The sequence below is a fragment of the Pseudomonas sp. 910_23 genome, assembly GCF_052850795.1.
The window spans coordinates 1-57221 of record NZ_VXCZ01000027.1 but is presented as its reverse complement, the minus strand read 5'-3'; the positions used below and the strand labels follow the sequence as shown (position 1 = coordinate 57221).

Annotated in this window: 53 protein-coding genes, 1 tRNA gene and 2 pseudogenes (1 of these 56 running past the window's edge); 30 read left to right on the top strand and 26 right to left on the bottom strand. The window is 56.4% G+C overall.

Translation table 11 applies throughout. The features are described 5' to 3' along the window. The 20 genes from FW800_RS25545 to FW800_RS25450 all read left to right on the top strand — a co-directional run. Window positions 1–977 carry the 3' portion of a DNA polymerase gene (locus FW800_RS25545; RefSeq protein ID WP_446438728.1) on the top strand. Its footprint begins 964 nt before the window's first position, so 977 of the gene's 1941 nt are visible here — the last part of the coding sequence; the start codon falls outside the window, past its left edge; its stop codon occupies window positions 975–977. A gap of 10 nt (window positions 978–987) precedes the next feature. Beyond that, window positions 988–1170: a hypothetical protein gene (locus FW800_RS25540; RefSeq protein WP_446438727.1), complete on the top strand. Its 183-nt coding sequence runs from the start codon at window positions 988–990 to the stop codon at window positions 1168–1170. A 148-nt stretch (window positions 1171–1318) separates the two neighbouring features. Further along, window positions 1319–2293 carry an ATP-dependent DNA ligase gene (locus tag FW800_RS25535; RefSeq protein WP_446438726.1) on the top strand — a complete coding sequence of 325 codons (975 nt, stop codon included), beginning with the start codon at window positions 1319–1321 and terminating at the stop codon, window positions 2291–2293. A gap of 438 nt (window positions 2294–2731) precedes the next feature. After that, the gene (locus FW800_RS25530; RefSeq protein WP_446438725.1) at window positions 2732–3118 is read left to right on the top strand and encodes a hypothetical protein; all 387 of its coding nucleotides are present in this window, start codon (window positions 2732–2734) and stop codon (window positions 3116–3118) included. Then, window positions 3111–3653 carry a hypothetical protein gene (locus tag FW800_RS25525; protein WP_446438724.1) on the top strand — a complete coding sequence of 181 codons (543 nt, stop codon included), beginning with the start codon at window positions 3111–3113 and terminating at the stop codon, window positions 3651–3653. The genes FW800_RS25530 and FW800_RS25525 overlap by 8 nt, the downstream gene beginning before the upstream one ends. Before the next feature lie 122 nt (window positions 3654–3775). After that, the gene (locus FW800_RS25520; protein WP_446438723.1) at window positions 3776–4006 is read left to right on the top strand and encodes a hypothetical protein; all 231 of its coding nucleotides are present in this window, start codon (window positions 3776–3778) and stop codon (window positions 4004–4006) included. Next, complete coding sequence (locus FW800_RS25515; RefSeq protein WP_446438722.1) at window positions 4006–4317, top strand: hypothetical protein; 312 nt, start codon at window positions 4006–4008, stop codon at window positions 4315–4317. Before FW800_RS25520 ends, FW800_RS25515 begins: the two co-directional genes overlap by 1 nt. After that, window positions 4301–5161 (top strand): hypothetical protein, encoded by an 861-nt coding sequence (locus FW800_RS25510; RefSeq protein ID WP_446438721.1) that lies wholly within the window; start codon window positions 4301–4303, stop codon window positions 5159–5161. The genes FW800_RS25515 and FW800_RS25510 overlap by 17 nt, the downstream gene beginning before the upstream one ends. 44 nt (window positions 5162–5205) lie before the next feature. Then, window positions 5206–5427 carry a hypothetical protein gene (locus FW800_RS25505; protein WP_446438720.1) on the top strand — a complete coding sequence of 74 codons (222 nt, stop codon included), beginning with the start codon at window positions 5206–5208 and terminating at the stop codon, window positions 5425–5427. Between the two features lie 13 nt (window positions 5428–5440). Further along, window positions 5441–5683 (top strand): hypothetical protein, encoded by a 243-nt coding sequence (locus FW800_RS25500; RefSeq protein WP_446438719.1) that lies wholly within the window; start codon window positions 5441–5443, stop codon window positions 5681–5683. Between the two features lie 491 nt (window positions 5684–6174). Beyond that, on the top strand, window positions 6175–6432 hold the full coding sequence (locus FW800_RS25495; RefSeq protein WP_446438718.1) for a hypothetical protein: 258 nt from the start codon (window positions 6175–6177) through the stop codon (window positions 6430–6432). A 9-nt stretch (window positions 6433–6441) separates the two neighbouring features. Then, a complete protein-coding gene (locus FW800_RS25490; protein ID WP_446438717.1) occupies window positions 6442–7974 on the top strand; it encodes a portal protein in 1533 nt (510 codons plus the stop codon). Between the two features lie 13 nt (window positions 7975–7987). Then, window positions 7988–8773 (top strand): capsid assembly protein, encoded by a 786-nt coding sequence (locus tag FW800_RS25485; RefSeq protein ID WP_446438716.1) that lies wholly within the window; start codon window positions 7988–7990, stop codon window positions 8771–8773. Window positions 8774–8869: 96 nt separating this feature from the next. After that, a complete protein-coding gene (locus tag FW800_RS25480; protein WP_446438715.1) occupies window positions 8870–9883 on the top strand; it encodes a hypothetical protein in 1014 nt (337 codons plus the stop codon). Between the two features lie 202 nt (window positions 9884–10085). Beyond that, window positions 10086–10646, top strand: a complete 561-nt coding sequence (locus FW800_RS25475) for a hypothetical protein (protein ID WP_446438714.1) — start codon at window positions 10086–10088, stop codon at window positions 10644–10646. 9 nt (window positions 10647–10655) lie between these two features. Beyond that, on the top strand, window positions 10656–13061 hold the full coding sequence (locus FW800_RS25470; RefSeq protein ID WP_446438713.1) for a phage nozzle protein: 2406 nt from the start codon (window positions 10656–10658) through the stop codon (window positions 13059–13061). A gap of 62 nt (window positions 13062–13123) precedes the next feature. Then, on the top strand, window positions 13124–13759 hold the full coding sequence (locus FW800_RS25465; RefSeq protein ID WP_446438712.1) for a virion core protein, T7 gp14 family: 636 nt from the start codon (window positions 13124–13126) through the stop codon (window positions 13757–13759). 239 nt (window positions 13760–13998) lie between these two features. Continuing rightward, a complete protein-coding gene (locus tag FW800_RS25460; protein WP_446438711.1) occupies window positions 13999–16056 on the top strand; it encodes a hypothetical protein in 2058 nt (685 codons plus the stop codon). Window positions 16057–16071: 15 nt separating this feature from the next. Then, window positions 16072–19893 carry a transglycosylase SLT domain-containing protein gene (locus tag FW800_RS25455; protein ID WP_446438710.1) on the top strand — a complete coding sequence of 1274 codons (3822 nt, stop codon included), beginning with the start codon at window positions 16072–16074 and terminating at the stop codon, window positions 19891–19893. A gap of 53 nt (window positions 19894–19946) precedes the next feature. Then, window positions 19947–21851, top strand: coding sequence for a phage tail fiber domain-containing protein (locus FW800_RS25450; protein ID WP_446438709.1), 1905 nt, complete (start codon window positions 19947–19949; stop codon window positions 21849–21851). A 23-nt stretch (window positions 21852–21874) separates the two neighbouring features. On the opposite strand, the gene FW800_RS25445 is transcribed toward FW800_RS25450, so the two are convergent. Next, window positions 21875–22993, bottom strand: a complete 1119-nt coding sequence (locus tag FW800_RS25445; RefSeq protein ID WP_446438708.1) for an acyltransferase family protein — start codon at window positions 22991–22993, stop codon at window positions 21875–21877. Between the two features lie 121 nt (window positions 22994–23114). On the opposite strand from FW800_RS25445, the gene FW800_RS25440 reads away from it, so the two are divergent. The 4 genes from FW800_RS25440 (at window position 23115) to FW800_RS25425 (ending at window position 25953) form a co-directional block, all read left to right on the top strand. After that, window positions 23115–23312, top strand: a complete 198-nt coding sequence (locus FW800_RS25440; RefSeq protein ID WP_446438707.1) for a hypothetical protein — start codon at window positions 23115–23117, stop codon at window positions 23310–23312. Continuing rightward, window positions 23309–23551 (top strand): hypothetical protein, encoded by a 243-nt coding sequence (locus FW800_RS25435; protein ID WP_446438706.1) that lies wholly within the window; start codon window positions 23309–23311, stop codon window positions 23549–23551. The genes FW800_RS25440 and FW800_RS25435 overlap by 4 nt, the downstream gene beginning before the upstream one ends. A gap of 62 nt (window positions 23552–23613) precedes the next feature. Then, window positions 23614–25356, top strand: a complete 1743-nt coding sequence (terL, locus tag FW800_RS25430; RefSeq protein ID WP_446438705.1) for a phage terminase large subunit — start codon at window positions 23614–23616, stop codon at window positions 25354–25356. Window positions 25357–25764: 408 nt separating this feature from the next. After that, a complete protein-coding gene (locus FW800_RS25425) occupies window positions 25765–25953 on the top strand; it encodes a hypothetical protein (protein WP_446438704.1) in 189 nt (62 codons plus the stop codon). A 24-nt stretch (window positions 25954–25977) separates the two neighbouring features. Here the strand turns inward: FW800_RS25425 and FW800_RS25420 are convergent, their stop codons facing one another. Both FW800_RS25420 and FW800_RS25415 read right to left on the bottom strand, forming a co-directional pair. Then, window positions 25978–27666 carry a DUF6538 domain-containing protein gene (locus FW800_RS25420; RefSeq protein WP_446438703.1) on the bottom strand — a complete coding sequence of 563 codons (1689 nt, stop codon included), beginning with the start codon at window positions 27664–27666 and terminating at the stop codon, window positions 25978–25980. 104 nt (window positions 27667–27770) lie between these two features. Further along, a tRNA-Ser gene (locus FW800_RS25415) sits at window positions 27771–27860 on the bottom strand. Between the two features lie 321 nt (window positions 27861–28181). On the opposite strand from FW800_RS25415, the gene FW800_RS25410 reads away from it, so the two are divergent. From FW800_RS25410 to FW800_RS25400, 3 genes are all read left to right on the top strand, one after another. Next, window positions 28182–28874: a crotonase/enoyl-CoA hydratase family protein gene (locus FW800_RS25410; protein ID WP_148852835.1), complete on the top strand. Its 693-nt coding sequence runs from the start codon at window positions 28182–28184 to the stop codon at window positions 28872–28874. 212 nt (window positions 28875–29086) lie between these two features. Then, complete coding sequence (locus FW800_RS25405; protein WP_103733607.1) at window positions 29087–29830, top strand: 1-acylglycerol-3-phosphate O-acyltransferase; 744 nt, start codon at window positions 29087–29089, stop codon at window positions 29828–29830. A 156-nt stretch (window positions 29831–29986) separates the two neighbouring features. Further along, window positions 29987–30958, top strand: coding sequence for a magnesium and cobalt transport protein CorA (locus tag FW800_RS25400; RefSeq protein ID WP_032879893.1), 972 nt, complete (start codon window positions 29987–29989; stop codon window positions 30956–30958). Here FW800_RS25400 and FW800_RS25395 read toward each other — a convergent pair. The 3 genes from FW800_RS25395 to FW800_RS25385 form a co-directional block, all read right to left on the bottom strand. Continuing rightward, window positions 30936–31673, bottom strand: a complete 738-nt coding sequence (locus tag FW800_RS25395; protein WP_446438702.1) for an amidotransferase — start codon at window positions 31671–31673, stop codon at window positions 30936–30938. The two genes, FW800_RS25400 and FW800_RS25395, sit on opposite strands and share 23 nt — an antisense overlap. Before the next feature lie 92 nt (window positions 31674–31765). After that, a complete protein-coding gene (locus tag FW800_RS25390) occupies window positions 31766–33913 on the bottom strand; it encodes a 3-hydroxyacyl-CoA dehydrogenase NAD-binding domain-containing protein (protein WP_446438701.1) in 2148 nt (715 codons plus the stop codon). 16 nt (window positions 33914–33929) lie between these two features. Beyond that, window positions 33930–35135, bottom strand: a complete 1206-nt coding sequence (locus FW800_RS25385; RefSeq protein WP_032879889.1) for an acetyl-CoA C-acetyltransferase — start codon at window positions 35133–35135, stop codon at window positions 33930–33932. A 651-nt stretch (window positions 35136–35786) separates the two neighbouring features. Here FW800_RS25385 and FW800_RS25380 point away from each other — a divergent pair. Beyond that, a complete protein-coding gene (locus FW800_RS25380) occupies window positions 35787–36593 on the top strand; it encodes a c-type cytochrome (RefSeq protein WP_078822079.1) in 807 nt (268 codons plus the stop codon). Window positions 36594–36627: 34 nt separating this feature from the next. Here FW800_RS25380 and FW800_RS25375 read toward each other — a convergent pair whose 3' ends face one another. The 14 genes from FW800_RS25375 to FW800_RS25310 all read right to left on the bottom strand — a co-directional run bounded on the left by FW800_RS25375 (window position 36628) and on the right by FW800_RS25310 (window position 48207). Then, the gene (locus FW800_RS25375) at window positions 36628–37428 is read right to left on the bottom strand and encodes a transglutaminase family protein (protein ID WP_005790450.1); all 801 of its coding nucleotides are present in this window, start codon (window positions 37426–37428) and stop codon (window positions 36628–36630) included. Then, on the bottom strand, window positions 37425–38372 hold the full coding sequence (locus tag FW800_RS25370; protein ID WP_005790452.1) for an alpha-E domain-containing protein: 948 nt from the start codon (window positions 38370–38372) through the stop codon (window positions 37425–37427). The genes FW800_RS25375 and FW800_RS25370 overlap by 4 nt, the downstream gene beginning before the upstream one ends. 4 nt (window positions 38373–38376) lie before the next feature. Next, window positions 38377–39786, bottom strand: coding sequence for a circularly permuted type 2 ATP-grasp protein (locus tag FW800_RS25365; RefSeq protein ID WP_005790454.1), 1410 nt, complete (start codon window positions 39784–39786; stop codon window positions 38377–38379). A 436-nt stretch (window positions 39787–40222) separates the two neighbouring features. Then, entirely contained in the window at window positions 40223–40564 is a 342-nt protein-coding gene (locus tag FW800_RS25360; RefSeq protein ID WP_005790456.1) for a ribonuclease E inhibitor RraB, read from the bottom strand. A 212-nt stretch (window positions 40565–40776) separates the two neighbouring features. Then, on the bottom strand, window positions 40777–41013 hold the full coding sequence (locus FW800_RS25355) for a hypothetical protein (protein ID WP_103733851.1): 237 nt from the start codon (window positions 41011–41013) through the stop codon (window positions 40777–40779). Window positions 41014–41117: 104 nt separating this feature from the next. Beyond that, window positions 41118–41723, bottom strand: coding sequence for an START domain-containing protein (locus FW800_RS25350; protein WP_032879886.1), 606 nt, complete (start codon window positions 41721–41723; stop codon window positions 41118–41120). Between the two features lie 41 nt (window positions 41724–41764). Next, a complete protein-coding gene (locus FW800_RS25345; RefSeq protein ID WP_005790462.1) occupies window positions 41765–42019 on the bottom strand; it encodes a YkgJ family cysteine cluster protein in 255 nt (84 codons plus the stop codon). Between the two features lie 161 nt (window positions 42020–42180). Next, on the bottom strand, window positions 42181–42672 hold the full coding sequence (locus FW800_RS25340) for a translation initiation factor 2 (RefSeq protein ID WP_446438700.1): 492 nt from the start codon (window positions 42670–42672) through the stop codon (window positions 42181–42183). 93 nt (window positions 42673–42765) lie between these two features. Beyond that, entirely contained in the window at window positions 42766–44205 is a 1440-nt protein-coding gene (locus FW800_RS25335) for an aminotransferase-like domain-containing protein (RefSeq protein WP_005790467.1), read from the bottom strand. A gap of 250 nt (window positions 44206–44455) precedes the next feature. Beyond that, the gene (locus FW800_RS25330) at window positions 44456–45268 is read right to left on the bottom strand and encodes an OmpA family protein (protein ID WP_005790469.1); all 813 of its coding nucleotides are present in this window, start codon (window positions 45266–45268) and stop codon (window positions 44456–44458) included. Next, window positions 45265–45627, bottom strand: a complete 363-nt coding sequence (locus FW800_RS25325) for a DUF4398 domain-containing protein (protein ID WP_005790472.1) — start codon at window positions 45625–45627, stop codon at window positions 45265–45267. Before FW800_RS25325 ends, FW800_RS25330 begins: the two co-directional genes overlap by 4 nt. Window positions 45628–45636: 9 nt before the next feature. After that, window positions 45637–46452, bottom strand: a complete 816-nt coding sequence (locus tag FW800_RS25320) for a substrate-binding periplasmic protein (protein ID WP_446438699.1) — start codon at window positions 46450–46452, stop codon at window positions 45637–45639. A gap of 73 nt (window positions 46453–46525) precedes the next feature. Further along, window positions 46526–47455, bottom strand: a complete 930-nt coding sequence (locus tag FW800_RS25315; protein ID WP_032879884.1) for an electron transfer flavoprotein subunit alpha/FixB family protein — start codon at window positions 47453–47455, stop codon at window positions 46526–46528. A 2-nt stretch (window positions 47456–47457) separates the two neighbouring features. Continuing rightward, the gene (locus FW800_RS25310) at window positions 47458–48207 is read right to left on the bottom strand and encodes an electron transfer flavoprotein subunit beta/FixA family protein (protein WP_005790477.1); all 750 of its coding nucleotides are present in this window, start codon (window positions 48205–48207) and stop codon (window positions 47458–47460) included. A 484-nt stretch (window positions 48208–48691) separates the two neighbouring features. Here FW800_RS25310 and FW800_RS25305 point away from each other — a divergent pair, with 484 nt between their 5' ends. Continuing rightward, window positions 48692–50356 (top strand): electron transfer flavoprotein-ubiquinone oxidoreductase, encoded by a 1665-nt coding sequence (locus FW800_RS25305; RefSeq protein WP_032879883.1) that lies wholly within the window; start codon window positions 48692–48694, stop codon window positions 50354–50356. Window positions 50357–50463: 107 nt separating this feature from the next. Here the strand turns inward: FW800_RS25305 and FW800_RS25300 are convergent, their stop codons facing one another. The 3 genes from FW800_RS25300 to FW800_RS25290 form a co-directional block, all read right to left on the bottom strand. Beyond that, window positions 50464–52434: an OspG family effector kinase gene (locus FW800_RS25300; protein WP_446438698.1), complete on the bottom strand. Its 1971-nt coding sequence runs from the start codon at window positions 52432–52434 to the stop codon at window positions 50464–50466. A gap of 21 nt (window positions 52435–52455) precedes the next feature. Further along, window positions 52456–52851, bottom strand: coding sequence for a hypothetical protein (locus FW800_RS25295; protein ID WP_446438697.1), 396 nt, complete (start codon window positions 52849–52851; stop codon window positions 52456–52458). 166 nt (window positions 52852–53017) lie between these two features. Further along, on the bottom strand, window positions 53018–53911 hold the full coding sequence (locus FW800_RS25290; protein WP_032879881.1) for an AraC family transcriptional regulator: 894 nt from the start codon (window positions 53909–53911) through the stop codon (window positions 53018–53020). Window positions 53912–54094: 183 nt separating this feature from the next. On the opposite strand from FW800_RS25290, the gene FW800_RS25285 reads away from it, so the two are divergent. Continuing rightward, window positions 54095–55147: an NAD(P)-dependent alcohol dehydrogenase gene (locus FW800_RS25285; protein WP_032879880.1), complete on the top strand. Its 1053-nt coding sequence runs from the start codon at window positions 54095–54097 to the stop codon at window positions 55145–55147. Here FW800_RS25285 and FW800_RS25280 read toward each other — a convergent pair whose 3' ends face one another. The 3 genes and pseudogenes from FW800_RS25280 to FW800_RS25270 form a co-directional block, all read right to left on the bottom strand. Continuing rightward, the gene (locus tag FW800_RS25280; RefSeq protein WP_032879879.1) at window positions 55148–55951 is read right to left on the bottom strand and encodes an IclR family transcriptional regulator; all 804 of its coding nucleotides are present in this window, start codon (window positions 55949–55951) and stop codon (window positions 55148–55150) included. 186 nt (window positions 55952–56137) lie between these two features. Beyond that, a pseudogene (gene araH / locus FW800_RS25275) lies at window positions 56138–57108 on the bottom strand (L-arabinose ABC transporter permease AraH). Window positions 57109–57128: 20 nt separating this feature from the next. Beyond that, a pseudogene (locus FW800_RS25270) lies at window positions 57129–57221 on the bottom strand (ATP-binding cassette domain-containing protein); the annotation flags it as partial.

Here is a 57221-nt window from a genome sequence, read left to right as displayed (position 1 = left end):
TGACCATCCAGAAACGGATCGGACAGTTGGCCGAAGGTGATAACGCATGGCTGAAACTGGTGAGTCCTCAAGGGCGCATCCATGGCTATGTGAACACCAATGGCGCAGTAACAGGCCGCGCAACACACAGCTTTCCTAACCTTGCCCAGGTCCCCTCCGTGAGGCTGGACAAGGATGAGAACGTCCTATGGGGATTTGCTGGAGGCTGGGGTGCTGAGTTCCGTGGACTCTTCGGGGTTCCTGAAGGCTGGTGTCAGGTCGGTATCGACGCCTCTGGCCTGGAGCTTCGATGTCTGGGGCACTTCGTATGGGCCTTCGATGATGGGCAATACGCCTACATCGTGCTCAACGGGGACATCCACACAGTCAACATGAACGCTGCAGGTCTCGACACTCGGGGCCAGGCTAAGACCTTCATCTACGCGTTCCTCTACGGGGCAGGTGCTCAGAAGATCGGTTCGATTGTTCTCCCCCTGGGAACCGCTGAGGAACAGAAGGCTATCGGCAAGAAGCTGATGCGGGAGTTCCTGAAGAAAACCCCAGGGATCAAGAAGCTCCGTGATGCGATTCAAAAGGTGCTCGTGAAGAGCGCTGAATGGGTCGGCAAGGAACAGAAGATCTCCTGGAACCGCCGCCATCTGATCGGCCTGGACGGGCGCAAGCTACACATCCGCTCTCCTCACTCAGCTCCTAACACCCTCCTCCAGTCTGCCGGTGCCCTCATCTGCAAGAAGTGGGGTGTGGAGACCATCAAGCGCTTAACGAAACTCGGACTGAAGCAAGGTTGGGATGGCGACTACTGCCAACTGGCCTGGGTTCATGACGAATATCAGTACGCCTGCCGTACCCGTGAGATTGCCGAAATCATCAAGCGGGAGTCCCAGCTCGCCATGAGAGATACCCAGGAATTCTTCAAGTTCAAGGTGACTCTCGATACCGAAGGGAAGATCGGCAAAACATGGTTTGAATGCCACTAAGGACTAACACATGGAAGTAACGAAAATTTGGTGTGAGTGGGACATCGGCGTCAATGAATGCCTGTGGACCACCGAAGCCGCCGCTATGAAAGACGTAGCTGAAGCGCTAACGGGTGTAGGTATTGAGGAACCCATTGAGGAACTTCTTAGTGCCGGTCTCCTGGGTTTCGAGCAGGTCATTGTGCGCACCTGATGGACCTCTCAACGACCTTCAAGCTGGGCATATTCGGTGCTCAGTTTGTTGTGCTCCTGTGGTTTATCCGAAGGGATCTCTGGGACAGCTTCCGAGGTTTCTCCTCACCTTAGAACTATCCACATGAACCCCTCAAGGAAGACCTCCAATGAGCACTGTAGACAAGAACGTACTGACCCGAATGACTGGACGAAAGCCTAATAAGCTCGTCCAACTGGTCCAGGACCTCGATGACGTCAATGCGAAACACCTGAGCAACCCACAGTATCTCTACCACGTAACGACCAAGCTGGATGGGGTCTTCGCCCTGTTCGTTTATGTAGACATTCCCGAGGTGACTGGCTGGTGCGCATTTACGCGAACCGGCGAGGTTTCATGGGCGTGTCTCCATCTGGAACGCGAACTGGAACGCCTGAAGATTCCACGTTCCGTAGTGGTTGTCGGTGAGGTCTTGAAGTTAGAGCCTCAATCGGAAGCAGGCCCGGAGGATTCCTTTGAGGAGCTCTCCTACTGCCCTGTTCAAGAAACCTCGGGATCCTTCCGCCGCCATCAAGCAGATCCATCCTTGCGACTCGTGGTGCATGACTTCCTCAGTCTTGAAGGCTTCACCGAGGGAATTACCAAGAGCGTCTTCGGCAACCGCATCCAACGGGCCCTCCGTTGTGGGATCCCAATGACCCGCGACAAGAACGTACTGGTACGTCTTCCTGAGTACACCTGCGTGACCCTCGAACTCGCCAAAGTGATTGCCGAACAAGTGATTGATGACGGCGGTGAAGGGGTGATCGTTCGTGACCTCGAAGCGGCCTGGGAAGCTGGGAAGCGAGACCACAGGATCATGCGGATCAAAGAGAAGATCACCAAGGATCTCCTCGTGGTCGGTGTGAAAGAGGGTGTTGGGAAGATGGCTGGTATGGCTGGGACTCTCACCTGCAAATGGCACGATCAGACCATTGAGGTCTCTGGTGGTGACTTTGTGCAGCGCCGAGGTTGGTTCCTTGATCCCACTTTGATCGTCGGTCAGATCATTGAAGTGGAGGCTATGAAGATGACTCCTAAAGGGGTCCTCCGTGAGCCGCGCTTCAAGGGCATTCGATTCGATAAAACGGAGGCTGATGCATGAACCTCCTAAACCCTTTGATTGATGGTGAGTGGGTGGACCGCTTCCGCAAAATGGAAGGTTTTGTAGATATCGACCGCCGCTCAGGGCGCTCCACAGCCCGAGCCTTACGCTACCTAGCGGATGCCATTCAGAACCCTCATACGGAGATCCTGATAAGAGACCATCACGGCTCGACGTGTGCGTCGGAGTCTCTACGACGAATGATCCAAGACATCGTTCTAACCCTGGGGTTGAAGGAGTTTCACTTCACCACGAAGCCTTCTCTCAGTTTTGGGAGAGCCCTCAAGTGACCTTCGGAATCCTCTTCAACTTCCGCTCCTGCTGGATCGGTGCTCACTACTCCTCCTACAACAAACGCCTGTGCCTCAACCTGCTTCCCTGCGTGACCCTCTGGGTTTGCGCTCCAGGTGGCAATCGACCGAAAAAGGAATACCGCTGATGGACATCACTCAAATCATGGGCTTCGGGCTCATTGGAATCTTGTTGGTAGTTTGGGGCTTCGTAGGTGACTGGAAGTCTTGCTTTGAGCGCATCAAGGGTTTCCGCTGGGATTACCGTAGCGCATCCACCCGTGACCTCGCGCAAGCTCCTATGATTGCACTCGTAGCTTCTATTTTCATGAGAGTGCCTGAGTGGGTAGGTGAGTTCCTAGTAGCGGCTTGGCGCTTCCTCAAGGATGGCTTCCTTGTGATCTTGGCTAGCTTTGCCCTGCTGGCTAGCTCTCCGGTTTCTTTTCCTGCACTGGCCTTTTATCAACGCCGAGAGGCTCGGAAGAAGATGCTGGAGGGGAAGAAACGGAACCTTAAGGAAAAGGCTTATGCCTGAGCCCATTCAGATGGAGGTCCTAGCGGCCTCCCGTGGAAGGTTCCTGGAAACCCCGAAGGTCTCTGAAGCAGCTTGGGCCGCACTCCATAAACTGATTCACTTCCCCACAAGTAATCATTTTGGGCGCTTGATGAAAAAGGGCCACAGCCAGGCAGGAGTTTTCCAAGGGTTGTCCATCACGATCCGCTTCAAGGTGGAACGTTTCGAACTCCTGACCCTCCTGCCCCGGCTCCTCCCCGGTCACCTCCAACAGATCACACCTGATGGTCTGGTGACACTTTCTGGGCCAGTTTTATCACTGCTGAACGCTTGGTCGGACTTCAAGTATCTCGCCTTCTCGCAAGAGTGGGAGGAGCTATTGAAGTACATCCACGCCTTCAACAAAACCATCGCTGAAGAGTTCCCAGAGGATTCCCTACTGGCTCTTCAAGCATTAATCGACCGCAAGGAAGCACTCCATGTTGCAACTCAACAGGATCCTCAAGGTATTCACACGAGCACTCGCCAAGCTGGAGAAACTCCAGGCCAAGCATGACGAAAACATCGCCGTGAACACCCAAGTGATCAAATCGCTGGAAGACCGAAACCTGGACCTCTTGGCTGAACGTAATGCAGCAGCCGCGCGCGCGCCCGCCGGATCTCCGATTTGGTGCGCGAATGAATGAGTACCTAAGTGTGCTGCGTCACGTCCTGCTGAACCCTCAAAGTTTCCAGTCGGACTTCTCCCGCAAGAACGCCGCAACCATTGCTGAAGCAGCCTCACGGGGGCACGTCTCGGCGGTCCTCAACAACAAAGCTCGTGATCGCTGGTTCGTTACGTCTGCTGGTCTCGCACTCGTGGATGAAGCTGAACCAGGCATCAAGAGCATCGTTAAGGAAGTGAACTGATGGCTCGTGCCAAGAAAGCCCCTTTGGAAACTCCAGCAGTGATCCCAAGCGGCCTCCCAGCGAACACCTCGTGGGAAGCTGTCGCAACCTATCTGGCTGAACAAGGTTTCTCCCCCAAGAACCTTTTTCGTCCGCCTGGTGTGCGAGATCTCATTTATGTCCCCGAAATTGAAGGGGACAACTGGGCGAAGATCACTTGGAGCTTCCGCAATAGTGACCTGACGTACACCGTGGAGTCTCTGACTCTGGTCCGCAAGGAAACGGTTCGTAAGGTCGAGGTCAAGGATGTGACCTATGAAGAACGAGAATAGTGGGATTGCCCTACTGATCGATGGTGACATGGCCCTTTATCAGGCATGTAGCAATGCCGAACAGGAGATCGACTGGGGTGTCCACTGGACGCTTCACAGTGATCCTGAAGAAGCCTATGCGATCTTCAAGAACACCATCGAGAAGTTGTGCCTGGAGGTCAACTCCCGGCTGAAACTTGAAGAGACCCCACGGATTTACCTGGCTTTTACGGACTCGGTGAACTGGCGCAAGGACATCCTTTCGACCTACAAAGAGAACCGCAAGGCCAAACGGAAACCGCTGTGTTACTACCACGTCCGAGAGCGTGTCTTTGCTGAGTGGGAGACCCTTATGGTCCCTACGCTTGAAGGCGACGACGTGCTGGGCATCTGGGCTACTTCCGCTCACATCAAGGGTCGCAAGATCATCGTGAGCGGTGACAAGGACTTCAAAACGATTCCCGGTGAATTCTGGGATTACGGTCGCAAGAAGTTCTACAACATCTCCGAGGAAGAGGCCAATTACTGGCACCTCTATCAAGCCCTCATGGGTGACATCACAGATGGCTACGGTGGTTGCCCAGGGATGGGCGAAGGTACAGCGGCCGCTTTCCTTGAGAATCCCTTCATGTGGTTCCAGGAGGAGAAGATCCTCAAGAGCGGTCCCCGTAAAGGTCAAGCCGTTCTCCAATGGAAACAGCGAGAGCTCTCTGAAGGGGAAACCCTGTGGGATGCCTTCGTGTCCTGCTTTATCAAGGCTGGTAAGACTCCTGAAGATGCCCTCGTGCAGGCCCAAGTAGCTCGTATCTGCCGGAGTTCCGAGTGGGACTTCAAGGCCCGCAAAGTAATCCCGTGGACCCCTTGAGTTTCTCCTCACCTTAGAACTAACCACACTCACAGAGAGGTCCCATGGACGCTTTCCAACCGGATTCACTTGAAGCAGACCTGGATGATGGTGAAGACAATGCACCAGTCGTTAGTAAGGCTCTGGTCCGTTACATGCAGCGGCGCTTCAGTGCTGACAAAGCCCTGGACCTGAACAAGCCCAATGCTGACCAACACCTGGGCTTCCTTAAGGGTCAGAAAGAACTCATGGACCACCTCTCGATGTTAAGCAACCGGCGCAACTGAATAGGTAATAGGCATGGGTTCTCTCTTTGGCGGTAAAGCCAAGACACCTAAAGTCACCCTACCGGCACCTCCTGTAACCGCTCCAGACGCAATCACCGAACGTAAGCTCGGCCAGGATGGCGAGGATGATGGTCAGGACCTCACGGAAGGGGTCAAAAAGCGCGGCAAGTCCTCCTTGAAGATTAACCGCGAAACACAGGTAGCCGCATCCACAGCGGGGGCCAACTATGGAACCACAGCCACTACCAGCGGCTGAATCCCTAAAAGCCCTTGGGATGCACTACCGGCTGATCAAGGATGAGGAAACAGCCAAACAAATCCACGAGATCGGTTGGAGCGTCCAGGAAGGATCGCCCTTTCGGAGTGTGCGTGAGGCGTCCCCCGAGGACACCTTGGAGACGTACCTTCGAGCAACCAAACCGTGGGAAGACTCCCTGGCCCTTATAGGGTTCTTCGATGCCTCTTCCGGGGACCTCCTTGGGAGCGTCCTCTTGAGTATCGGGCCTCTCTGGTACAACCAAGAGAAGCTGGGAGTCTATGAGCTTTGCCTCGCCGCCACTCCTAAGGGAGCCGGTCGGGGTATCGCAAGGGCTACAGCAGTGGTCCTGAAGGGCTTCGTTGAATCAGGCATGGCCTCAGTGGCAGAAGCAGGTTCAGCGATGTCCTCGAATCCTACCCAATTGGAGAACGCCTACCGAAAGGCGGGTTTCTCTACCTTCAAATCCTTCGTGATGGAGACTCACCCACATGGGCGGAGTTAGCAAAGTCCTCAAGAAGGCAGCAGACCCTTTAGGCATTGCCAAGCAGGATGCGCCGAAAACCACGGCAGCACCCGAAACTACTCCCGCAACGGAAGTGGTCGCTCCAGGCGAAGTCTCCAAGGATAAAGAAACGGAGTCCGGTGCTTCCGATTCCGTCAAGCGAAAGCGCGGTAAGTCTGCCCTCAAGATTCAACAGAATACAGGTGCTAACGCAAGCGGGTCAGGCACAGGCGTAAACGTCTAAGGAAGGCCCATGGCTGAAAATGCCAAGCCCCAGGAAGGGGCCGAGACGACTTACAAGCGCCTCGAAAACGACCGCAACCCTTACACCAAGCGAGCCGAAGATTGTGCAGTCCTAACGATCCCCTCGCTGTTCCCCAAGGACTCCGACACGGGGTCTACGAATTACACCACTCCGTATCAATCGGTGGGTGCTCGTGGGGTGAACAACCTAGCTTCCAAACTGATGCTCGCCATGTTCCCTCCGAACGAAGCGTTCTTCAGATTCCAGATGGCCCAAGAGCAGGAAGCTCAGGTCAACTCTGGCGATGGTGCAAAGACCAAGATTGACGAAGACTTAGCCGCCATGGAAAAGGTGGTTCTGAAGTTCTTCGAAGGCTCCGGCCACCGAGTGACTCTCTTCGAGGGCCTCAAACAGTTGGTAGATGCGGGCAACGTCCTGTTCTACTGGACCTTGGAAGGTCTCAAGCTGTACCGCCTGAACCGCTATGTGGTTGAGCGTGATGGAATGGGCAATGTGCTAACCATCGTTGCTCGTGACCGCTACTCCAAAGCATCTCTTCCAGAGGAGCTCATTGCAGCCTCCAAGCTGGACGATGATGCGACCTCAGCCACACCTGTTGACGTTTACACGCACGTCTACTGGGATGGTGAGAACTGGCAGTCCTATCAGGAAATTGGTGGTGAAGCTGTTGCTGGCACCGAGAGCACATATCCAAAAGGGAAATCCCCATGGATCCCTGTGAGACTCTCGAAGATCGACGGCGAGCACTATGGCCGGTCCTTCGTAGAGGAATACTACGGAGACCTCCTGAGCCTGGAGAACCTCTCCAAGTCTATTGTTCAGATGGCAATGATTGCCTCCAAGGTTATCTGGCTGGTGAATCCCAACGGGATCACTCAGGTCCGGCGCCTGAACAAAGCAACCAACGGCTCATATGTCGCTGGCCGTGAAGAGGACATCAAGCCCCTTCAGCTCCAGAAATTCAATGACATGCAAGTCGCCAAAGGCACAGCCGATGGCATCGAAGCCCGACTCTCCTATGCGTTCATGCTCAACTCAGCCGTCCAACGGTCAGGGGAGCGTGTCACCGCTGAAGAGATCCGCTACGTGGCCCGTGAACTTGAAGACACTCTCGGCGGGGTCTACTCGATCCTCACCCAGGAACTTCAGCTCCCGTACATCCGAGTTACCACCAGCAACCTAATGTCCTCCAAGGCTCTCCCGGATCTCCCGGATGGTCTTGTAGAGCCCACGGTAATCACTGGTGTTGACGCCCTGGGCCGGGGTTATGACCTCAACAAGCTAGTTCAATTCATCCAGACCCTCGAAGGTCTCGGTGATGTCGCTTGGCAGCGTCTCAAGATCGGCAACGTGATCTCCCGCATTGGTATGTCCCTGGGACTCGATGTGAGTGAACTGGTTATGTCAGACGAAGAGTTCGCAGCAGCCCAGCAACAACAGCAAGCAGCAGCCGCTACAGGTCAAGCAGCCGAACAGGCGATGACTCAGGCAGCCCAGCAACAAATCCCTCAACCCGCCTAGGAGTCCCTGACTGATGGCCCATGAACTGTATGGCGATGCCGTTACCTCTGAAGGTAGTGAGCAAGCCTCTATCCAACTGACCGTTGGTGCCCAGGAAGAAACCTTTGAGGTTATTCCTGAGGACACCTCTGTCGATAAAGCTCCTGAAGAAAAGCCGGACGAAACCCAGGAAGGCGATCCCAACGAGGAGTCCACAGAAGATCAGCAAGAGCCTCCAAAGGACAAAGCGCCCGAGGAAGTTCTCCAGGCTGATGTGGAGACCCTCAAGACCTCAGAAGCTGAGATCGCTAAAGACCTCGCCGCAAAAGGTGTGGACTTCAATGCAATCGCTCAGGAGTTCGCTGATACCGGCAAGCTCACCGATGAAACATTGTCTTCGCTGGATAAGGCGGGCTATCCGAAAATCACCGTGGATGCCTTCTTGGCGGGCCGTGAAGCTGTAGAGCAACGCTTTGCTCAGCAGGTCTACGCCCAGGTTGGTGGTGAAGAGCAGTTCCTGGCACTACGGGACTTCGCAGCAACCAACCTAAACGCTCAAGAGATTGCCTCTTTTGATCGCGCCATCGAGAGTGATGATATTGGTGTGATTGGCCTGATGCTTAAGGGTATCCAGGCGAAATACACCAGCAAACACGGCACGAAAGGTAAAGCTGTCGTAGGTGCAACCACTGGCACTCCTAAGGCTGTGGGCTTCAAGGATAACTCCGAGATGGTCAAAGCTATGAGTGACAAGCGCTATGGCCGTGATGCTGCCTACACCAACGAAGTGATCCTCAAGGTCGCCGCTTCGAACAACTGATTCACCCTCCTCCAGAAATTCCCCAAGGGACTCCTCAGCAATCTAGCTGATCCAGGAGAGCCCTTTCCCCAAGCTCGTCTCAAGGATTGAAACTCTATGGCTTCTACTACTGTCGCTGCACCCGGTCAGATCAATGGCGCAGGTGATCGCAAAGCTATCTTCATGAAAGTTTTCTCGGGTGAGGTCTTGACTGCCTTCGCTCAGAATACCGTTGTGATGAATCGCCATCTGGTCCGCACCATCACCAGCGGCAAATCGGCCTCCTTCCCAGTGATTGGCCGGGGTACTGCAAAGTACCTGGCTCCGGGTAATAACCTGGATGACCAACGCACCAACATCAAACACGCTGAGAAGGTCATCACCATTGATGGCTTGTTGACCTCGGACTGTCTGATCACTGACCTCGACGAGGCAATGAACCACTACGACGTTCGCCAGCCTTACGCCTCCACTTTGGGCGAAGAGCTCGCAATGGCCGCTGACGGCGCCGTTCTTGCTGAAGGTATGCAGGTCGCTCTGGCCGCTGAGAACATCACCGGCGAATCCGGTGCTGGTGGCAAGATTGGCGTGGGCACTCCAGTAATTACCGCTGAATATGGCCGTACCGTGCTGTCGGCACTGATCTACGCCCGTGGTCGATTCAGCAAGCTACGCACACCAAAGGCAGATCGTACCGTGTATGTCGAACCTGACATCTACTCGGCAATCCTGTGCGCCTTTGGCCCTTACGCCGGTAACTACATCGTTCCGGGCACTGGTGACGTAAAGGAAGGTGCAGTCCTTCGCTGGGCTGGCTTTGACATCGTTGAGGTTCCTCACTTCTCCGCTGGTGGTGCTGAAGACCTGCACGCCCCGGTAGCTAATGCTATTGGTCTGGCTATGCATCGCGGCGCCGTAGGCACTGTGAAGCTGAAAGACCTGGCTATGGAGACTGCCCGTCGAATCGAATATCAAGCAGACATGATGGTCGCCAAGTACGCCATGGGTCACGGTGGCCTGCGTTCTGAAAGTGCCTTGATCTTGACCTCTGAAGCAGCCTCCCCAGACCTGATCGCTGCACAAAAGTCAGCTCTGGAAACTGCCCTGGCGAACCCAGGCAGCGGTACATAAGAACTCTTGAGGAGCCCTTCGGGGCTCTTCTCGATCACCTCAAGTAACCATCTGGGAGTCCTCTACGGATCCTTCCCTTTGGGCTCCCACCTGCGCATCCAAGAGAAAGCCTAAGCGAGTTGCTGGCCCTTACCGGGACACAGCAACCACTTGAGCTCCCTTCCTCTCAGCGCTCCAGCCTGTTCCCATGAGGATTCCACAAATGGTTATTACCCCAGCCACCGAACTCGATGCAATTAACGAAATCATCGGGATCATCGGTCAGGCTCCTATCAACTCCCTGGAGGACGAAGCGGACATCGATTCGTTGAACGCTCAGCGAATCCTCCAGGGTGTCTCCCGTGAACTCCAGTCTAAGGGCTGGTCATGGAATATCGAATCAGCATCCCTGAGCCCTGACGCCACAACCCAGAAGATCACCTTTCGGGATGAGTGGCTGAGACTTGAAGGGGCTTCAATGGTTCGTCGTGAAGGTTATCTGTACGACCTCTCCAACCAAACCAACCTTTTCAAATCGTCAGTGTCAGTGGACATCGTTCGCTTGATTGACTTCGTGGATCTCCCTGAAGTGGTCCGTAAGTACGTCACCACCAAAGCTACCAAGATATTTCAGGCGCGCTCTGTAGGTGCTGCTGAGCTGGACCGTGAGGCTCGTGAAGAGCTCCAGGAGGCGTACCAAACGCTCATGGAGTACGAGTTGGACTTTGGTGCATACAACCAGATCGACTCAGACCCCTTCATGCAAACCGCGATGGCTCGGTAAGGATTCTCTATGCCGCTCATATCGCAGTCCATCAAGTCCCTCAAAGGGGGCATCTCACAGCAGCCCAACAACCTCCGCTTCCCTGACCAAGGGGAGATCCAGGAGAACGGGTTTAGTAGTGAGGTCGAAGGTCTCCAGAAGAGACCACCTACGGTACACCTCAAGAGAATCATGGGTGCTATCCCTGGGAACCCAGCGTTCCATCTGGTCCATCGAGACGCCATCGAGCGCTACATGGTGATGACCGACAACAAGACGGTACGAGTGTGGGATCTAGCTGGCAATGAGATAGTAGTAAGTGCCCCTGAAGGGCTCTCCTATCTAGCCACTACAAATCCCCGCGAGGATCTCCGTCTGGTAACTGTGGCTGACTATACCTTCGTGGTAAACCGGAAGATCACCGTTAAGGCTGCTACAGAACGTTGGCCTACACGGCCCAATGAAGCGTTCCTGTGGGTCAAAACGGGTCAGTACGGGAAGAGCTACAAGATCACTATCACGTTCTCCAACGGCACAACTCAGGTACTGACCTTTACGACTCCTGATGGTACGGACGCCAAGGACTCGCCTAAAGTTGCTGCCAATTACATCCGGGATCAATTTCTGGATCAGGCGCTGAATGGAACAGCCACGGTCATTGCTGGAATCACCTCCAGAGCTCCAACTTATTTGGTCCCCACTGCCACTGAGAACGGAGGGCTCTACCTAACCCCAAAACCTGGTTACACCATCTCGAAAATAGCTATTGAGGATGGTTTTAACGGTCAGTCCATCATGGGGTTTATGCAGAACGCTCAACGTTTCAACCAGCTTCCTCCTCAGTGCCTGGACGGCTACGTTGTGAAAGTGGCTGGTGATCCAGACTCCGACGCAGACGATTACTACCTTCAATATAGTGAGACCCAGCGTCTTTGGCGTGAGTGTGCTGAACCTGGATCTCTTAAAGGGTTCGATAAGAACACCATGCCCCACGTAATGATCCGAGAGGCAAACGGCTCGTTTACCTTTAGAAGTAACGACTGGGGCCAGCGCCTAGCTGGTGATGACGATACCAACCCGTTCCCTTCCTTTGTGGATGCAGTGATCAATGACGTGTTCTTCTTTAGGAACCGTATTGGATTCACCTCAGGGGAAAACACGGTGATGTCCGTAGGTGGTGAGTTCTTCAAGTTCTTCCCGCCTTCGGTGGTAGTCCTGGCAGACACAGACCCTATTGATGTCTCCGCAAGTGGCCCAAGGGTCTCGATACTGTACAACGCAGTACCTTTCAAGGAAGAACTCCTCCTGTTCTCCAGTGAGGTCCAGTTCACCTTGCGAGCTGAGGGCGTCCTTTCTGTCAAAACAGCAAAGATTGACCTGACGACAGAATACGACTGTATAGCCTCAGTACGCCCTGTGGGTGTGGGCCGGTCAGTCTTCTTTGCCAGTGAGCGGGCCCTCTACTCCAGCATGAATCGCTTCTACGCCGTACAGGATGTATCGGACGTGAAGGATGCTGAAGACATTACGGCTCACGTACCCAGCTTTATCCCCAACGGGATATTCAAGATGTCTTCCTCGAACGCTGAGAACCTTCTAGTGGTTCCCTCAAGTGGTCGGGAAGATACCCTCTTTGTCTACAAGTTCTTGTTCCAACAGGACCAGCTTGTTCAACAGTCGTGGTCTCACTGGACCTTCAAAGGGGATCGTGTACTGGCTGCTGAGTTTGTGGGGTCAGACCTTTATCTGATCCTTTCGAACACTTCAGGGACGTACCTGGAGAAGCTCTCGTTTACCCAGAACACCTTGGACTTCCAAGAGGAGCCCTATCGTCTCTACATGGATCGTAAGGTTCGGTACGTGGTTCCAGCAGAAGCCGCCTTTGACGAGTACACGGGGATCACTACGATCAGCCTGTCAGCTCTGTACGGCGGAGCTCCTGACCCTACTCATAAGTACCATGCAGTTGCCCAGGATGGGCGTGTATGGACCTTTGACGGGGTTCCGGGAGGGATCCTAGAGATACCTCGGGATGTTCGAGGGGAAACTCTGATTATCGGCAAGGCATACGCTTTCCGCTATCAATTCTCGCAATTCCTCCTGAAAAAGACGGACCAGCAAGGACTCTCCTCAGAAGACGTGGGGAGGCTTCAGCTTCGCTATGGATGGCTGAACTACAAGGAATCAGGACCCTTCACGATCACCGTGCAGGTTGGCAACAGGAAGCCCTTTGTTTATGTCCATACCGCAAGGATCTTGGGCAGTAACAAGAATCGCCTAGGGGTACTTCCCCTGGAGACCGGAAAGAAAACCTACCCGATTCAGTCACAACCGGAAAAGGTAGAGATCACGGTGTCTTCAGATGAAGTATCACCGCTGGCCCTTACGGGGGCGGGCTGGGAAGCCCTTTACAGCAGACGGAACCAAGGCGTTTAACCACTAGGGCTCTACAGGATTTTCCTGTGGGGCCCTTTTTACATTCAACCAGAGGTAGCTCTATGTCAGGCGCATTAAGTGGCGCAATGGCGGGTGCTCAGACTGGCGGCTCAGTAGGGGGTCCTTGGGGTGCTGTTATTGGCGCCGTAATTGGACTCTTCGTGGGTGGTAAGGTTGACAAGGAGAACCGTAAGAGACTGGAGGATGACTACAAAGCCCAAGTCTCAGCCGTGGTTCAGACCTACAACTACGCAGGCCAGACAACCGACCTGGAGGTTCAAGCAGCCTCCGAACAAGCATCAGCAGACCTCAACAACGCTCAGACGAATTCCATTATGAACATTGCCGCCCTGAGGGCTTCAGCTTCGGAAACAGGCATGGAAGGGAACTCGATGGAGCGCGTGATGAGGATCGCCAAAGGTTCCGACCTGAGGACTGAGGACAGCATCAAGGAGAACTTCAGCCGGACAGTGGCTCAGTCTCTTCTCATCAAGCAAACAAATCATATCGGCGCCCAGAAGCAGCTCACCGAGATCCGCCGCCAAGTCGTTAACTCTCAGCCATCCATGTGGACTCAGCTTCTTTCCTTAGGGCAGCAAGCGGGTAGCTCTATGGGCAGCATGGGTGGAGGCGCTAAAGGTGGAGGTGGTCAGACTGGCGCGAACACCGGTCAAGCTGGCAACGTTTCAGGGAAATAACTATGGCTGGTTCACCTTTAAATACCGCTTACAACACCTGGAGACAGTTCGCTCCCCAGGAGAAACCCCTTACGCCAATCACCGGGCCTCGTCTAAATGTGCAAGCTGGTCCAAGCTCGGATGGTGGCCTCAATGCCGCATTCTCAGGACTGAAAGCAGCAGCGGTTCAGGCAGGGGCTCAGTATGCCCACGGTGAAAAGCGCAAAGGTCTGGAGTCGGAGGCCAAGGCTGAGACCTGGATGAAGTCCGTCTCCCCTGACGAGTTCCGTAAGGCAGCTCAGGAAGGCTCCCTACCGTTCCAAGATGATCCAATCGCCATGGCGCGCTTGCGATACCTCCACGGATTCCACGCTTCAGCAGCAGTCCAGAGTCAAGTCGCGGAGAACATCCGTGGGGGAACCTACAAGGACGAGCTTGATGCACAGGGAAAGGTTGTTCGCAGCGGTTCGGACTTAGCTGTCCAGGACTACTTCGAGAAGATGAAGTCCATGCGGGCTGACATCACAAAGGAGCTGGGTTTCAACGAAGAGGATGAAGCGCTCACCAACGGGATGTTCCGTAATTCAGATGATGCCCAGGTATCCCTTATGGGGCTCCAGACGCAAGTCACTGATAAACGCAACCGGGCCCAGGCTGAGATTCTCCACACATCCACTCGTAGCGCCCTCCTCTCGGAGGCCATCAAGAGAAGCCCTGAAGAAGCGGCCCAGGTTGCCACTGAGTCCTGGACCACGGGATACCAAACAGGTGTCTACCGGGATCTCCCTGATGCTCTGAAGGATGTCGGTAAGACGCTCTCCCAGGTCTCCACTCAGTCTGGAGGGCTGGCAGCAATTGACCTCCTTCTGGATGCCAAGGTCCCAGGAACGGACCAGAGTGTCCGTGAGTTCTATGACGGTGATGAGCTGGAAGGCTTCCGCCAGAAGGCACTAAACACCCAAGTAAAAATGGATGCCTCTTCGGACCTCGACTGGCAAGTCCAGGTACAGGATCGTCAGGATGATCCTAACGGCCTCACGGGGCTCTATCAGATGTACCACGAGGAGCTAGGGCGCTCCGGTGGGGTAGCCTCGAAGAGAACCCAGCAGCTCCAACAAGAGATCACCTCCAAGAAACACTCCCTGGCAACAGAGGCCGCAAGGCTCCAGAAGGAAAATGCTAAAGCAGCCCTTCAGAGTGCCCGTGTGGCTGTTCTCACCCAGGAAGCTGGGAGATTCCTTGCGGGCAATCGTGATGCACAGCGTTACGACACCATGCCTAAGGATCCTGATCTGGGGAAATACTCAAAGGATGACGCTCTCCTGATGGAAAGGGGTCTCCTTGAGCGTTACCAGGAACAACCAGCAAAGCTCCTGAAGATCGCTGACTACATGCCTAACGGCTACATAGCGAACACCATCCAGGACTACTGGAAGGACACCTCAGCGAGCATGGCGGTGGACGCTTCACGGATCTCCCAGGGACTCATGCGTCCAGAAGACATCAAGGAACCAGCAGCCCTGGCCTCGGTGAATCTCCTGAAGACTGCTGACCCTTTGGCGTTCCGTAAGATCATCGGCGGGGACACCCAGGCACTTGCCAAGCTAGATACCCTGGATGTGCTCGCAGGGATGGGTATGGGCTACAAGGACATGGTTATCAGCCAAGCCCGCTGGCAGAAAATGAGTGACAAGGAAAAGCTCACTCAGACCAATAAGATCAAGCGGACTCTCATGGATGAGGCAATCGCTCCCAAAAAGGTGGGCAAGGTAGACGGTCTCAAGAACTTGGCTGGTAGCGAATACGCCCAGACCTATATGAAGACGATGGTCAACGGCCTACTTTCCCTGGGGATCCCCGAAGAAGAAGCCTACAAGAAGGCAGACAGCGCCTTCGCGCAGTCCCACGTAGGTCTGAACGGTTTTCCCATCCCCTCCTCGTTCTTCTCCTCCATTCAATCTCAGGATCAAGTGAACGTAGGTATGGACATCCTTGCGGAGTCCCTCACCGAGTACGCCAGATCCCAGGGGGTTCGTGAGGAAGATGTCATCCCGGATTACAACCAAGCAGCCGGAACCGTGGGCTTCCGCTCACCGGGCCGTATCAGCCTGGAGATCCGCTCTGACTCGCTTCAACAAGGAGCTCAAGCCCTCGCTGAGAGGCGTCAACAAGAGGCGCTCATCAAGAACTCCGAGGGAACCGACAAGGGTGTGCAAGATGCCTTGGGGAAACGCTCTCGCCGCAAGGAAGTATCCCAGTCTATCGAGGCGGGCTTTAACAACATGACTCCTGATCGCATTGGGAGTGAAGACCAATAACCACAGGAGGCCAGGATGGCTAACCCTACAGAATCCCCCTACCGCTCTCTCTATGCGGCCTCAGGGGAAGAATCCGGCGTGAGTCCTGACCTCCTTGAGCGTCAAGGCTACGTTGAGTCCCGCTGGAACCCTAAAGCAATCGGCCCGATGACCAAGTACGGTCAAGCACGGGGCCTCTCCCAGTTCATCGAAGGCACAGGTAAAGCCTACGGGCTGATGACCGAAGAAGACTTCCACAACCCAGAGAAGTCCATCCCGGCCCAAGCTCGCTACATGGCTGACCTCAAGAAACGCTTCGGAGGATCCGATGAACTCGCCCTTGCGGCCTACAACATGGGCCCTACAGCTCTCCAGCGGAGAATCGACAAGGCTGGTGGGATCATCGAAGACGTGAAGCTACCAGCGGAAACCCGTGGGTATCTCAAGCAGATCTTCGAGGGAAAGCAGTCAGGCTGGGCAGCAGATGGCACAAGAGCGCCTAGCCGTATCAACTTTGGACCTACCCAGGCTCCAATCGAAAGTGCTGTAGATCGGGTCTCCGGGGCTTCTCCTGAAGAACTCGGGACGGACTCCGAGAGATCCAAGTGGGATGCCTTCACGGATGGCCTACAACGATCTTCCATTGGCTCAGACATCCGCTCTGGCCGAGTCACCATCCCGGTTACTGAACGGGACATCGACTGGGTTCCCACCGGGGACGAGATCCAGAAAGTGAAGGATGCTGGCATCGGTGAAGCCGGGGCCTCTTTCGTATTCAACCACGCATACTCAGGAGAGGACCTTGATGAACTCATCGACATTGCAAAAGAAAATAGATCCACAGCGGCTGCTGATGGGCGTCAAGGAGTCCTTACTTCTCTGTCAGGTGGACTTGGGGAGATGCTCGGTGATCCAGTTACTTATGGCGCCTTCTTCATCCCTGGAGGAGCTCAAGTTGGTCAACTCTTCAATCCTGGAACAGCTCGAATCCTTGCGGGAGCAGTCGGAGCTAGTGCGGAAGGTGCTGCATATGGAGCTCTTACTGAATCCCTCCGGGAAACCTCCACAGGGGTCGATGCCGACTACAAGTCCGCGATCCTTGCTGGAGCAGTCGGTGGAGCAGCGCTTCATGGAGTCGCCGTAGGGGTCAAGACAGCATTCGGCAAGAACAATCCTATGGATTCCTTCCGATACGTCGAAGACGCCGAAACCTCCAAGACTCTTGAGGATGCAGGGATTATCCCGGAGCAACGCTATCAGCCTGGCCCCCTTACCTCGAAGGTACTCAAGGAAGATACTTATAGCCCAGTAGCTCGGTTCTCGACGATTGGCGAACGGATGCGCTCCAGTCAAAACGAGGACATCCGTACAGCCGCTCTGGGGCTCTTCAGGAATGACAAGGGTTACAAGGATGGCACCTCAGGTCTCGGTCGAATGACCGGCGAGGAAGTCAAACGGAACCTGGACAACGAGTGGTTCGATGTAGATACCACCTACTCCCGTCATGCTGAAGAGTACATCCGCTCCCAAAGACACACCGGCCTCTCCAACGCTGAACTTGAAGATCAGTTTGGCTATCTCGTGACGCTGGCCCGTGAAACTGGAAACCGTGAAGGGATTCCCAAAGGGGTCTCTGAAGCGGCTGACCTGATGGGTAACTTCTATGATCGCCGCATTGGTGACGTGCTGACCCCTTCGAGACGATATGGGTCTGGTACGGACATCGTGGAGAATCCTCGGGAATGGCAAGGTGTCGAGAACTACTCCCCAGTAATCATGGACACCGCAAAGATCTCCAGGGCCTCTGGCCGAGTTGGTGGTGATGACCGTTTATTGGAGGTCGCTGGGAGAGCTCTCTACGCTTCCTTGGGGAATCCTCAAGTCCGTGCTAATGCAGTCAAGGCTTACGAGGATGAGTTCGCAAAGCTCGCTAAAAAAGCCCTGAAGAACGCGGAGACTCCTGAAGCCGCCGCAAGTGCTCAGCAAGTAGCCAGGAAGGCTCTCGATGAAAACGGGAAGCTGACCTCTGACTTCCGCCGCTGGGCTCTCCAGAAGGCAAAGAATCAGGCTCTGGGTTATGTGGACCAGGACATGAGCCGCATTAAGGCTCACCTCTACAAGACCATGGATCCTGCTGAGCTTCCTGACTTCATGCGTTCCCGAGGGATCTTCAGGACTGACGCTGAGATCACCCTGGCGGATGGCTCAAAGTTCAATATCAATCGAGACCTTCGTAGTGGTGATGTGCGGGCAATCATGCACAGCTACCACAAGCGTACAGCCGGTGACCTGGCAATGTCCGTGGGACTTGGTGATGCTGGCTTCCGGGGGTTCTCAGAGAGACTCTCGAAGATCGAACAGCAGATTGCCAAAGCCACACGGGACGATAACCCAGCGCTGAAGAGGCAGCTCAACGGTGATCTTAACGCCATGAAGATTGCCGCCAAGAAGATCTATGGGATGAGCCTCAACCAAGATGGGCGGGGTGCTGCTGACATGCTTGCAGGATCCCTGACAAACCTCTCATTTGTAGCGAAGTCGGCCTATATGGGCCCAATGAACTACACCGAGATCTCCTCAGGACTCGCTAACTATGGCATGGGGTTCTTCTTCAAAGCCCTTCCAGGGGTCGGTGAGATGTTCCAGAGGGCAGCTAGAGGTAAAGCAACCGCTGACGACCTCATGCTCCTTCAGAACCGTCTCTGGGGCGAAGAGATCCATGATGTGGTGTATCCGTCGCACCTGCACACTTCCTATGCAGTCGCCAAAGAAAGCGCCTCATCTCCTGTTGCAGCGATCTTTGCGGGGACCTCTCGGCTGGCCCAGGTGGCCCCCTCAGCGAAACTCTTAGGGGCAACCACTAACCGGATCGTCAAGGCGGCCCAGGAAGAATTCCTAGCGACTCTCGTTCGACACGCCCACGGGAGCGCCTCCAAGGTCTTCTCCCCGGCCAAGCTAAAGCACATGAACGTAGATCCCGCTCTGTTCCAGAAGGTACTGGGGCACGTCAAGAAGAGCTCCAAGGTGGGCTCTAAAGGCCAGTTTTCCTTGAACGCTGCAAGGTTCCTGAAGGGCTCTGGTAAAGATGCGCTGGAGGCCCGCCAGATAGTCTCCGAGATTCGCCGCATGGGTGATATTGCTGCGACCGATGTGATCCAGCGGCCATCCTTGGGAGATACCTTCATCTGGGCCGATTCCAAGAATCCCTTCATCCGCTTCCTTACCCAGTTCCAGACCTTCTCTATGAGGTCCCTGGAGAAGAAGTTCCTGAAGGGGGTCAACCGGATCCGCAATGGGGACATTGACGAGGCGCTCCAAATGAGCCTCTCACTGGGTCTCTCCGCAATAGGTACTACAGGTTTTGCAGTGGTTCGAGCCCAGACGATCCGTGATGAGGATAAGCGCCGGGAGTTCTACAAGAACGCCATGGGTTATGACTCGAATACTGGAAAGTGGGATCCAGCAACACTGGCTGTAGCAGCCCTGAAGCGCTCCTCCTATCTGGCTGCACCTTCAATGGCCTATGACACCGTGGGAACTCCCCTGGGTGCTCCTTATGCAGGTCTTGCGCGAACTACTCGGGACACTGAAGAACTATCGGGCGATACACCTGCGAAAGCCTGGAAGGGTTTGGACATAGGGGACACCTTTGGGAACTTCCCTGCCGTGAAATACGGAACTCAAATGATTCAGTCAGGTGTGGCAGCAGGAAACTTGATGCGCCCCTCCTTAGACCCTGAGCAAGTCGAAAGGCAGAAGAAACTCATATTGCTCAATCTGAAAGGGCTTCTCCCTAACGACCCAGCGACTCAAACCGCACTCTCGTGGCTTATCGCTCATGGCGTAGAGGAGCCTTAAACATCCCTCCGGGGCTTCTTTCTGAGGCCCCAAAGATACTTCCAAGGAACTCTATGGCAGCTTACGCGCCTATTACTTACAAAAAGAGTGAAGCATCCTCGATCTTTGACATCCCCTTTGACTACCTTTCGCAAAGATTCATAACTGTTCAACTGGAAGGAGTTCTACAAACTTTCGGTGTGGACTATGACTTCTTAGATAAGACTCGCATTAGATTCTTGAAAGGAGATGTTCCTGCCGGTAAAGCCGTAACATTAGAAAGACATACCGACCCCAGCCAACGGCTAGTTTCCTGGAAAGATGCTTCAGTACTTCGAGCGAACGACCTTGAGCTGTTTCAGCTACAGCTACTGCATATCGCAGAAGAGGCCGCAGTTGTATCTAATGGTTCCATGAGGGTTGATTTTGATTCTAGATGGAATGCTCTTGGCTTGGGAATAAAAAATCTAGCCGACCCTATCCAGGACCAGGACGCTGTTACCAAAAAGTGGTCTACGAAATTCTTCACCGACTTGCTTGAAAGCGTGAGCGGAATGGTGAACACAACTAAAGGTATCTTGTACGACGCTGGAAATCTTTTTGAGTACCTTAAATATGGATTGGCGCGGCGCGTCGACACTATTGAAGCGCTAAGAATGCTGTCATCGGCGCGCAACCAGCGCGCAAAGGTTCTTGGTTATTACAAAAAAGGGGATAAAGGGGGCGGCGAATTTTACGTCGATGAAGAGGACACCGACAGCATTGATAATGGGTTTTCGGTGATTGTGGCTTCGGACGGCGCGCGCTGGAAGCGCGACTTTGCACACAACCTCCACATCAAGCAGGCAGGCGGCGTAGAGGGAGCGAATATAGCCCCCCTTCTAAATAAAGTTGGCGAAGTTCTATACAGAGAGGGTGGGGGCACCTGCAAAATTTCCGGGCCTTACAGTCTGGGCGAGAAAGTCAAAATGTACCCAGGTGTTACGCTGAAGGGGACCGGATCCGGGCGGAAAAACCGTCTTGAGGTTACGCATACTGGGACGGCCTTCGAAACAATTTGTCCACCAGATTACACGCCTGCTTTGTGCATCGACAGTAATGTGATCAAGTTAACGCTGGTTGGGCGAGGGACTGGCGCAGGTGTTTGCTTCTCCATTCGCAATGCAATGCAATGCACTGTTAGTAAAAATGAGATTGCAAACTTCGGTATTGCGTTTGTTTGGAACAGCGGCCATACACCCACGAAATTTGTTCAAGCATTCTTCAACAAAATCTCTCAAAACATTATCAAGCCTTGTGGTATTGCTCATTACTTTGGTGGGGCCGCGAATCGTAATACATTCGACACCAACAGTATTGCAGATAACCAGGTTGCATATGACTTCTCCCACCCTACCAACTGGTCAGAAACAAATTTATTCCTTAATGAAAACGTTGAGGGATGCCGCACATGGGCTGAATGGGGAGCGGCTATCTATTCTCAGACGTGGGATGGCTTGACCATTGAAAACCCAGCCACTAACGGTTATGTGTGTACCGTTAAAGATCCTGGGCGACAAGTGATGAAAAATCTGGCACTGATCCCTTTGGGTAATCGGGAAGCAATTTACAAGTACAATCTAAACGCTAAGCCTTCAATGATTCTGGGATCCGCTGGTAGTAGTGGGGATAATAGACTTGGGGTCAGCATCACCGAACCTTTAGATATGTACGATATAATTCAGCACCATACGCACCATGCAAGTGGTTCCTATGCCGGCACGATCAATGCAGGGGCTATCGGGTTACTTGATATTGCGATTCCGGATGCTCAGTTAAATGATCGTGTGGAGGTGTACGCTCTTAGGTCGCTGTTCGGGTGTGTACCAACTGCTTGGGCAGAAAACGGCAGGGTTCACGTTATTATTTCGAACCCCACCACATCAAACATTGTAATTCCATCCACCGAAATTTCAGTGATACTGAAAAGGGTGCTGTAGCAGTCTAAGCTGGGCACTCTCTATTAGGAGGCTATAGCTGTCTCGGTTGGAATGCGTTTATGTAGCGCATCCCTGACCATATTAGACAGCTTTTGCTCAAGCAGGTATTGGGAGGCCGCCGCAACCGATACACATACGACAGCAGAAAAGACGAAGTATCCCCATGTGTGCATGTAGGGACTGAAACCAAGAGAACCCACTGAATAGTCCATAACCGCCCTAGTGGGGTAATGCGTCAGGTACAACGAGTAAGATATTTTGCCAAGCCACATTAGAATTTTTGGTGACTTGATATGCACGGTTTTGCTGCATATGGCTATAGTCAAAACCATGAACGCCAATGGCCCGCCCCAATTAGTTATTCCATGCGAGGACGCTGGGCCCGAGTAGTTGAACCAGACTGCCAGTGCCACACTGAAAGCAAGAAGATTTACACAAACAACCTTACTGCTAATAGAGATATGCTTTTCTAGATATAAGTAACCAATTAAAGCCCCTGCCACAAACTCCAAGATGATTGGGTTCGCTACCAAGTTCAAGTAGTTAAATTCAAACCGATAGTACGTAAAAGGATCGGTGGAGAATGTGCGAGTCAGGAGCGGAATAAGAATAACGGTTAACGCTATCCATGTGAGCATGGCGACGAGTCGAAATCTCTTGAAGAGCAGCGACGCAGCAAACACTGCATAAAAGTACATTTCAAAATTCAAAGTCCAGCCGAGGGGGAAGACCGGCTCAAAGTAAAGCGGCGCCATTTCCTTGACTGGAATAAATGTTAGGCTTTTCAAAAGAACAATCAGGTTCTCAGTGTTGCTGAAATATTCGATACCTGAATAGGCGATGAAGATCCACAGCACTGATACAACTGCGTATGTAGGCCAAACCCTAGAGAACCTGCTGATTGCGAAATTCTTAACATCATCTAACGTTCCGGTGGCCTTCCTGGTCGAGTAAACCATGATAAAACCGCTGATGATAAAGAACAGGTCAACACCCATGGCGCCGGGAAGTAAAATACTTTCAATTAGAGAGTAGTTAGGGGAGCCTACCAGATACTCGCGGGAGTGACAGAGGACTACCAGTAGCGCAGCAATACCTCTTAACGCCTGCACCCAATCCAACTTCCCTGTTTCGTTTCTCATTACTAACCAACTGTTCGATGTGATTCTTCGACCTGTGTGACAGCCTAGGTCTTACGGCCAAGCATCATAAGGGGACCGGGAGCACTTCGCCAGCCCACGATGAAAACTCACGCAGATACCTATGTTTAAACTTGATTTTACCAACGGGACCCTTCAATGGACCCCTCAAGCAGTAGCCGGGGTTGACATCTCGGTACGCCTATTCTACGGCCTCACCCTGAACGAATGGTTTTACGTCACCGTCATCCTGGCGACCTTCGTTCAGATGTGGGCGGTCATCTACAAAACCCGAAAGGGCACCTCTAAGGACAAAGAATGAACGAACGCCTCATAGAGATCCTTCAGGAAATCCACAGCGAGCTTGCAACGCAGCTCCTAGCGGACCTTAGGGACGACTCAAAACGGGGGCCTCCCCTCTACAACCAGATCATCAAGTTTCTGAAAGACAATGGCATTGATGCCTTGCCCAAAGGCGGTAATCCGGTGGACTCGCTCCTGAATGGTCTAGCCGAGTATGAAGCCGAGGTAAACGAAGCGGCTGGTATGAATAAGCACTAAGCCGGTTCAAGGAAGAACCCTAGGGGCCCCGCAATGGGGCCTCTTTTGTTATTGGAGTCGCAATGACCCAAGCAGAACAAAAGAAGCTCTTAACGAACTTCGCGCTATTCGTATGGGTGGTTTGGAAGTCTATCGGGCTTCCCCCTCCGACCCCCATTCAAACTGACATGTCGAACACCCTTCAGGCGCCGCCCTCCCGAAGGTTCATCATTCAAGGCTTCCGAGGGGTCGCTAAGTCTTTCATCACTTGCGCCTATGTCGTCTGGATGCTCTGGAGGAACCCTAACCTCAAGATCATGATTGTCTCGGCCTCAAAGGAACGAGCTGACGCCAACGCCCAGTTCATCAAGAAGATCATCGCTGAGCTGGACTTCCTGAGCCACCTGAGGGCCGGAAAGGATCAACGGGATACCCAAAACATCTTTGATGTGGGTCCAGCAGCACCGGACCACTCCCCTTCCGTGAAGTCCGTGGGTATTACCGGACAGCTCACAGGTTCTCGTGCGGACATCATCATTGCGGATGACGTGGAAGTTCCCGGTAACTCATTCACCCAAGCCATGCGGGATAAGCTATTTGAGCTCGTGAAGGAGTTCGACGCAATCCTGAAGCCTCAGGGGTCGGTCATCTACCTTGGCACCCCTCAGAACGAGATGAGCCTATACAACGAGCTCCAGGAGCGGGGGTACACCACCTACATCTGGCCCGCTCGATTCCCTTACGATCAGAAGCATAGAGACGGTTATGGGAAGCGCCTCGCTCCGTACATCGCAAGGATCTTTGATGCTGACCCTGAGGGCACAGCGGGTACTCCCACGGACCCCAAACGGTTCGATGATGAGGACCTAAAAGAACGCGAGCTCTCTTACCGTAAAGCCGGGTTCATGCTCCAGTTCATGCTGGACACAAGCCTCTCAGACGCTGACCGCTACCCGTTGAAACTCCGCGACTTGATCGTGATGGAGCTCAACAAGGAAGAAGCCCCTCTGAAGCTAACCTGGATGCCCTCACCAAGTCTTCTCCTCCAGGCCCTGGCTTTGGTCGGCCTCAAAGGGGATCGCTACTACGGTCCTCACAGCGTCTCTCAGGAGGTAGGAAAGTACACCTACAAGCTCCTGGCGATTGACCCCTCAGGCCGTGGTAAGGACGAGACTGGCTATGCAGTCCTCTACTACCTCAACGGTTATGTGTACCTGATGGAGGTTGGTGGTTTACATGACGGCTATTCAGACTCGACCCTTTCAGCACTCGCTCAGATTGCCAAGAAGTGGGATGTGAATGAGGTAGTCGTGGAGGGCAACTTCGGTGACGGCATGTTCACCAAGATCCTGACCCCTGTGATCATCGCAGAGCACCGATGCCATATCGAGGAGGTCAAGAGTAAGGGTCAGAAGGAAACCCGCATCATCGACACCCTGGAGCCTCTCGTGGCTAACCATAGGTTTGTTGTGAATATGCGGGCTGTAGATCGTGATGCTGATTCAGTATCCCAGTCCGAACACTGCCAGCCTTACCACTCGTTCTTCCACCAATTCACCCGTTTGACCGCTGACAGGGGATCCCTGAAGGCTGATGACCGCTTGGACTCCGTGGCGATTGGTGTAGCCCGCCTGACGGCAGTCATGGACGTGAACCCGGATGAGGGTGTGAAGGTCGCCCAGGAGGACTTCATTGAGAACGCCATGGAAGGGCTCATGAACGTGGTCACTAGAACACTGAGCGTCTGCGGGATCTCCATTCAGGCTTCCGAAGAAGAAGGCCCTGAAGGCTCCTGGGAGAGCCTCAACTGGATGGATAATAGATAGCTGCACCTTGCCCCTTGGTGAGTCCTTAACGGGATTCATTGAGGGGCTATTTTTTCTGAGCTAAAGTGGTTAGCCCCGCCAGGAAAACCCTTATGACCCTCGACCTCTTCATAGCTCTGTGGCCCATTCCGGCATACCTCTTATGGAGACTCTTAAGGAGTTAATCAGTTTCTCCTCACCTATAAGAGACCTCATTTCTCCTCACCTTAGATCCCCCCCGAGAGCACATATAGAGAGGAGACCCTCTCGCTCACAGGGACATGCTTAGGTATAGACAGGAGGAATGTACTCAGGAGTACCCAAGGTGAATGCCTCGGGAGTCCCTGAGCAACGCCCACCGAGTCCTTCCCTGGGATGTGATCAATTAATGATTACCCATCCACAGTAACCCTTCACAAGGAGTCTTCTATGACTGAAGTGAATGTAAGTGAGGACAAGGCTAAAAAGGTTCGACAGGCTCTCGGTGTGCTGGTCCGTGATAAACGCACATGGGCTTTTGTGGTCGCTGTTGCGGCTGCTGCTGGCGTTCACCTTTCTCCTGATGTCGCTCAGGCGCTTGGTGCCCTCTTAGAGGCCCTCCAGGCTCCGGCAAGCTAAAGCCTACCTTCGCCTGGAGCCCTGTCAAAGCAGCCCAGCTTCCCTAGCGATACTTGGGAACTTTGGTATTTCCTGGGCCAGCCTTTCCAGGGGCATTGTCCCGTAGTCACGGCTCACCGTGCTTCCCGAGGCTTCCCTACTGGCACCTCCAGAGTGCCCCGTAAAGGCATCATGGACATCCTCAGGGATCCCGCATGACCTACAGAGGGTCTTGAAAGCATGGCGGAAGCCGTGGCTTGGGGATGCAGGGCTATCCAGCTTGGCTACCGTCCGTAGGTAGATCCCCCAGTGTTTGCCGTAGATCTTCCCGTACCAGCCTTCCTTGTTTGGCTTAAGCGCCGGGAATAGCTGACCGCCCGGTGGGAGACCATCTACATACTCCAGGAAACCAAGTGCGATCAGGTCTGGGTGAAGAGGTACGGATCTCCGGGAGCCTTCTGTTTTAACCGTCCGTCCATCATCTTCGTCATCATCGAGAGTCCCTAGGATGCTCACATAGTGAATCCCCTCAGGACTCTTCTTGATGTCCCGCGCAAACAACTGCGTCAGCTCTTCCCTGCGGGCACCCGTATAGACGGCCAACAAGGGTATCCAGTAAAGGGCCTCCCCGAGGTCTTTAATGGGTGGGGACCAGCCTTCTTCTGTATATAGCTGGCTGGTGAATATTTTCTTCAGCTCCTCTCTGGAGTAATCCTTCCGTCTTCTGGAGCCAGCCCCTTTAGCGACCGACTTAGCAAGACGTTTAGCAACTCCAGAGGCCACCACTGGGTTCTCCTGAAGATGTCCCAGGTTGAGTGCAAATCCAAGGACTGCTGACAGGACTCTTAACCTGGTCTTGATGGTCGCAGCCTGAAGCGTAGGTAGTCCCAGAGACTGAGCTACCTCAATCTGCTTACGAGCAGTCATGCCCCGGATACCCTCACCCTTAGCTGGCATTTGCTGGAGAGCCATCCGGTAGTCCTGAACCACTTGCCGGTCTATCAGGTGAACCGGTAGATCCCCGAAGAGCTCAATGAACTTGGTTACTACCGCTTGGTACTCATCAACAGTCTTCAGCGCTGTACGTGTAGACCCTTCTGAAGCCAGCTTATCTTTTTTGAATTGATTAAAGATCTCCGATAGAGCCTTGCTATCAGACCTAATCTCCACCGTCAGAGGCTCTTTAGGAAGCACATCGGCTTTAACCGTCCAGTTACCACCATGACGAGCCAGGGCTATATCCGAGAGCTTCAGCAGATGGGAGGTAAAGGCTTCGGACAACTGGCCGTAGAGTGGTGAGCTACTTGGAACTGGCGGGAGCTTATGGGCAGACAGGGCCTGACTTATGAAAGGTCTGACAATCCCAGTTACCGTAGATGAGTCCTGTAGGATCCCACGTAGACCACTAGCGCCTTCCTCCTCATCAATGATCAGATAAGGTGTGAAGTCCCCAGAGGATTCCATGCGTGAGAGCTCCTCAGTGAACCATCTGGAGGCTAACTGCTGAACGTCTTTGGAGTTCAATAGAGTGCCGCCCTTTAGCTGAGCACGAGCTAGAGCGAACGTCTCTTCAGAGGCAACCCAGGCACCGGCAAATAAAGGCTTTGCCTCGGTCAGGTCTTTGGTCTTCAAGGACCTTTTGTAGAGCTCCCCGAGGGTCTCTTGCAGATCTTTGGGAACCTTACGTCTGAGGTAGTAAACCCCAGTCCTTGGGTCTTTCCATGGTGTAGCCATATGAGCCATTGGTGTACCCACTCGGTGTACTCAAAAAGTGGGTTTAGCCTGGGACAGAACGCAAAAAGCCCTCGAAACCTAAAGGAATCAAGGGCTTAGCAATGTGGCGGTGAAGGAGAGATTCGAACTCTCGATACAATTTCTTGTATACACACTTTCCAGGCGTGCTCCTTAAGCCACTCGGACACTTCACCGTATCTCGGCAAACCAGTTCAGTCTGTCGAGGCGCGCTAATGTAGTCGAAAGCCTTTCTGATGGCAAAGGTTTTTTTCAGAATTTTCATGCGGTTAGACGGTTATGCCATTCCCCGCCCGGCAAGGGGTGATGATTGTGCCATTCTCGGGCACCGGCGGCAGGCGTCTGGAACGGTTGCTGCGCCCTGCTGCGGGCCGTCTACCCTTGGGGAGGCGGGAAAAGCCTGACTGGGTAGTCAGTCACGGCGCTTTACCAGCGCGGGCGTGGTGAGTAACGTCTGCGCATCTACCTCTATAACAAACCCTACAAGGAACCGCGTCATGAGTGAGTTGATTGCCTACCACTTCGAAGACGGTATCGCGACCCTGACCCTGAGCAACGGCAAGGTGAATGCCATTTCTCCGGCGGTGGTCAGTGAATTCAATGCTGCGCTGGATCAGGCCGAGAAAGATCGGGCGGTGGTGATCATCACGGGCACGCCGGGGATTTTGTCGGGTGGTTATGATTTGAAGGTAATGACCGCCGGCCCCAAAGAGGCAATCAGCCTGGTGACGTCGGGCTCGACCTTGGCACGGCGCTTGTTGGCGCACCCGTTCCCGGTGATTGTGGCTTGCCCGGGCCATGCGGTAGCCAAGGGCGCGTTCCTGTTGTTGTCGGGCGATTACCGTATCGGCGTCGAAGGCCCGTTCAGCATTGGTTTGAATGAGGTGGCGATTGGCATGACCATGCACCATGCCGGTATCGAGTTGGCGCGGGATCGGCTGCGCAAGTCGGCGTTCCATCGGTCAGTGATCAATGCCGAGATGTTTGACCCCCAAGGCGCCTTGCAAGCGGGCTTCCTCGATAAGGTGGTGGCACCGGAGGAATTGCACGCAGCCGCCCTGGAAGCGGCACGTCAGTTGAAGAAGATCAATATGAATGCCCACAAGCACACCAAGTTGAAAGTGCGCCGCGCACTGCTGGAAGCCCTGGATGATGCGATCATCCAGGATCAGGGCCACAATCTGAGTTAACACCTACATCCGTCTTACCCGAGCCCGACCTAGTGTCGGGCTTTTTCTTACAAATGAATCCGACATATCCGTAGCCGCTCTAGCCGGCCTTTGTGGGCATATGTGGAAACATGCGCTTAAACATCGCCTATCTCCCACCTCTGTAGGGGCAATTGCCGAATACAGTGCACATCCGTACACTGCGCCACCTTTTGTCCCGATGGGCCGCTTCGATGCTTTTTCTGTTACGTATGTTGTTGATGGGCCTGCACTTTATGATCGCAGGGGTATTGGGCGTACTTTTAGGGGTATGCCGGCCATTCAATCCGGACAACAGCCGCCTCTGCGCCCGTCTTTACGCATTGCCAGCCATGTGGATCTTGCGCCTGAAGGTGAAGACGGATGTCGACTCGCTGCGCAACAAGCCCGGCACCTGTGTGGTGATCGCCAACCACCAGTCCAACTACGACCTGTTTGTACTTGGCAATGTAGTGCCGCACCGCACCGTATGCATCGCCAAGAAAAGCTTGAAATGGGTGCCGCTGTTCGGCCAGTTGTTCTGGCTGGCGGGCAATGTGCTGATCGACCGCGGCAATGCGCACAAGGCCCGACGCGCCATGCTCACCACCACCCAGACCTTGCAACACAAGGACACGTCGATCTGGGTGTTCCCGGAAGGTACGCGCAACCTGGGTAAAGGGCTGTTGCCGTTCAAGAAAGGTGCGTTTCATATGGCGATTGCGGCCGGCGTGCCTATCGTGCAGGTGTGTGTGAGCAACTATGTGACGCAGATGCAGCTCAACCGCTGGAACAGCGGGGAAGTGCTGATACGGTCGTTGCCGCCGATTCCTACCACTGGCATGACAGTAGATGACATCCCTCAATTGATGCTGGACTGTCATGCGCAAATGACCGCATGCATTGAAACAATGGACCGTGAACTTGCAGGAGCGAGCTTGCTCGCGAAAACCGTGTAAGCGACGCGGGTCATCTGATAGCGCTGCGTCATCGTTGATGATCTTCGCGAGCAAGCTCGCTCCACAAGGGAATGGGCAATATCAGTCAGCAACAACGGAACGCCATTCAGGCTAAGCTGCCCAACATCTGTCCTCTTATAAGAAGTGATCAGCACCATGGGTAGAGTTGTTGCGGCGGCCGTCTACAGCGCCGGAAAAAAAGTCTCGGATATCACCCTCGATGAAGGCGCGGCCTGGGCCGCCAAACCCGGACACTTTGTGTGGATCGGCCTGGAAGAGCCCAGCGCCCAGGAGTTGAACAACCTGCAACGCCAGTTCAACCTGCATGAACTGGCCATCGAAGACGCCATGGAAAAGCACAGCCGCCCGAAGCTGGAAACCTTCGGTGACGCGCTGTTTATCGTCACCTACTCACCGGTGCGCGAGAACGGCAAGCTGGAGTTTATCGAAACCCATATCTTTGCCGGCAACGGCTACATCATCACTGCACGCAACGGTCACTCGGCGTCCTACGGCTTTGTGCGCCAACGCTGTGAGGCGCGGCCGCTGTTGCTGGAGCATGGGGAAGACTTCGTACTCTATGCGCTGCTGGATTTCGTCACCGAGAACTACCAGCCGGTCAGCGAGGCGATTCACGCCGAAATCGATGAGCTGGAGCGCAATGTGCTGTGCAGTTCACTCAATGAGCGCGATATCCAGCACCTCCACGGCCTGCGTCGTGACGTGCTGCGGCTCAAGCGTCATGTGGCGCCGATGGTGGAAATCAGCCAGGAGTTGCAGAAGCTGAGCTTCCCGTTTATCGACAAGAACATGCGCCCGTATTTCCGCGATGTGCAAATCCACGTGACGCGGCAGATGGAAGACCTCACCACCCTGCGCGACATTGCCAGCCAGACCATCGAGATAGGTGTGTTGCTGGAGGCGTCGCGCCAGAGCGTGGTGCAGCGCAAGTTCGCCGCGTGGGCGGCGATCCTGGCGTTCCCCACGGCGGTGGCGGGAATTTACGGGATGAACTTTCAGAACATGCCCGAGCTGCAATGGCATTACGGCTATTTTGCGGTGCTCGGGTTTATTGCTGTGGGCTGTGGCGGTTTATGGGCCAGTTTCAAGCGTTCGGGCTGGCTTTAGCGTCTGGCTTGTGCGCGACAAAGCGCATCATCCACTCCGCCACGGTTACGCCGTGGTGGTCGCGATCCAGGCTGGCCACGCCGTTGGTGTAGACCTTCTCACCCAGGGTTGTCTGAAGAATCTCCAGCAACTCGCGGGAATAGTCATGGATAAATTCCGGATGGCCCTGGAAGCACAGCACCTGATCGCCGATGTGGTAAGCGGCGAACGGGCAGAACTCGCTGGAAGCGATGACCGTGGCATTGTCCGGCAACGTGGTGACTTGATCCTGGTGGCTGATCAATAGCGTCAGCTCCGGCACCTCGGGGCTCATCCATGGCGTCTTGGCATCCAGCTTGTAGGCGTGGGTGCCCATGCCCCAACCCTGGCTGGCACGTTCGGCCTTGCCGCCCAGTAGCAGGGCGAGCAACTGATGGCCAAAGCACACACCCAGCAACTTGTCGCCACGCTCGTACCGTGTGAGCAAATAAGCCTTGAGGGTCTGGATCCAGGGGTCAGTGCCGAACGAATCGGCCTTGCTGCCGGTGATCAGGTACGCGTCAAACACCTCGTCATCCGGCGGGTATTCGCCCTGCACCACGTTGTAGACGACAAATTCGGCGGCAATCGGTTGCTTGGCGAACAGGCGCTTGAACATCTGCCCGTAACCTTGGTACTGATCGATCAAGCCTGGACGCAGGATATCGGTTTCCAGGATGCAGACGCGTAGCGACATAAAAAATACCTGACACGGCGATGGGAATATTGCACACCCCAGAGCCTGCCTTGAAATACACCCTCAAGGCAAGCTCCCCTCCCACATTTTGCTCAGACGAACACTCCGCCCTGCGCCGCTTTCTCCAGCAACAACGCCGGTGGCGAGAAGCGCTCCCCATACTCTTCGGCCAAATAACGAGCGCGGGCGACAAAATCGTTCAGCCCGTATTGGTTGATAAACTGCAGCGCGCCGCCACTCCACGCGGCAAAGCCGATGCCGAAGATCGAACCGACGTTGGCGTCAGCCGTGGACATCAACACGCCCTCCTCCACGCAGCGCACGGTTTCGATGGCCTGGATAAACAGCAAGCGGTCGCGCACGTCCTGGGGTGAAATTCGATTGCCGGGCCGTTCGAACCGGTTTTTCAACTCTGGCCACAGGTGCTTCTGGCCACCGGCGGGGTAATCGTAAAAACCGCCGCCCGCCGCCTTGCCGGTGCGCTTGTATTCATTCACCAGCAAATCAATCACCGCTGTCGCCGGATGATTCGGCAATGCCTTGCCTTCGGCCTGCAGATCCTTGGCGGTTTGCTGTCGAATATGGCTCATCAGGCTGAGGGACACTTCATCGGACACCGCCAGCGGCCCCACCGGCATCCCGGCCTTGCGCGCTTCGGTCTCGATCATCGGCGCGGCCACGCCTTCGCCGAGCATGGCAATGCCTTCGTTGGTGAAGGTGCCGAAGACCCGCGAGGTGAAGAAGCCACGGCTGTCGTTGACCACAATCGGGGTTTTCTTGATTTGCAGGACGAAATCGAAACCGCGGGCCAGGGTCTCATCGCTGGTGTGGGTGCCTTTGATGATTTCCACCAGGGGCATCTTGTCCACGGGGCTGAAGAAGTGCAGACCGATAAACCTGGTTTGGTCCGGCACCGCCGTGGCCAGGCCGCTGATGGGCAAGGTGGAAGTGTTGGAGGCGATCACCGCATCGGCACCGACCACGCTTTGTGCGGCGGCCGAGACCCTGGCCTTGAGTTCGCGGTCTTCGAACACCGCCTCGATGATCAGGTCGCAACCGGCCAGGTCAGCGTCATCCTGCGTAGGGTGAATGCGCGCCAGGGTGGCTTCGCGCTGTTCGGCGGTCAATTGCCCACGGCTGACTTTCTTGTCCAGCAAGGCAGCGCTATGGGCTTTGCCTTTTTCGGCGGCGGCGAGATTGATGTCTTTAAGCACCACCTCGACCCCCGCACAGGCACTGACATAGGCGATGCCCGCCCCCATCATCCCGGCGCCGAGCACACCGACCTTACGGATGACGTGAGGGGCAAAACCCTGTGGGCGTGAGCTGCCGGCATTGATTTCATTAAGCTGAAACCAGAAGGTGCCGATCATGTTTTTCGCCACCTGCCCGGTCACCAGTTCGGTGAAGTAGCGGGTTTCGATCAGGTGTGCGGTGTCGAAATCCACTTGGGCACCTTCCACGGCGGCGCAGAGGATTTTCTCCGGTGCCGGGAAACAGCCATTGGTTTTGCTGCGCAAAATCGACGGGGCAATGGCGAGCATCTGCGCGACTTTGGGGTTGGACGGCGTGCCGCCAGGGATCTGATACCCCTTGTTGTCCCAGGGTTGCCTGGCCTCGGGATTGGCGAGAATCCATGCTCGGGACTTGCTCAGCAGTTGCTCGCGATCGGCTGCCAGTTCATCAATCAAGCCGGCTTGCAGGGCCTGGGCTGGCCGGACTTTTTTGCCTTCGAGCAAATACGGCAGGGCTTTTTCCAGACCCAGCATCCGCACCATGCGCACCACCCCGCCGCCACCCGGCAACAGACCAAGAGTGACTTCGGGCAGGCCCAACTGCACGGACTTGTCGTCCAGCGCGACCCGATGATGGCAGGCCAGGCAAATTTCCCAGCCACCGCCCAAGGCCGCGCCATTGATCGCGGCCACCACCGGCTTGCCGAGGGTTTCCAGGCGGCGTAACTGCGCTTTCAGCACCCGTACGCTGTCATGGAAATCCTTGGCGTGGGCCTTGTCGACCTTGATCAGTTCATTGAGGTCGCCACCGGCAAAAAAGGTCTTCTTGGCCGAGGTGATCACCACCCCGGCAATCTGGTCCTTTTCTGCTTCCAGGCGCGTGACGGTGGCCGCCATCGCTTCGCGGTAGACGGCGTTCATGGTGTTGGCGCTCTGGCCGGGCATGTCCAGGGTCAGTACCACGATCTGGTCCTGGCCTTTTTCGTAACGAATGGCATCGGTCATGACAAATTCCTTGGGCTCAGAGGCGTTCGATGATGGTGGCGATTCCCATGCCACCGCCGACACACAGGGTGGCCAGGCCGTAGCGTTGCTGGCGCACCTCCAGCTCGTCGAGCAAGGTGCCGAGAATTGCGCAACCGGTGGCGCCCAACGGGTGGCCCATGGCTATAGAGCCGCCGTTGACGTTGACCCGTGCGGCGTCGATGCCCATGTCTTTGATGAACTTGAGCACCACCGAGGCAAACGCTTCGTTGACTTCGAACAGGTCGATGTCTTCTACCCGCAGGCCGGCCTTGGCCAGCGCCTTGCGGGTGGCGGGTGCGGGGCCGGTGAGCATGATGGTCGGGTCGGTGCTGGTGACTGCCGTGGCGACAATGCGCGCCCGCGGTTGCAGGCCCAACTCGCGCCCCTTGGCCTCGGAGCCGATCAACATCAATGCCGCGCCATCAACGATGCCGGAGCTGTTGCCCGGTGTGTGCACATGGTCAATGCGTTCCACATGGCTGTAGACCCGCAGCGCGGTAGCATCAAAGCCCATCTGGCCCATCATTTCGAAGCTGGGCTTGAGCTTGCCCAAGCCTTCGAGGGTCGAGTCGCCGCGGATAAATTCGTCATGATCCAGCAGCACGATGCCGTTCTGATCCTGCACCGCGATCAACGACTTGTTGAAGGAACCGTCCGCCCGCGCCCTGGCGGCCTTCTGTTGTGACTGCAGGGCAAAGCTGTCCACATCCTGGCGAGTGAACCCTTCCAGCGTGGCAATCAGGTCAGCGCCAATACCTTGAGGGGTGAAGTGGCTGTGCATATTGGTTTGCGGGTCGAGCACCCAGGCGCCGCCATCGCTGCCCATGGGCACGCGGGACATGGATTCGACGCCACCCACCACGACCAGATCTTCGAAGCCGGAACGCACTTTCATTGCCCCCAGGTTGACTGCTTCCAGCCCCGAGGCGCAGAAGCGATTGACCTGGACGCCGGCGACGCTGATGTCCCAGTCCGCTACCAGGGCGGCGGTCTTGGCGATATCGGCGCCCTGGTCGCCCACCGGCGTGACGCAGCCCAGGACAATGTCATCCACTTGGCGGGTGTCGAGGTCGCTGCGTTGCGCCAGCGCCGTGAGCAAGCCGGCCACCAGGTTTACCGGTTTGACACTGTGCAAGGCACCATCGGCCTTGCCTTTGCCCCGGGGCGTGCGTATCGCATCAAAGATCAAAGCTTGGGTCATGACATCCTCGAACCGCTGTGGGTGTATGCCCCCTACCTTAGGCCCGATTGACACGGTTTCAATGACGGATGCGCTCATTGCTTTTGACCCCCTCGCTCGGACGAACGGTAGGTAGCTACGGGAATTGCCTGATTAATCGTTTTAGCTGTCTAGCCCTAGGGCTCGCGCCAAGATGGCAATAAGCCTCATGCGGTTTTTAGCGCAAATGCTGATTAGCTGATATGAAATGGATCTAAGCGAAGAAGATCGGGCGCTCTAAGGTTGAACCTGTAGGACACTGCTGCCGGGTTTTGCTGGAGCAGTTGTAAGAAAAGTGCAATGTCATCTCGCGATACTGAAATAAACCGGCACGCATTTGACGCTCAGGAATAACAACAAATAGGCAGTCAGCCATGTTCAAACATTCGAAAGTACGTCAGGCGGGACTTATTCTGTTCGCCACCACACTGATTCTGATCTTGCCCAATTTAACCAAGGTTATCGGGTGACGATCCAGCACCCCGTCTTCGTGCTCCCACAGCACCGGACCAGCAGCGTTTGGCAGCACCTGCCGGGATATTGCGCTTAGCGCTACCGTTGCGGGCGCTGTCTTTTTACCTGTGCGTTTCGGGTATCTTGTGCGCTATCGCCATTTATCGTCGGGCCTGTGCCTTGAAACTGATCCTCGCTTTTTTTACTGCTTTGCTGAGCCTACCCGCTGCGGCTGCGCAATTGACCATTGAGCTGGACCACGCCAGCAAGACCTGGCAGACCGCGCAGTTGCTCAAGCACCCCGAGGCGCAGGACGTGCAAATCGTCGACGACGTGTCTTACAAGCGCGACATGACCTATCGCGCGGTGCCCCTGGCGGTACTCCTACCGGGCCTGAAGCCTGCGAACCACCTGCAAGCCGTTGCCCTTGATGGCTTTGCCGCCGAACTCACCGCCGCGCCCTTGTTGGAAAAAACCGGTGCACGCGCCTGGCTGGCCGTGGAAGACCCGGCCCATCCGTGGCCGGCGCTGGCGCAAGGAAAACCCAGCGCCGGGCCGTTCTACCTGGTGTGGACCAACCCCCAAGCCGGGCATATCAGCCCGGAACAATGGCCCTTCCAGATTTCCACGATCAAGCAATTGCAGACGGTCGCCGAGCGCTTTCCAGCGTTGCTGCCCGACCCGAAGCTGGCGGCGGATGACCCGGTGAACCAAGGCTTTGCGTTATTCCAGAAGAACTGCCTGGCTTGCCATCGCCTCAATGGTGCCGGCGATGCGCAAATGGGGCCGGACCTGAATATTCCCTATAACCCGACCGAGTATTTCGGTGGCGATTTCCTCAAGCGCTACATCCGCGACCCACAAAGCCTGAGGCACTGGCCACAGGCCAAGATGCCGGCATTTGCCGCCAGCGTGTTGCCAGACCACGAGCTGGATTTGCTGGTGGGGTATTTGCAGCATATGGCGGGGCGTAAGCAGCAACCTTAAGCCTCCCACATCTGGCCTGCTGTGCTCAGGAAGTTTATTGCTGCTGCACGGAAACCAAGGTCGGGGCTACAAATACCTTGGCATGCATCTGCTCATGCCCGCCGCCACGGCGCATACCGCGTACCGGGCAGGCGTCGAGGTAGTCCAGGCCCACGGCGAGCTTCAAATGCCGCTCCGGACGGGCCAGTTGGTTGGTCACGTCAAAGCTGTACCAGGCGCCATCCAGCCAGGCTTCGGCCCAGGCATGGCTGGCCAGGTGCGCGCTGTCTTCGGTGTACAAATACCCCGACACATACCGCGCAGCAATCCCCAGGCTGCGCGCGCAGGCCAGGAATGCATGGGTGTGGTCCTGGCACACGCCCGCCGCGCCCGCGAAGGCTTGGGCGGCGCAGGTATCGACGGCAGTCGCACCTGGCGTGTAGATCATCGCTTGGTTGAGGGCCTGCATCAGGTCGATCAACGCGGTGCGGTCGCGACGCTGATGGCAGTGTTGTTCGGCAAACCGGCGCAAGGCTTCGTCGGGCTCGGTGAGGCGCGTGCTGCGCAGGAACGGAAAGGGCGACTGGCTTTCGTGCTCGGCCTCGCGCAACTCATCAATTTCTACCTGGCCGCGGGCGCCGATGATGATGGCGTCGTGGGGTTCATCCAGGGTCAGCACATGCAGGATGTTGCCGAAGGGGTCCACTTGCGCCCGCACCGGGCGCGGCAGGTCAAGTTGCCAGCTCAGCACGTGCTGGCGCTCACTGTCGTGGGGTGTAAGGCGCAGGTATTGAATGCTGGCACGTACCTGGTCTTCGTAGTGGTAGGTGGTTTCGTGGCTGATGGAGAGTCTCATGCCGCCTCCAGGTAGGAACTGTAGATGGCGTCGCCCAACTGGCGGACCAAGGGGATAAAGTCGGTCAGCCAGGCGTGCAGGCCTTCCTCAAGGATTTCGTCGATGGCGGTAAAGCGCAGGCGCGCATCCATCTCGGCGGCCAGGCGCTGGGCCGGGCGGCCGTTGAGACCGGGCAGGCTGGCGAGGATCTGGTCGATCTCTTCACTGCACGCCCGCAGTGAACGCGGGACATCAGCACGTAACAGCAGCAGCTCGGCAACCTGCCGGGCACCTGGGGCATCACGATAAATTTCGGTGTACGCCTCGAATGACGACAGCGCACGCAGCAATGCGCTCCACTGGTAATACGCGTGAGCGGTGCCATCGCTGACCGCCGCCTGGTCGCCGGCCATTTCATAGCGGGCATCCAGCAGGCGCAGGGTGTTATCGGCGCGCTCGATAAAGGTACCCAGGCGGATAAAGCGGAAGGCATCGTTACGCATGATGGTGCCGTAGGTGGCGCCGCGGAACAGGTGGGAACGCTCCTTGACCCACTCACAAAACCGGCTCATACCGTAGTGGCTCAGCCCTTGCTGGGCGATGTCACGAATGTCCAGCCAAGTGGCGTTGATGTTTTCCCACATGTCGGCGGTAATACGCCCACGCACCGCATGGGCGCTGGCCCGCGCGGCGCCAAGGCAGCTGTAGATGCTGGCCGGGTTGGCCGCATCCAGCGCGAAAAAATGCAGCAGCCGTTCGGCATGAAGTTCGCCATGACGCTCGTGATAATCCTCCAGCGTGCCAGTGATCAACAACGGCATGGCCAGTTCGTGCAGGCCATCGCCGCGCCCATCCTGGGGCATCAGCGACAGCGAATAGCTGACATCCAGCATACGCGCGAGGTTTTCTGCGCGTTCCAGATAGCGAGACATCCAGTACAAATCCGAGGCAGTTCTACTCAGCATGGCATCAGTCCTCGACCACCCAGGTGTCCTTGGTGCCGCCGCCCTGGGACGAGTTGACCACCAGCGAACCTTCGCGCAGCGCCACGCGGGTCAGGCCGCCAGGCACCACCCGGGTTTCCTTGCCGGACAACACGAACGGGCGCAGGTCGATATGCCGGGGCGCGATACCGTTTTCGACGAAGGTCGGGCAGGTGGATAAGCACAGGGTCGGCTGTGCGATATAGGCGTGGGGCTTGGCCTTGATACGCGCACGGAACGCTTCGATTTCGGCCGTCGTGGACGCCGGGCCAACCAACATGCCGTAGCCACCGGAGCCCTGGGTTTCCTTGACCACCAGGTCGGGCAGATTAGCCAGTACGTGGGACAGTTCGTCAGGCTTGCGGCATTGAAAAGTCGGAACGTTCTGCAGGATCGGTTCTTCATCCAGATAGAAACGGATCATTTCTGTCACGAACGGATACACCGATTTATCGTCCGCGACCCCGGTGCCGATGGCATTGGCCAGCACCACATTGCCACAGCGATAGGCCGCAAGCAGGCCAGGGACACCGAGCATCGAGTCGGGGTTGAATGCCAAGGGGTCGAGGAAAGCATCGTCGAGGCGGCGGTAGATCACATCGACAGCCTTGGGGCCGTCGGTGGTGCGCATGAACACGCGATCATCACGCACAAACAAATCCGCGCCCTCCACCAGTTCCACACCCATTTCCCGGGCCAGGAAGGCATGCTCAAAGAACGCACTGTTGAAGCGCCCCGGGGTCAGCACCACCACGCTGGGGTTATCCAGAGGGCTGGCGCTTTTGAGGGTATCGAGCAGCAGGTTGGGGTAATGGTCGATGGGCGCGATGCGCTGGGCGGCGAACAACTCGGGGAACAGACGCATCATCATCTTGCGGTCTTCGAGCATGTAGCTGACACCGCTGGGCGTGCGCAGGTTGTCTTCCAGCACGTAGTAGGTGCCATCGCCATCACGTACGAGGTCTACCCCAGAGATGTGGGAATACAGATCGCGGTGCAGATCCAGCCCCTGCATCGCCAACTGGTATTGCTCGTTGGCCAGCACCTGTTCGGCGGGCACGATACCGGCCTTGATGATGCGCTGTTCGTGATACAGGTCGGCGAGGAACATGTTCAACGCCTTGACCCGCTGGATACATCCACGTTCGACGATCCGCCACTCACTGGCGGGAATACTGCGCGGGATGGTGTCGAAGGGGATCAGGCGCTCGGTGCCCTGCTCGTCTCCGTAGAGGGTGAAGGTGATGCCGGCGCGGTGGAACAGCAAATCGGCTTCGCGCCGACGCTGGGCCAGCAGTTCGGCAGGGGTATCGGCCAGCCAGCGGGCGAACTCGCGGTAATGGGCGCGCACCTGCCCTGCCCCATCGTACATTTCATCGTAATAAGTGCGGATCATGCCGTACTCCTTGTCACTGGGACGCAAGAACCTTCGCAAGGCCCGTGCCATCGACATAAACACTTGGTTATCAATGAGTTGAATAAACCCAGCGGTTTCGCCGCACCGTCCTGGTGCGCAGAACGCCCGCTGTGATGTGGGGTGCTTCATTGCAACGCGCGTTTTGACTATCAACAGCATAGTCAGAGTTGATTTCACGGCTCGGCGGACACCGCACATAATCGTTTCCATCAGCTGATCAGGATATGTCCTACAGCTAACGCTTTTGCGCAATCGGTAATGTGTTACCTGTTGTACTGATTTACTCCTCAAGCTTCCCTTTCCGCCACCCTGTCCGGGTGGTTTTTTTTGCGCGCAAGACTGCGATATGCAGCCCTGCAAACAAAAACGGCCGACCCAAAGGTCAGCCGATACGCTGCGCTGCTCATAACACGTGCTACATGGGTAACCCACGCACCTCCTGCTTGACGCCCCATCCTTCGATGATGCCGCCGAGCGGCTCGACCACCGCTTCAAAGTCTTGCTCAAAGTCTCCTATACCGTCGTAGGTGGCGAACATGACCTTGCTCAGCTCCAGGTACCAGGCGCCGTCATCGCGCGCACTGACCTGAGCATTCAGGGACTCTCCACGAAATCGACCCGCAGCCCTGCGCGCCCGTTCCTCATCCGGGAAAATGGCGTAGAACTCGATGGGGTGAAAACGCGAAAAATCAAAACCGCCTTCTTTCATGCGGCGCAGAACATTGGTGCTGATGTCTTCTTGATAGGCTGTGCTCATGAAAAGTGCTCCTCAAATGATGGATAGACTTTCCGTGCTTCCCGAAGCTCGCGCCCTGCTGGCGCGAGTACTACGGCAGGAACAACACCGCTGGAAAACAAGCATGTAGCTGACAAGACCAGACCTTAGCGATTCATTCGCTGATCTCGATTGCAGAGTAGCGCGAAGCTATCACCTCCACCAGAGGTGCTTGAAAGGCAGACAGGGAATATTCAGACGGAGGGAGAAATATCGAGAATCTGGATACTGTTCTGGTCTTTAAGAATCTTTACCGTTGGCTCGGGCTTACGGCCCTCGAGATCATTGAGGTCGAGCTCGGCAGCCACTGGCACCAGCTTGTTGCGAATCATATGCGCCGCATCTTCGAGGCTGGGCTTTTGTTCGCAGGTGAACTGCTCCACGGACTTCACACCGTGATCATCAACGAAGGTAATCTGCCACTTTTGCATCGGTGCCTCCTCGATAAAACCCATAGGTGGGCTTACCTGTATCTTGACCTTGAGGGCTCGCCAAACGTTCCACTCAAGCCCGGAGGCACCTGATCAAACAGCGCTTATTTTTCAGCGTGTTCCTTCAAGGCTTTCAAGGTGTTGAACGGCGCGTCCACCACGAACTTGTTGGCCAACCACGACGGCACGCTGCCGCCTGGCTCGGTGTGTACCTGGTAGGTCACTTCAGTTTCATTGGCACCTTTGGGCACCAGTTTCCAGAAGCCATCAACCTGGGCCACTCGCACGTAGCCTTTTTCTTCAGGCTTGTAAGTCGGCACGCCTACCAGCTTGCGCGTAACGCTGCCGTCAGCGGCTTTGGTGGTGGTGACGTGGATATACGAATCACGATCCGTCACAGGGAACGGCGCCTTGAACTGGGTGTAGGTCCATGCCTCGTCGCCTTTCTTGTCGACAAGTTTCTGGGATTTGCATTCATGGATCCACGCGCAGGCCCCCGCGACGTCTTCCTGCAAAGCCTGGATTTTGGCGACAGGCGCCTTGATTACCGTCACACCGCGATAGGCTTTGTACTTGGAGCCGGCCATTTCGCTCAGCGAAATCTTGATGCCGTCTTCGTCCTTGGCAACTTGCCAATCCTCAGCCTGGGCAGTGGCCGCGAACATCATCGTAAAACCGCACACCACAGCCATTCGTTTCAGCGAACCCATCGTTGTATTCCTTGTTGTTGAAGTTCCGATAGTAAAGCCCATCAAGCCGCCGTCATTTGCTCCCACCAGCCGATCAAGCGAATCGCATCGGCCTGGTCGTTACCGCAGACCTCGATATCCGCCTTGAAATCACTGCACACCGCCGGACGTTCCGGTTGACCGAACAGCTGGCACAGTTGTTCCACCGACAGGTGCAGACAACGCACGCCTGCAGGTTTGCCCTGGGGCATTCCCGGCAGCGGTGAACTGATGGAGGGGGCGATGCAGCATGCGCCACAGCCTTCACGGCATTTCATGACCAGCAGGTCCTCGACGACTCAATAGGATGGCCGGGCTAGAGTACGCCCTTAAACAGCCGTTTTAAAATGGTCCAACAGGGGTTTTTCGCACAAAACAAAGATGACCGACCAGTCTACGACAGATGGTCGGCAACCCGGGTCACCTGTGACTGAACAGTTTATTGCTTGAATTCGAAATCCAGCGCGGCGCCTTCGACATCGCGACGCTCATCGTTACGCAGTTGCAGCTTCATCTCATTGCTGAGCAAGCGGCCGTTGATCTGGAACGCGCTGTTATCGGTGGGCTTTTCGCCAAACATCGGCGGCAGCAAGGGCACGCTCTTGGGTTTGGGCATGGTGCCGATCGGCTGCAAGTGCCTGACCATGTCCGAAGGCAGGGACAGGTCCAACTGTGCCGGTGGCAGTTTGGTCTGGGCCACTTCATGGGCCGACTTGGACTTGCTCGCCACAGGTGCGCGCTTTTTGGTCTTCACCGCTTTTTTCACGGTGGCTGGGGCTTTTTTTGCGGGCGTTGGCTGCTTGGCCGACGTTTTCTGCTCGGCACTTGCGGCGGGCTTAACGTCAGCCACCGGCGTTGCAGCCAGCACAGTGCAGACGTTGCACAGGCTTAACAGGCCAATCACCAAAGTTAAACGGAAAATAGACGTCATATCGCCAACAGCATTAACGGCAGAAGGCCATATGCTCGCTTGTTGTGCGTGGCATGACAAGGGCGCAGATCAATGTTGTCCCCTCTGCCCCCCTCAAAAGCCTGCTGCAGTTTCCTGGCACAGCTGGCTGGCAAGCATGCCCAGGGTCATCAACGCCCGCTCTGCCTCGCGGTTCCACGGGGTGCCGCAATTGAGACGGATACAGTGGTTGAACTGTTCGGTATTACTGAAAATCAGCCCTGGTGCAATGCTGATGCCCTGTTGCAGGGCACGCACGTGCAGCTCCTGGGTATTGACCCGCCCCGGCAAACTGACCCACAGGATAAAGCCGCCGGTCGGACGGGTCATCTGGGTGCCTTCGGGGAAATATTGCTGCACCGCCAGCTGGAAGGCGCTGAGGTTCTTGCGGTATTCCTGGCGAATGTAACGCAGGTGACGGTCGTAGCCGCCATTTTCCAGGTACGCCGCCACGCCCATCTGCGTGACGCTGCAGGCGGAGTGAGTGCTGAACATTTGCAGGCGCTGAATCTCCTGCTGGTACTTGCCGGCGATCATCCAGCCGATGCGCACGCCCGGGGACAAGGTCTTGGAAAAACTCGAACAATAGATGACCCGGTCAAGACGGTCATAGGCTTTCAGGGCCTTGGTGCGGCCCAGTTCGAACATCAGCTCGCCATAGATATCGTCCTCGACGATCTGGATATCGAAATCCGACGCCAGGCGCAGCAATTGCTTCTGCCGCTCCTCCGGCATGGTGCCGCCCAAGGGGTTGCTCAGGCGCGTGGTCAGCACCAACGCTTTGATCGACCATTGGTTGGCCGCCAATTGCAGGGCTTCCAGGCTCATGCCTGTGGCGGGGTCGCTGGGGATCTCGATGACTTTGAGGCCGAGCAAATCGGCCAGTTGCAGCAAGCCGTAGTAAGTCGGTGATTCGGCGGCGATCAAGTCGCCGGGCCGGGTCAGCACGCGCAAGGACATCTGCAACGCATCGACGCAACCGTGGGTGATCACCACTTCGGACGGATCCACGACTACGCCGGCATCGCGCATTCTGATCGCCACCTGGCGACGCAACGGTTCAAAGCCGGGGCTGAACATGTAGCTGAAGGCCCGTGGGCTCTGGAACCGCGTGACCTTGGCCAACTGCTGGTGCAGCGCCCGTACCGGCAGGTAGTCCACACTCGGCACCGCAGCGCCCAGGGGGAATACGCCTTCACGGCGTGACTCGACCAACACCTGCTGGATGATGCTGCTGCGGGTGACCAGCCCCGGGCGCTCGACCCGGGCGATGTCTGGCGTCGGCGCCGTGAGTGCCGGGGTCTGGTGCACGTAATAACCCGATTGCGGCCGCGCCCGAATCAACCCCTGGTCTTCCAGGTTGGCGTAGGCCTGCAACACCGTGGCATGGCTCACATTGAGCTGGGAGCTCATCTTGCGCACAGAGGGCACGCGCTCTCCCGGTTGGTAGACACCGCGCCGGATATCCTCAGCCAGTTGCTGGGCAATACGTTGGTAAAGCAACAGATTGGTCATGACGCAGCACTCGATTTCACGGCTATTTTATTTTTGTGTGAAACATACCAGCACAGTTTAGAAGTGTACGGGGACAGTTAACACAATAATCGAGCGCGAACCGTAGTGACAGCAAAAACTGTGAAGGGAGTACGCGTGACAAAATGTGGGAGGGGGCTTGCTCCCGATGACGGTGTATCAGTCGAAGATGTTGCAACTGAACTACCGCTATCGGGAGCAAGCCCCCTCCCACATGCAATTGCGTCAGACTTTAGCGAGCGGCACCCAGTTGGCCCTTCTCGTCAGAGAACACGATTTCCACCCGGCGGTTCTGCGCGCGGCCACGCTCGGAGGCATTGGCTTCTACCGGGTACTGGTCACCGTAACCCTGGACTTCGATACGCTTGTCGTCGACACCCAGGTCCATCAACAGGTCTGCCACCGATTGGGCGCGGTCACGAGACAGTTTGAGGTTCTCCTGCTCGCCCCCGGTGTTGTCGGTGTAGCCCTCGATACGCACCCGACGCTTGGGGTTCAGTTGCAGAAACTGCACGATCTTGAGCACGGTGCGGCTGGCCGAGTTTTGCAGTTCGGCTTCGCCGGTATCGAACAACACATCCCCCAGGGTCATCACCAGGCCTCGGTCGGTCTGGGTGGTGAGGCTGGCGATCTGCGCTTCAACCCACTTGCCCTGCTGCTGCACACTGGCCAGCTTGTTTTCGCGCAGGGCCAGTTGCAGGCGCTGACGCTCCAACTCGAGCTGGGTGCCGCGCTCGGCATTGAGGCCCTGCTCGGTGTGTTCGCGGGCGATGGCACTGTAGCGCTGGCTCAGGTAGGCGTAATGCACCACGTCGGAGCCGCTGCCCCAGTAGCTGGACAGGCGATCGGCACGGGCCAGGGACTCGCCGGCGCGGATCACATCCTTGGGCGCAAAGCGCAGCACATTGGAGTCTTCCTTGACCTTCTGGAAGTCATCGCCCGCCTGTTGCAATGCCTGCTCGCTGCTGGGCTGGCTGGCGCATCCGCCCAGTGCCGCGCTGCCCAAGAGCAACGCACAGCTCAAACCACGGATCATCGGGCTCATTGCGCGTCTCCCAATTGCAGTTGCTTGCGCAGGCGAGTGATACGGGTATTAAGCACGTTCAATTGTTCCTGGCTCTTGGCGGTCAGCACTTTTGCCTCGGCCAGGCGCGCATCCAGCTCGGCCTGCTCGGCCCGCATACGCGCGCGCTTGTAGGATTGGTCGGCCATGTTGGACTTGGCCCTGGCGAATTTTTCTTCGGCCAGTTTCAGTTCGGGCGATTCATCGGCGTTGACCCCGACCGCGTTGGCTTGCTCCAGGGCTTGCTGGGTCAGGCGCATTTGTTCATTCGGCGCAGGATCGGTTGCACATCCCGCCAGAGCGACAACGGCGAGGGCCGCGAAAAGAGGTCGAAAAATCACTGTAAATCCCTACTTTGTTGGGGTGCCGACGGGTTGTTGCAATTGCGCTTTCCAGCGCTCCAGATTGCGCTGCAGCGCGGCTTGCGCGACACCGGACGCGGGCAATTCTGTCATCTTTTTGGTCAGCTGTCCGCGCAGCCAAGGATCATTGCACGCCGAGTTATGGGAAATCGCCAGGTACAACCCGGGCTGATCGACAGGCACCTCATGGGCAACCAAGTCGTTACTCATGCCCAAGGTCTGGGCCATGGCCATGCCGGAATAGCGTCCCGCCAGCACGTAGTCCACCTCCCCCAGTAACAGTTTCTGGAACGCCGGCGTGAGATTCGGCAGGCGTTGCAGGCTGAGCTGTTGGCCGGCGAAGGTTTCAAATTCAGTGCTCAAACGGGCGCGCTCCGATACCGCGCCCTTGTAGCCGTGCAGGTCAGCCGCCGTGGTATAGGCCAGCGGCGACTCCCTGCGCGCCCAGACCAGGTAGTCGGTCTGCATCAACGCCGGATGGATGTAGTCGAAGTTGTCCAGCTCACCGAGATTCAGTGGAGCATCAGCGAGAATATCCATGCGCCCACTGCGCGCCTCATCCAAGGCCAGGGAGCGTTTGCCGCCGTAGAGCAGGTCGATTTTCAACCCAAGGTCCTTGCCCACTTGTTGCAACACGTCGGCGGTAGCGCCGATCAGGTGCGTGGGGTCCTGGGGGTCGCGCCACAGCAAGGGCGGTGCGTCCGGGCTGCCGGTGATCACCAGGCGTTCGCATTTGCCGGCGGCGAATGACAGGCTCGGCAGCAGCGTGAGGCCCAGCAGTAAAGTCCAGGGGCGCAACTCCATGGCAAGGTTCTCCTGATAAGTAAAAAAAAAACCCGGTCATAAGACCGGGCTCTTTATAAGTGAAGCAGCTGGATTAGACCAGCTTCGAAAGCTCAGGTACGGCTTCGAACAAGTCCGCCACCAGGCCGTAATCGGCCACCTGGAAGATCGGTGCTTCTTCGTCCTTGTTGATCGCAACGATCACCTTGGAGTCTTTCATACCGGCCAAGTGCTGGATCGCGCCGGAAATACCGACGGCAATGTACAGCTGTGGCGCAACGATCTTGCCGGTCTGGCCGACCTGCATGTCGTTGGGTACAAAGCCTGCGTCAACGGCTGCGCGGGAAGCGCCGACCGCAGCGCCCAGCTTGTCGGCCAGGGCGTACAGGTGTTTGAAGTTGTCACCGTTCTGCATGCCACGCCCGCCGGAAACGACGATCTTGGCGGCGGTCAGTTCAGGACGGTCCGACTTGGCCAGCTCTTCGCCAACAAAGCTGGAAGTACCCGCGTCGTGGGCAGCGGAGACGGCTTCAACGGCGGCCGAACCCCCTTCGGCGGCAACCGGGTCGAAACCGGTGGCGCGTACGGTGATGACCTTGACCGAGGCGTTGGACTGCACGGTAGCGATGGCGTTACCGGCATAGATCGGGCGCTTGAAGGTGTCAGCGCTTTCTACCGAGATGATCTCGGAGATCTGGTCAACGTCCAGCTGCGCGGCAACGCGTGGCAGGATGTTTTTGCCGTTGGAAGTAGCGGCAGCCAGGATGTGGCTGTAGCTTTTGCCCAGCTCTGCAACCAGAGGAGCCACGTTTTCCGGCAACTGATGTGCGTAAGCGGCATTGTCAGCGTTCAGGACTTTGCTCACGCCTGCAATTTTTGCAGCCGCTTCAGCCACGGCGCCAGCGCCTTGGCCTGCAACCAGTACGTGGATGTCACCACCGATTTTAGCGGCGGCAGCCACGGTGTTCAGGGTGGCCGGGGCCAGCACCTTGTTGTCGTGTTCAGCGATTACGAGGATAGCCATGATCAGATCACCTTCGCTTCGTTTTTCAGTTTCTCGACCAGTTCAGCCACCGACTTGACCTTGATGCCCGCGCTGCGTGCAGCCGGCGCTTCAACTTTGATGGTCTTGTTGGTGGAGGCGGTGGAAACGCCCAAAGCATCCGGAGTCACCGATTCAAGCGGCTTCTTCTTGGCTTTCATGATGTTTGGCAGGGACGCATAGCGCGGCTCGTTCAAACGCAGGTCGGTGGTGACGATGGCCGGCAGTTTCAGGGAAACCGTCTGGGCGCCGCCGTCGATTTCACGGGTGACCGCAACGCTGTCGCCACTCACTTCGACTTTCGAAGCAAAGGTGCCCTGGCCGTAACCGGTCAGTGCAGCCAGCATCTGGCCAGTCTGGTTGTTGTCGCTGTCGATGGCTTGTTTGCCCAGGATCACCAGCTGAGGCTGTTCCTTGTCGACAACGGCCTTGAGCAGTTTGGCAACGGCCAGGGAAGTCAGTTCTTCAGCGGACTCCACCAGAATGGCGCGGTCGGCGCCCAGGGCCAGAGCGGTACGCAGCTGCTCTTGGGCAGTGGTCGGACCGATGGACACCACGACGATTTCAGTCGCAACGCCTTTCTCTTTCAGGCGTACGGCTTCTTCCACAGCGATTTCGCAGAAAGGGTTCATCGACATCTTGACGTTAGCAAGGTCGACGCCGGAATTGTCCGCCTTGACGCGAACTTTCACGTTGTAATCGACAACGCGTTTGACAGCTACAAGAACCTTCATGGATTCCTCGTTACTCTCCGGTGAAAAGAAAGTCGCCTAGGCGAACCTGGCGGTTGATGCTCATCGGCACACAAGGGCACCTCCAAAGACCTCGGCAGTGGCCTTGCACACGGGAAAATGATGACCGTTCGTCAGCGGTGACTGAGAGGTCATTCTTTATCGCGGCGTGTAAACTGCACACCAGCTTACCTTTGGACGTGCTCTTGAAACCTGCAGTCTGCCTACGGGAAGCGCGAAACCGACCGTATCTTGACCGGAACGCCTATTCTGGTCAATACGGCAAAATGGTCAGTCATAAGCCCAGTTGCTTTGATTTACCTAGGCTGCGGGCAATTCAAACAAACGTTTGTATTGGACGCTGCCAGTGGTCTATATATAATGCGCCACCTAGAGAGACAGGTGGGTCGTGCCGTTGTGCATGACGCTACCGAACCTCCACCCATTAGAAAAAAAAGCCTGTTGAGCCTTGAGTAGGAGATAGCCTGTGGAACGCGAATACATGGAATTCGACGTGGTCATCGTCGGCGCCGGCCCGGCTGGCCTGTCTGCCGCCTGCCGACTGAAGCAGAAGGCCGCCGAAGCCGGTAAGGAAATCAGCGTCTGCGTGGTCGAGAAAGGCTCCGAAGTCGGCGCCCACATCCTCTCCGGTGCCGTGTTTGAACCCCGCGCCCTGAACGAACTGTTCCCGGACTGGAAAGCGCTCGGCGCCCCGCTCAACACCCCGGTGGTGCGCGATGACATCTATGTACTGCGCAGCGGCGATACTTCCACCAAGGTTCCCGACTTCTTTGTGCCCAAGACCATGCACAACGAAGGCAACTACATCATTTCCCTGGGCAACCTGTGCCGCTGGCTGGCCCAGCAGGCCGAAAACCTGGGCGTGGAAATCTACCCAGGCTTCGCCGCCCAGGAAGCCCTGTTCGATGAAAACGGCGTGGTGCGCGGGATCATCACTGGCGACCTCGGCGTCGACCGCGAAGGCAAGCCCAAAGACGGCCTGTACACCCCAGGTATGGAGCTGCGTGGCAAATACACTCTGTTCGCCGAGGGTTGCCGTGGACACATCGGCAAGCAACTGATCCAGCGCTTCAACCTCGACAGCGACGCCGACGCCCAGCACTACGGCATCGGCCTCAAGGAAATCTGGGAAATCGATCCAGCCAAGCACCAGCCAGGCCTGGTGGTGCACACCGCCGGTTGGCCGCTGGACATCATGGGTAACGAGAACACCGGTGGCTCGTTCCTCTATCACCTGGAAAACAATCAAGTCGTGGTCGGTCTGATCGTCGACCTGTCCTACAGCAATACCTTCCTGTCGCCCTTCGATGAATTCCAGCGCCTCAAGCACCACCCGGTGCTGGCCCAATACCTGGAAGGCGGCAAGCGGGTCAGCTACGGCGCCCGCGCGATCTGCAAAGGCGGGTTGAACTCGTTGCCAAAGATGGTCTTCAAGGGCGGTGCACTGATCGGTTGCGACCTCGGCACCCTGAACTTCGCCAAGATCAAGGGCAGCCACACCGCCATGAAGTCCGGCATGCTCGCCGCCGACGCCGTGGCCGACCGCCTGTTTGCCGAATCCGAAGGGGGTGATGAACTGACCGCGTATGTCGACAGCTTCAAAGCCAGCTGGCTGTACGAAGAACTGTTCGCCAGCCGCAATTTCGGCCCGGCCGTGCACAAGTTCGGCGCGATCATCGGCGGCGGTTTCAACTGGCTCGACCAGAACATTTTCGGCGGCAAGATTCCTTTCACCCTGCACGACACCAAGCCGGACTACGCCTGCCTGAAGCTGGCCAAAGACAGCCAGAAGATCGCTTACCCCAAACCCGACGGCAAGCTGAGCTTCGACAAACTGAGCTCGGTGTTCATCTCCGGTACCAACCATGAAGAAGAACAGCCGTGCCACCTGAAGCTCAAAGACCCGAGCATCCCGATCGGCACCAACTTGCCGCTCTACGACGAACCGGCACAGCGTTACTGCCCGGCCGGCGTGTATGAGGTGGTGACCAAGGAGGACGGCGAGAAGCGCTTCCAGATCAACGCCCAGAACTGCGTGCACTGCAAGACCTGTGACATCAAGGACCCTTCGCAGAACATTACCTGGGTAACGCCGGAAGGTGCGGGCGGGCCGACTTACCCGAATATGTAAGGCCGCTTGACCAGTGGTTCTACGATCAGGCTGCACCGGCTGAATCAATGGCTTCTTCGATTCAGCCGGTGGACGCGCTGTCAGCGGTGCTGAAATCGCTGATCGGCTCAACTGACGGCGTTCGTTTTCAACGACTCCAACAATTCGACCATTTCTTCAAAAGATTGGTTATCCGATTGAATCTGTTCCCTCAGCTCCCAAATACTGTAGCGGTCATCGGACTGTGCCAGGTTAACCCCTGCCGTCTTCGCCGAACCAAAATCCACCGGATAACACTTGCGAGTATTGGCGTCGTAAAGAATATTCCTTGCGGCCAAATCATTGTGAGCAATGCCGGCGTTTTCCAATTCGACCAGCATATTCAACACGCTGGCTGATAAGCCCTCTGGCAAGGCTTTATCCCCGGCCATCAGTTGCTCAAGCGATTCTCCCGGCACTTTGGGCATACGCATATAGGAAACGGTGTCAGCAGCATTGCTGCCAAGGAACGTCGCACGCTGTTCTCCATAATATCGGTTAAATAACGCCACCTCATTTTTCATATCGGCAATGCGCTTGGCAGCCGGTAAAGGGAACGTTACTTTGATCACATAGTCAGCATCGTCCGGGTCGGCATACACCATCGCACGGGAGCCAAACCCGACGGGGTCTTTCAATCGTCCCTCAAGTTCATCCAGCCCACCGCCCGTGACTCCTCTTCGACGCCAAACACCCTGAGCATCGGGCTTGGCAACAATGGCGCTACTGGCCAACTGGTCGGGGTCATGTGGATCGACTACACGCAAAATGTAATGCATGCCGTCCCCGGCATCAGGGGCATTGGCAACGTAATAGGGTTTGCCACCTAACTCGATTTCCCGCATACCTGGAAAAGAAGCGCCAGCATTGGGCGCTCTCATCAATTGCAGGTCGTTTGTCTGTGAGTCAAGTTCCCAGCGGTAGTGTTGGGCGGCAGTGCTATTGGTTAACGAGGGTTCTCCCAACTCTACATTTGCCTTCGCCATGGCAATTTCATGGGCCAGTTGCAAACCTGAGATCACCGCTGCGGCACCGCCGGCTACTCGATCATTTTGCGTCATTCCATCAACGGCGTCATGAACCCCGAAGACAATGTTGCCGGTGTTACCGATGATGGGCAGGTAACCGAAGGTATTGCCCCAAAATTCTTTCGCGGCTTTCCAGTTCTGCTGCGACGCACCAAAGACCTCAGTCTGGTCGGCCCACCTTGCGTCTTTTGCGTTAACAGCCTGAAAGTGAGAGGCAATGCCGCTCTTCAGATCGCCAAACTTCAGGTAATAATCGCTGTCTCTCGACTGGGTGTAATTGAATGTCTCCCGAACGGGTACGGCCCTATCCGCAAGCAGATTTTTTCTGCCTGGGAAGGTGGCGCTATTACCGTGAATAAGCGCCCCCAGAACATAGTCTGCCCTTGGCCAATGCGCGTCTTTGCCGCCTTGCCGGTCACGGGCGTTGAAACTGTTCTGCACATGAGCACGATTTCTTTCAGCCCATTTGGCAAAGTCATCATCCCCGTGCAGTTCACTGACAGTGCCGCGTCTCAAATCGACCATTAAGCCTTTATCAGGTCGATGGTCATAATCACCGTGATAATGGACATAAGGAACAAAGGCATAACCTGCCAGAGAGTAACCGTATATATTTGGAACAACGACGTTTCCATTGTCCTCAAGTGTACGAATGATGGCTTTCTGGCCCGCCGGCGTAAGCTGACTGAACGTAGCCTTGTCGTCATGCAGACCTTGCAATGTCCCCTTGAGCACATAGGCGTCCGCTTTCCCCGAGCGCGCTGCTAGCTTGCCCTCAGGGTCGCGCATCGGCTTGGCTATTTCTTGCTCCCAATGACGTTGAAGTACGCTGCCCAGGGCCTCAAGTTCGTTGATCACTTCCTTGGCCTGCGCATTGATATGCATGCCTTGGGCGTTCAACTGGCCCCCCGGCGCCACTTTATCGTGCTTCAACGCACCGGCTGCAATTTGCCATGCCAAGTAGGTGCGTTCATCCTGATTAGTCAGATGCGAGACACCATTGAGTTCCTTGACGTAAGACTGGAACGTCACCGTGATTTTTTGATGTGGGTCCTACCCCGCCGCCAGCAATCCACCGCTGAAATAACCTGCAGGCTCCAAGAACGGACGCAGGTGCTGGAATCTGATATTGCGTTGGCCTTCGTCGCCAGTTTCCATAGTCCGGATCTGCGCAACAACGCGACCAGCATAGGCATTGATTCGCCGTTCACGCTCGCCAAACGTATACCTCGCGGTAGGCGGTGTTACATCGAGCGAGCCGTAAATTACACCCTTGGAAAAATCAAGTTCGTGACTCGGGTCAGGGGCGACTGTCGTGTTGTTGACAACACTCACTTTCATGCCTGCCGAACCGTTAACCTCACCTGCGGTTACAGGGTTTGCAGGCAGTGCAGAAACGGATTGCTGAGTGCTGATAAGCATCGTATGAGTGAGGGGCTGAACTTTCACGCGCACTACCTCCTTGGTCCCAGACGCTAATTCGCCTGGTGCAATCGTGAGTGCATAACGAGCCAGAGCAGTTCCGTTGCCACCGCGCTGAAACAGTTATCAGGTATTGCCCCCCTATTCGATGTTCATGCAAGCAAGGCTTATCTGGCAGGCGTACCTGGCAGACTCAGGCGGCTCGCTCTTCACCAGGGTTACGCAAAAAGTAACGCTTATATTCGCGACTGAACTGCGACGTACTCTGGTACCCCACGCTGTGCGCCGCCTGCGCCACGCTCATGCCCTCCACCAGCAGCAACTGTTGGGCCTTCAATAGTCGCAGGCGCTTGAGGTACTGCACCGGCGACAACAAGGTGCAACGCTTGAAATGTTCATGAAAGGTCGACGCACTCATGTGCGCATACCCGGCCAGCGTCTCGATATTCAGCGGTTCGGCATAATGGGCATGCAGGTGATTCAATGAGGTGGCGATGCGCGAAAACTGCCCCTGTTGTTCCACCAATGCACGCAGCACATCCGCCTGCGGCCCGCGCAAGGCGGTGAACAACAATTCGCGCACCCGCGCCGGGCCCATGATCCGGCTTTCCAGCGGATCGTGCAGGCACTGCAACAGCCGTTCGACGCATCCACGCATGGCGTCATCGAGCACCACCGAACTCATCGACTCCAACGTCTGCGCCGTAGGCGGCGGCCCGGCCTGCATACCCATCGCAATCACCAACTCGCCCAACACCACCCGGTCGATGCCCACCGTCACGCCATACAGCGGCGCATCGGGCGCCATGGCAAAGGTCTCGCACTCGAACGGCACCGGCATCGCCTGGATCAGATAATGCCCGGCGCCATACTCCAGGGTACGCGGGCCCAGGTACGCGACTTTGCTGCCTTGGGCCACGAACATCAGGCTCGGCTCGTAGATCTGTGGCCCGCGCGCCACATCGCAACTGGCGCGCAATACCTTTACACCGGGCAGGTGAGTCGGGGAAAAACCGTCGCGGGATGCAAGGCCTTCAATCAAGGCGACCAGGGTGGCGTTGGCATCGAGATGGCGGGTCAGCAACATGGCAAAAAACTTCGCGAATTAGGGATGAGAGCATCATCGCAGGTCTGGCGACCAATACATCCAAACTTGAGGCAGTGCCGGACGAATAGGCATGAGACTCGGAGCAATCGCCATGGCCGCCGGTGCGCTCGGTACGCAGAATGGCCCGCCTCACTTGTCATTGCTTTTTTGCGAGGTTTCTTCATGTACACCGCCATCGGTTATGCCGCCCAGTCGGCCACCACTCCCCTCGCCCCTATGTCGTTTGAACGCCGCAGCCCGCGTGTCGATGACGTGGCCATCGAGATCCTCTACTGCGGCGTGTGCCACTCCGATATTCACCAGGCTCGCAACGAGTGGGGCATTGCCGTGTACCCGCTGATGCCGGGCCATGAAATTGTCGGTAAGGTCACCGCCGTCGGCGCCAACGTCACCGCGCATAAAGTCGGTGATCTGGTTGGCGTGGGCTGCATGGTGGATTCGTGCCGCCACTGCGAAGCCTGCCAGTCAGACCTTGAGCAATACTGCCTCGAAGGCCCGACCATGACCTACGCTACCCCGGACCGCGTGGATGGCAGCAACACCATGGGCGGCTACTCCGACAGCATCGTGGTCAGCGAGCATTTTGTGGTGAAGATCCCAGCCAAGCTCGACCTGGCCAGCGCTGCACCAATCCTGTGTGCAGGTATCACCACCTACTCGCCGCTCAAGCACTACGGCGTGAAGGCCGGCGACAAAGTCGGGATTCTCGGCATGGGCGGCCTGGGCCATATGGGCATCAAGTTCGCCAAGGCCATGGGCGCCGAGGTGACGCTGTTCACACGCTCGGCGAGCAAGGCTGAGGAAGGCCGCCGTCAGGGCGCCGACCATGTGATCGTGTCCACCGATGCCGAGCAGATGAAAGCCGCTGCCGGGCACTTCGACTTCCTGCTCGACACCATCCCGGTGCAGCACGACCTGAACCCCTACCTCGATGTACTGCGCTTTGACGGCGTGCATATCCTGGTCGGCCTGATCGAGCCGGTAGACCCGCCCGTCAACGCCGCGAAACTGGTGCTGGGCCGTAAAGTGCTGGCCGGTTCGCTGATCGGCGGCATTGCCGAAACCCAGGAAGTCCTGGATTTCTGCGCCGAGCACAACATCACCTGCGACATCGAAATGCTCGACATCCGCCAGATCAACGAGGCTTACACCCGCATGATCGCCGGTGACGTGAAGTACCGCTTCGTTATCGACATGGCGAGCCTCAAAGCCTGATCAGGCTTTGGCGCCCAACTCCGCTGACAGCCGGGCTGCGACCTGTTTGATCACAGGGATCAGCTCGGCCATTTTCTCCAGCGGCATATAGGGCACGGTACTGGCGATGCTGATGCCGGCGACAATTCGCCCGCCGGCATCGCGCACCGGTGCGGCTACACAGCGAATCGACGGTTCGTTGTCTTCCAGGTCGAACGCATACCCGCCCGCTACATACTCGCCCATGCGTTGTTCGAACTGCGCCCAGGATTGCTCCGGGTGCTGCGGCCATTGCAGGCTTTTGCCCGTCGCCGGCAAGCTGGCGTGGTACAGGCGCTGCCACTCCTGCGGCGAATCATCCAGCAACAACGCCTTGCCGATACCGGTGCGCGCCAGCGGCATACGGTGGCCGACCCGCGAGCGCATTTCCGGGCCATTGCGGCCAGGGTTCTTGTGCAGGTAAAGCACATCGTCGTATTCACGGATCGCCAGGTGGATGGTGTCGCCGGTGAGCGCCGACAGCTCGTCCAGATAGGGTACCGCCAGGCTTACCAACGGTAGCTCTTCGCGGGCCTGGAAGCCCAGCTCGATCAACTTTGGCCCCAGCAGGTAACCAACCTGCGGCACCACGCGCAGGTAACGCTCCTCGACCAGGCAACTGGCCAGGCGGTGGGTGGTGCTACGGGTAGTGCCGATACGCCGGGCAATCTCTTTCAGATCCCGCGCACCAGCCGCCACCGCGTGCACCACGCCCAGGCCACGCAACAGGGTTTGGGTACCGGTGGGGGCGGCGTCTTTGACGGGGGTGTGGGCGTTTTCCTGCATATCGGGCCTATGTGGTAGTACGAAAACGAGCGGCATTATGGCAAATACCGCCCTCCTGAACACAGGAGATCCAAGGTGGGAGCTGGCTTGCCTGCGATGGCGGTGGGTCAGTTAAAGATAGGCTGGCTGACAGCCCGCTATCGCAGGCAAGCCAGCTCCCACAGTTTAATCTTCACAGGGCGAACATTAGCGTTGCTTCATGCGGTCGATGATGACCGCCAGCAGCAGAATCGAGCCGCGAATCACGTACTGGTAAAACGTGTCGATGTTCTTCAGGTTCATCGCGTTCTCGATGATCGCCAGGATCAGCACCCCGGCAATCACATGGCGAATCATGCCGATGCCGCCGCTCAGCGATACGCCGCCCAGCACGCACGCAGAGATCACTGTCAGCTCGAAACCCTGGCCGATCATCGGCTGGCCCGAGGTCATGCGCGACGCGAGAATCACCCCGGCCAATGCGCCGATCAAACCGTGCACGGCAAAGATGATGATCTTGGTGCGATCGACATTCACCCCGGCCAGCAGCGCGGCTTCCTGATTACCACCAATGGCCATGGTGTTGCGCCCATAGGTGGTGTAATTGAGCAGCCAACCGAAGAACACGAAACACAGCACAGTGATGATGATTGGCACCGGTACGCCCATCAGTTGGCCATTGCCGAATACGAAGAAATCTTCATTCATCACCCCCACTGCCTTGCCGTTGGAGAAGATGTACGCCAGGCCGCGCACGATCTGCATGGTCGCCAAGGTGGCAATCAACGCATTGATGCGCAGCTTGGCAATCACGATGCCGTTGATCAGCCCCACCACCAACCCCATGGCCAGTGCCGCCGACACGCCGAGTACTACGCTGTCGGTGTCACGGATCACGATGCCCGCCACCACCCCGGCACAAGCGATCACCGACCCCACTGACAAGTCGAGTCGAAGTGCCCCGACGCCAGGCAGAACAGCATGGTGCACGCGGCGATGCCCACCGTGGATATCGCCAGCCCCAGGCCGCGCATGTTCAGTGGCGAAAGGAAGTTGTCGATAAATACCGCGCTGAGTACAAAGATGCTCAACGCTGCCAGCAGCATCACCCAGTCGTCGAGAAACTTGCGCTGGTTGAACCCCGGCCAGAAACCCTTTGCAGTTTTAACTTCAGACATAGCCAACCCCTCTTATTTCTTCAAGCCCGCGAACGCGGGAGCGCCAGTTGCAACAGGCGCGCTTCATCCGCTTGGGCGCGGGGCAGTTCACCGCTCAGGGCGCTTTCGCTCAT

What these genes read in the sequence shown, in the direction of transcription:
- FW800_RS25540 (WP_446438727.1), top strand. Translation starts at nt 988, where the DNA reads ATGGAAGTAACGAAAATTTGGTGTGAGTGGGACATCGGCGTCAATGAA.
- FW800_RS25535 (WP_446438726.1), top strand. Translation starts at nt 1,319, where the DNA reads ATGAGCACTGTAGACAAGAACGTACTGACCCGAATGACTGGACGAAAG.
- FW800_RS25530 (WP_446438725.1), top strand. Translation starts at nt 2,732, where the DNA reads ATGGACATCACTCAAATCATGGGCTTCGGGCTCATTGGAATCTTGTTG.
- FW800_RS25525 (WP_446438724.1), top strand. Translation starts at nt 3,111, where the DNA reads ATGCCTGAGCCCATTCAGATGGAGGTCCTAGCGGCCTCCCGTGGAAGG.
- FW800_RS25520 (WP_446438723.1), top strand. Translation starts at nt 3,776, where the DNA reads ATGAATGAGTACCTAAGTGTGCTGCGTCACGTCCTGCTGAACCCTCAA.
- FW800_RS25515 (WP_446438722.1), top strand. Translation starts at nt 4,006, where the DNA reads ATGGCTCGTGCCAAGAAAGCCCCTTTGGAAACTCCAGCAGTGATCCCA.
- FW800_RS25510 (WP_446438721.1), top strand. Translation starts at nt 4,301, where the DNA reads ATGAAGAACGAGAATAGTGGGATTGCCCTACTGATCGATGGTGACATG.
- FW800_RS25505 (WP_446438720.1), top strand. Translation starts at nt 5,206, where the DNA reads ATGGACGCTTTCCAACCGGATTCACTTGAAGCAGACCTGGATGATGGT.
- FW800_RS25500 (WP_446438719.1), top strand. Translation starts at nt 5,441, where the DNA reads ATGGGTTCTCTCTTTGGCGGTAAAGCCAAGACACCTAAAGTCACCCTA.
- FW800_RS25495 (WP_446438718.1), top strand. Translation starts at nt 6,175, where the DNA reads ATGGGCGGAGTTAGCAAAGTCCTCAAGAAGGCAGCAGACCCTTTAGGC.
- FW800_RS25490 (WP_446438717.1), top strand. Translation starts at nt 6,442, where the DNA reads ATGGCTGAAAATGCCAAGCCCCAGGAAGGGGCCGAGACGACTTACAAG.
- FW800_RS25485 (WP_446438716.1), top strand. Translation starts at nt 7,988, where the DNA reads ATGGCCCATGAACTGTATGGCGATGCCGTTACCTCTGAAGGTAGTGAG.
- FW800_RS25480 (WP_446438715.1), top strand. Translation starts at nt 8,870, where the DNA reads ATGGCTTCTACTACTGTCGCTGCACCCGGTCAGATCAATGGCGCAGGT.
- FW800_RS25475 (WP_446438714.1), top strand. Translation starts at nt 10,086, where the DNA reads ATGGTTATTACCCCAGCCACCGAACTCGATGCAATTAACGAAATCATC.
- FW800_RS25470 (WP_446438713.1), top strand. Translation starts at nt 10,656, where the DNA reads ATGCCGCTCATATCGCAGTCCATCAAGTCCCTCAAAGGGGGCATCTCA.
- FW800_RS25465 (WP_446438712.1), top strand. Translation starts at nt 13,124, where the DNA reads ATGTCAGGCGCATTAAGTGGCGCAATGGCGGGTGCTCAGACTGGCGGC.
- FW800_RS25460 (WP_446438711.1), top strand. Translation starts at nt 13,999, where the DNA reads ATGAAGTCCGTCTCCCCTGACGAGTTCCGTAAGGCAGCTCAGGAAGGC.
- FW800_RS25455 (WP_446438710.1), top strand. Translation starts at nt 16,072, where the DNA reads ATGGCTAACCCTACAGAATCCCCCTACCGCTCTCTCTATGCGGCCTCA.
- FW800_RS25450 (WP_446438709.1), top strand. Translation starts at nt 19,947, where the DNA reads ATGGCAGCTTACGCGCCTATTACTTACAAAAAGAGTGAAGCATCCTCG.
- FW800_RS25445 (WP_446438708.1), bottom strand. Translation starts at nt 22,993, where the DNA reads ATGAGAAACGAAACAGGGAAGTTGGATTGGGTGCAGGCGTTAAGAGGT.
- FW800_RS25440 (WP_446438707.1), top strand. Translation starts at nt 23,115, where the DNA reads ATGTTTAAACTTGATTTTACCAACGGGACCCTTCAATGGACCCCTCAA.
- FW800_RS25435 (WP_446438706.1), top strand. Translation starts at nt 23,309, where the DNA reads ATGAACGAACGCCTCATAGAGATCCTTCAGGAAATCCACAGCGAGCTT.
- terL (WP_446438705.1), top strand. Translation starts at nt 23,614, where the DNA reads ATGACCCAAGCAGAACAAAAGAAGCTCTTAACGAACTTCGCGCTATTC.
- FW800_RS25425 (WP_446438704.1), top strand. Translation starts at nt 25,765, where the DNA reads ATGACTGAAGTGAATGTAAGTGAGGACAAGGCTAAAAAGGTTCGACAG.
- FW800_RS25420 (WP_446438703.1), bottom strand. Translation starts at nt 27,666, where the DNA reads ATGGCTACACCATGGAAAGACCCAAGGACTGGGGTTTACTACCTCAGA.
- FW800_RS25410 (WP_148852835.1), top strand. Translation starts at nt 28,182, where the DNA reads ATGAGTGAGTTGATTGCCTACCACTTCGAAGACGGTATCGCGACCCTG.
- FW800_RS25405 (WP_103733607.1), top strand. Translation starts at nt 29,087, where the DNA reads ATGCTTTTTCTGTTACGTATGTTGTTGATGGGCCTGCACTTTATGATC.
- FW800_RS25400 (WP_032879893.1), top strand. Translation starts at nt 29,987, where the DNA reads ATGGGTAGAGTTGTTGCGGCGGCCGTCTACAGCGCCGGAAAAAAAGTC.
- FW800_RS25395 (WP_446438702.1), bottom strand. Translation starts at nt 31,673, where the DNA reads ATGTCGCTACGCGTCTGCATCCTGGAAACCGATATCCTGCGTCCAGGC.
- FW800_RS25390 (WP_446438701.1), bottom strand. Translation starts at nt 33,913, where the DNA reads ATGACCGATGCCATTCGTTACGAAAAAGGCCAGGACCAGATCGTGGTA.
- FW800_RS25385 (WP_032879889.1), bottom strand. Translation starts at nt 35,135, where the DNA reads ATGACCCAAGCTTTGATCTTTGATGCGATACGCACGCCCCGGGGCAAA.
- FW800_RS25375 (WP_005790450.1), bottom strand. Translation starts at nt 37,428, where the DNA reads ATGAGACTCTCCATCAGCCACGAAACCACCTACCACTACGAAGACCAG.
- FW800_RS25370 (WP_005790452.1), bottom strand. Translation starts at nt 38,372, where the DNA reads ATGCTGAGTAGAACTGCCTCGGATTTGTACTGGATGTCTCGCTATCTG.
- FW800_RS25365 (WP_005790454.1), bottom strand. Translation starts at nt 39,786, where the DNA reads ATGATCCGCACTTATTACGATGAAATGTACGATGGGGCAGGGCAGGTG.
- FW800_RS25360 (WP_005790456.1), bottom strand. Translation starts at nt 40,564, where the DNA reads ATGAGCACAGCCTATCAAGAAGACATCAGCACCAATGTTCTGCGCCGC.
- FW800_RS25355 (WP_103733851.1), bottom strand. Translation starts at nt 41,013, where the DNA reads ATGCAAAAGTGGCAGATTACCTTCGTTGATGATCACGGTGTGAAGTCC.
- FW800_RS25350 (WP_032879886.1), bottom strand. Translation starts at nt 41,723, where the DNA reads ATGGGTTCGCTGAAACGAATGGCTGTGGTGTGCGGTTTTACGATGATG.
- FW800_RS25345 (WP_005790462.1), bottom strand. Translation starts at nt 42,019, where the DNA reads ATGAAATGCCGTGAAGGCTGTGGCGCATGCTGCATCGCCCCCTCCATC.
- FW800_RS25340 (WP_446438700.1), bottom strand. Translation starts at nt 42,672, where the DNA reads ATGACGTCTATTTTCCGTTTAACTTTGGTGATTGGCCTGTTAAGCCTG.
- FW800_RS25335 (WP_005790467.1), bottom strand. Translation starts at nt 44,205, where the DNA reads ATGACCAATCTGTTGCTTTACCAACGTATTGCCCAGCAACTGGCTGAG.
- FW800_RS25330 (WP_005790469.1), bottom strand. Translation starts at nt 45,268, where the DNA reads ATGAGCCCGATGATCCGTGGTTTGAGCTGTGCGTTGCTCTTGGGCAGC.
- FW800_RS25320 (WP_446438699.1), bottom strand. Translation starts at nt 46,452, where the DNA reads ATGGAGTTGCGCCCCTGGACTTTACTGCTGGGCCTCACGCTGCTGCCG.
- FW800_RS25315 (WP_032879884.1), bottom strand. Translation starts at nt 47,455, where the DNA reads ATGGCTATCCTCGTAATCGCTGAACACGACAACAAGGTGCTGGCCCCG.
- FW800_RS25310 (WP_005790477.1), bottom strand. Translation starts at nt 48,207, where the DNA reads ATGAAGGTTCTTGTAGCTGTCAAACGCGTTGTCGATTACAACGTGAAA.
- FW800_RS25290 (WP_032879881.1), bottom strand. Translation starts at nt 53,911, where the DNA reads ATGTTGCTGACCCGCCATCTCGATGCCAACGCCACCCTGGTCGCCTTG.
- FW800_RS25285 (WP_032879880.1), top strand. Translation starts at nt 54,095, where the DNA reads ATGTACACCGCCATCGGTTATGCCGCCCAGTCGGCCACCACTCCCCTC.
- FW800_RS25280 (WP_032879879.1), bottom strand. Translation starts at nt 55,951, where the DNA reads ATGCAGGAAAACGCCCACACCCCCGTCAAAGACGCCGCCCCCACCGGT.